Genomic DNA, 57,671 nt, shown 5'->3' on the forward strand with positions numbered 1-57,671 from the left:
ACGTATCGGCTGAACTGACTAAATAAGCGTCCGGCGTTAAAGCACTACCGCGATATTGAAACAAAAAAACCCTGCCTGAGCAGGGTTTCACTGTTTTTATGGAACGATGACTGTAATGAGCTTCCTCAGAAAGGAATATCGTCGTCAAAATCCATTGGCGGTTCATTGTTAGCCGGAGCGTTATTCTGCTGTGGCTGCTGCGGACGGGACTGCTGGCCGCCGCTGAACTGGTTGTTGCTGCCGCCCTGCGGCTGCTGAGGCTGGCCCCAACCGTTGTTGTTGCCCTGGCCACCGCCGCCTGCCGGTGCGCCTGCACCGCCACCCTGACGGCCACCCAGCATCTGCATGGTGCCGCCGACGTTAACCACCACTTCCGTGGTGTATTTCTCTACGCCAGCCTGGTCAGTCCATTTGCGGGTCTGTAGCGCGCCTTCGATATAAACCTGGGAACCTTTACGCAGGTATTCACCCGCCACTTCCGCCAGCTTGCCAAACAGCACAACACGGTGCCATTCGGTTTTCTCTTTGGTTTCGCCGGTCTGCTTGTCACGCCAGCTTTCAGACGTGGCCAGGGTAATGTTGGCAACGGCGCCGCCATTCGGCATGTAGCGAACTTCCGGGTCTTGACCCAGGTTGCCCACCAGGATCACTTTGTTTACGCCTCTGCTGGCCATGTTGGTGTCTCCGATAATTGTTCTGCTTTAAGTCTAAGCCGGAAATTCTAACATGCCACTCTTTGAGATCCTACTTTCAGATTGGGATCGAAAAGGGTTTATCAGGCTTGCAACGTTGCAGGTTGCGGCCTGAGAAGGATCGGAAAATTTTCCGGTCAGGCGCCGGTCAGGATCAGGATCCTGGTGTGCTCTGCTGGCAAAACACTGGTTATCCATATAGGTTTTTTTGTGCCATAATAACAGGCTTCATTCTGACCGTGCCTGCACGGTGAGGTCTGTGTTAATCCGGGAATTGTGAATGGATAAGATCGAAGTACGGGGTGCACGCACCCATAATTTGAAAAATATTAACCTGATCATCCCTCGCGACAAACTGATCGTTGTCACAGGCCTGTCAGGTTCCGGTAAGTCCTCGCTGGCGTTTGATACGCTCTATGCCGAGGGGCAACGCCGTTACGTGGAATCTCTCTCTGCCTATGCGCGCCAGTTTCTCTCCCTGATGGAGAAACCGGACGTTGATCATATTGAAGGGCTTTCGCCTGCCATTTCCATCGAGCAGAAATCCACGTCACATAACCCGCGCTCCACCGTGGGAACAATCACTGAAATCCATGACTACCTGCGCCTGCTGTTTGCCCGCGTGGGTGAGCCTCGCTGCCCGGATCACGACGTGCCGCTGGCTGCACAAACCGTCAGCCAGATGGTGGACAACGTGCTGGCTCAGCCGGAAGGCCGCCGCCTGATGCTGCTGGCGCCTGTTATCAAAGATCGTAAAGGCGAGCACACCAAGACGCTGGAAAACCTGGCGTCACAGGGCTATATCCGCGCCCGTATTGATGGTGAAGTGTGCGATCTGTCCGATCCGCCAAAGCTTGAGCTGCAAAAAAAACACACCATTGAAGTGGTGGTAGACCGCTTTAAAGTGCGCGAAGACTTACAGCAGCGTCTGGCGGAATCCTTTGAAACCGCGCTGGAGCTTTCTGGCGGTACCGCCGTTGTGGCTGATATGGATGATGAAGCGGTCGAAGAACTGGTGTTCTCCGCTAACTTCGCCTGCCCGGTCTGCGGCTACAGCATGAGCGAGCTGGAACCGCGCCTCTTCTCCTTCAACAATCCGGCCGGTGCCTGCCCAACCTGTGACGGCCTGGGCGTACAGCAATATTTCGACCCGGATCGCGTGGTACAGAACCCGGAGCTGTCGCTGGCTGGCGGCGCTATTCGTGGCTGGGACCGCCGCAACTTCTACTATTTCCAGATGCTGCGTTCACTCGCCGAACATCTGAAATTTGATATTGAAGCGCCGTTTGAAACGCTGAAGGATCATGCCCGTCAGGTGATCCTGTTTGGTTCCGGCAAAGAGAGCATCGAATTCAAGTACATCAACGATCGCGGCGATACCTCCGTGCGCCGCCATCCGTTTGAGGGCGTGCTGCATAATATGGAGCGCCGCTATAAAGAGACCGAATCTTCAGCAGTACGTGAAGATCTGGCGAAATTTATCAGCAACCGCTCCTGTGCCAGCTGCCACGGAACGCGCCTGAAGCGTGAAGCGCGCCATGTGTTTGTAGAGAACACCACGCTGCCGACCATCTCTGATATGAGCATCGGCCATGCGCTCGATTTCTTCCAGAACATGAAGCTGAGCGGCCAGCGGGCGCAGATAGCTGAAAAAGTGCTGAAGGAGATTGGCGACCGCCTGCGGTTCCTGGTGAACGTGGGCCTGAACTATCTCTCTATGTCCCGCTCTGCCGATACGCTCTCTGGTGGTGAAGCGCAGCGTATCCGCCTGGCGAGCCAGATTGGTGCGGGGCTGGTCGGCGTTATGTACGTGCTGGATGAACCCTCTATCGGCCTGCATCAGCGCGACAATGAGCGTCTGCTGGAGACGCTGGTGCATCTGCGCAATCTCGGCAACACGGTGATTGTGGTTGAGCATGATGAAGACGCTATCCGTGCGGCTGACCACGTGATTGATATCGGTCCGGGCGCTGGCGTACATGGTGGTCAGGTGGTGGCGGAAGGCACCGTAGATGACATCATGGCGGTTGAGGAGTCGTTAACCGGGCAATACCTCAGCGGCAAGCGTGGCATTGCGGTGCCAAAAGAGCGCGTGAAGGCAGATCCCAGCAAGGTTCTTAAGCTGACCGGCGCCAAAGGCAACAACCTGAAAGATGTGACGCTGACGCTGCCGGTAGGCCTCTTCAGCTGCATTACTGGGGTCTCCGGCTCGGGAAAATCCACGCTGATCAACGATACGCTGTTCCCGATTGCCCAGCGTCAGCTCAACGGCGCAACCGTTGCGGAAGCCGCGCCTTATCGCGAAGTCACCGGCATGGAAAACTTCGATAAGGTTATCGATATTGACCAGAGTCCGATTGGCCGCACGCCGCGCTCTAACCCGGCAACCTATACCGGCATTTTCACGCCAGTACGTGAGCTGTTTGCTGGCGTGCCGGAATCGCGCACGCGGGGTTATACACCGGGACGTTTCAGCTTTAACGTCCGTGGCGGGCGTTGTGAAGCCTGTCAGGGTGATGGCGTAATTAAAGTTGAGATGCATTTCCTGCCCGATATCTACGTGCCGTGCGATCAGTGCAAAGGCAAACGCTATAACCGTGAAACGCTGGAAATTAAGTATAAGGCGAAGAATATTCACGAAGTGCTGGATATGACCATTGAAGAGGCCCGCGAGTTCTTTGATGCCGTTCCTGCGCTGGCGCGTAAGCTACAGACGCTGATGGACGTTGGTCTCTCCTATATCCGGCTGGGGCAGTCGGCCACCACCCTTTCCGGGGGTGAGGCGCAGCGCGTGAAGCTGGCACGTGAGCTTTCCAAACGCGGAACGGGCCAGACGCTCTATATCCTTGATGAGCCGACCACCGGTCTGCATTTTGCGGATATTCAGCAGCTGCTGGAAGTGCTGCATAAGCTGCGCGACCAGGGCAATACCATCGTGGTGATTGAGCACAACCTTGATGTGATCAAAACCGCGGACTGGATAGTGGATCTTGGTCCGGAAGGCGGCAGCGGCGGCGGTGAAATTCTGGTTTCCGGCACGCCAGAGACGGTAGCGCTGTGCAAAGAGTCGCATACCGCGCGCTTCCTCAAGCCGTTGTTGGATGTGAAGTAATAACGTTGTCGGGGCGGAGAATTCTGCCCCGACAAATGACACCCTGATGTTTATTGTGTGAAAAATAAAATCTACGCTTTTCAACAAATCACCCATCTTTTAAGGCGATTTTTGCCGCATTCAGCGTAATCGTGCAGGATAAGGCAAGATTTAGACAGGTTCCGGCATACCGCCTTTGCGTTTCGCTAACTATCCTTACTGTTCTCTGATCTGTTCAGATCACGACGCCCTTTGCAGGGACTCATCTAAGCGTTACGTTCAAAAAAACTTTCACTGACTGGAGATACCATGAATATTACGCATGCCTATGCTGCACAGGATGCAAAATCGAAGCTGGCCCCGTTTGAGTACCAGCCGCGCGAACTGCGTGAACACGATGTCCAGATTGAAGTGATGTACTGTGGCGTTTGCCATTCCGACCTCCATCAGGCCCGTAACGAGTGGAAAAACACCATTTTTCCCGTCGTTCCAGGCCATGAAATCGTAGGCCGCGTAACGGCGGTAGGCGGCCATACTCATAAATACAAAGTCGGCGATCTGGTCGGCGTAGGCTGCATGGTTGATTCCTGTCGTACCTGCGACAGCTGTAAAGAGGACCTGGAGCAGTATTGTGAAAACGGCTTCACCGGCACCTATAACGGCGAAGACCGCATCACGGGTGATATCACCTACGGTGGTTATTCCACGCAGGTTGTGGTGAATGAAGACTTCGTGCTGCGCGTACCGGAGAATCTGGATCCGGCTGGTACCGCGCCGCTGCTGTGCGCCGGTATTACTACCTACTCTCCTTTGCAGCACTGGAAAGTGGGTCCCGGTAAAAAAGTCGGCATCGTTGGCCTGGGTGGCCTGGGCCATATGGGCGTGAAAATTGCTCATGCCATGGGTGCCTATGTTGTGCTGTTCACCACCTCACCTTCTAAAGTGGAAGATGGCAAGCGCCTGGGTGCGGACGAAGTGGTGATTTCAAAAGATGCGGAGCAGATGGCTGCGCACGTTAACAGCTTCGACTTTATCCTCAATACCGTGGCAGCCCAGCACGACCTGAACCCGTTCATTAACCTGCTGCGCCGCGACGGCAATATGACGCTGGTTGGCGTTCCTGAACATGACCATCCGTCACCGCAGGTTGTTAACCTGATCTTTAAACGCCGCAGCATTGCCGGTTCGCTGATTGGCGGCATCAAAGAGACGCAGGAGATGCTGGATTTCTGCGGTAAGCACAACATCACTTCCGATATTGAGATGATCAAAATGGAAGAAGTGAACGAAGCTTACGAACGTATGCTGAAAAGCGACGTGAAATACCGTTTTGTGATCGACATCAATACGCTGCGTAACCAGTAAACCCTGCTGGTACTATTGTTGCAGACGGGCGGAATTTTCCGCCCGTTTTTTTATTCCGAATGGTGCCTTTGCAGAATCGCCTCGGGCTTGGCAGCGTGCCAGCACCACTTTCAGCCAGCTCGCCTGCTGATAAAATTCCTCGCAGCCTGCATTTCAGCCCAGTGGCGAATAACCTTGTGAAGCAGGAGGTAAAACTGCGCATGGCGCTATGCCAGAGCCGGGAGCAATACCATCAGTCTGGCTGCACAAGCACAGGGCAGGATCCGCCAGGGTGAGCAAGGCGAACCGCATCCGCTGACAAGAAGCCGACGAGCAATGTCGGGCGCATTCAGGGCGGCCTGAATATCATTCGGCCCTTTGGCAATTGCTCAGACAGCTAGTGCGCGCGGCGCGTATCCAGCGCCTTCTGCAAAGAGGCATCCACCAGATAGTAAATCTGCGAATCTTTCAGCGTGCCGTCCAGTAGCACGGTGCTCCAGTGCGACTTGTTAAGATGTTCGCTGGGCTGCACATCTTCATGCGCATCACGCAGTAACTCTGCCAGCGCAGGCGTTGCTTTCAGGGCCACCGCCGGGCGACCATCAACTTCATGAACCAGCGCAAATAATACGTCGTCGACTTTAATCTGTGTTGCTTTCCAGTCACTGTGAACGCTCTGTTCCGCGCCCGGTTTATCCATGCAGTAAGTCAGAAGATCCGATACGTTCATGCTTTAACTCCCCTTGCAGCGTAGTCACCGTGGTAGGTGAGTATAGGTGATTTCTTTAGCATACCCTCCCCCGGCTCAAAACGGGCCATCTGATTTTTTAGTTATCGCGATAACTAATCGCTTGCAAAATAAATTTGTTATGGCAGGATAGCTCTACCGACTTAAGTAGCACACTATTTAATAGCAAATTAAACTTCGACTGAGGGATCCGCCATGAACAGCAAAAAAACCGCCATAGCCGCTATGTTGTTAACCAGTACATTGTCTGCCTGGGCTGCCGAACCAGGCAACCAGCCTGCTCCAACGGCAGGCGTGGCAAAATTCCTGCACGCGTTAAACAGCGGCGGCGGAAAGCCTGTTGAACAACTTTCGCCGGCAGATGCCCGCAACGTACTCGTCGGGGCGCAGAAAGGAGCTTCGCTTCCTCCGGCACAGGTTTCTGAGAAAACAATCAGCGTGATGGGGAAACCGTTGACCCTGACCATTGTGAAACCGCTGCATGCAGAGGGTACGCTGCCGGTGTTCATGTTCTTCCATGGTGGAGGCTGGGTGTTAGGTGATTATCCGACCCATGAACGCCTGGTCCGTGATCTGGTCAATGAGTCTGGTGCCGCTGCCGTATTTGTTAATTACGATCCCTCACCGGAAGCTCATTTCCCGGTAGCGATTACACAAGCCTATGAAGCAACAAAATGGGTTGCTCAGCACGGTGATGAGATTGGGGTGGATGGCAAGCGTCTTGCGCTGGCAGGCAACAGCGTGGGGGGAAATATGGTGGCTGCCGTCGCGCTACAGGCGAAAAATAATCATACTCCGGCCATCCGTTACGATGTCATGCTCTGGCCGGTGACCGATGCCAGCTTCAGCACCGCCTCTTATGAGCAGTTTGCCGACGGCTATTTTCTGACGAAAAACATGATGAAATGGTTCTGGGACAGTTACACCCAGTCGGAACAGGACCGCAACAACATTCTGGCCTCGCCTTTACGCGCCACCTCAGCGCAGCTTCAGGGCTTGCCACCCACGCTGATTCAGACCGCAGAGCTGGATGTGCTTCGTGATGAGGGTGAAGCTTTTGGCCGGAAACTTGATGCAGCAGGCGTCCCCGTTACCGTGACGCGGTATAACGGCATGATCCATGATTACGGGTTACTGAATGCCCTGAGCCAGGAACCAACGGTCCGCACGGCTATTCAGCAGGCAGCAGCTGAACTGCAACGGCATCTTAAATAAGCAGAAGGCCACCAGCCAGGCGGCCTGTTTGTACCCTTTGCAGTAAAGAACGCCTTTGAAAGCTAACGGATTTAATTCCGTTAGCTTTCTGTTCAGTAACGCTTTTTCGCAAAAGCTGGCGGATTATTTCCCGCTGGCTTCCTGCTTACCAATACTGTGAGCCAAAAACTGGCACATCACTTCCCGCTGGCTTCCTGCTTACCAATACTGTGACCCAAAAGCTGGCACATCACTTCCCGCTGGCTTCCTGCTTACCAATACTGTGAGCCACAAACTGGCACATTACTTTCCGCTGGCTTCCTGCTCAACAATGCTGTCACGCAACTGAATAATTTGTTCCTTTAGCCGCTGCAAAGCCTCTCCTTCAAGCCGTGAGCGGCACATCAGCGTCTCGGAAAGGCACAGGGAGGTTTTTTCCAGTAATTCTCCCTTTTCAGTCAGCGTGATCAGTATTTTACGCTCATCCTGCAAACTGCGTTTACGGCAAACAAACCCTTCTTTTTCAAGCCTCTTCAGTAAGGGCGTCAGGGTGCTGATTTCCAGTGCCAGCGTTTCGGCAATCTGGCTTATCATCAGCTCACCCTGTTCCCACAGCACATTGAGTACCAGATATTGCGGATAGGTTATGCCCATCTCATCCAGTAGCGGCTTGTAAAGCCGTTTAATAGCCAGTGAGGCGGAATGGATGGAATAACACAACTGCTCTGCCAGACGCGGGTGTTCAGACATGTCGGCCTCTCCTTAGAATTTCAAGCGTCTGAGCCTGCCACAGCCTCTGCCGCGCTGTTAAGGGCATATTTATTCCCCCTGCAACGTGGCCACAATTTTGCGTGATCCACCATGAATGCGGTGTTCTCCCAGCCAGATGCCCTGCCACGTCCCAAGAACCAGATGTCCACGGCTGATAGGCAACATCAGCGAGGCTCCTAACATCGACGATTTGATGTGTGCAGGCATATCATCCGCCCCTTCATAATCGTGTTTGTAGGGCGCTTTTTCAGGCACGGCGCGCAGGAAATGCTGCTCCATATCGCTACGCACGGTGGGATCGCAGTTTTCATTCAGCGTCAGAGAGGCGGAGGTGTGTTGCAGCAGCAAATGGAGCAGCCCAACCTGCACGTCGCTGAGGCGCCGCAGTTCTTCGACAATCTCATCGGTTACCAGATGAAATCCGCGGGATTTAGGGCTTAAGGTAATTGTCTGCTGATACCACATTGTGTTGCTCCTTCACGAAATGAGTCCTGCTAAGTGTGCAGCATGTGGCGAAAAGGTAAACCCGCAATCGTAAAAATAGGGGTAACTGTCGCAGGGAAGCAGGCAGCGGCATCACTTTCCAGCCGGGGGGCGCGAAGGATGGCAGAATTTTACTGGCAGCAACGGGAGTAATAAATCAGTGAGAGGCGATGTTTATGTGCCTGTAGTAATGGGTCGGGAATAAGACGCCTTGCGCTTATTATGCAAAGTGGCGCTGTCTCTGCTTCCTGCCATATTTGATTTTGCCCGGACGGAAATTCCATTTCACGGCTTTTACCTGGCAATACGGCTCCCGAAGGAGCCGTATTCAGCTGTAGCTGACTTCAGCGTTACATCACCGCAGCAAACGCTTCTGCTACCAGATGCACGTTTTTGCTGTTCAGGCCAGCCACGCACATGCGGCCGCTGGCAATCAGGTAAATGCCAAACTCATTACGCAGGCGTTCCACCTGCTCTGTGTTCAGGCCGGTGTAGCTGAACATGCCGCGCTGCTGCAACAGGTAGTTGAAGTTTTTATCCGGTATGGCCGTGCTGAGTGCCCCTACCAGCGCCTGACGCATAGAGAGAATGCGCACGCGCATTGCTTCCACTTCAGCCAGCCAGTCAGCCTTCAGCTCGCTATCATTCAGCACGGTTGACACTACCTGCGCACCAAAGTTTGGCGGGCTGGAGTAGTTGCGGCGTACAGTTGCTTTGAGCTGACCCAGCACGCGGGACGCTTCTTCAGCATCATCACACACCACTGACAGGCCGCCGACGCGCTCACCGTAAAGCGAGAAGATTTTAGAGAAGGAGTTGCTGACCAGCGCTGGAAGACCCGCCGCCGCAATAGCGCGAATGGCGTAAGCGTCTTCCTCCATACCGGCACCAAAGCCCTGATAGGCGATGTCCAGGAAGGGGATCAGATTGCGCCCCTTCAGCACCTCGGTAACGACATCCCACTGGGCGTTCGTCAGATCTGCACCGGTTGGATTGTGGCAGCAAGGATGCAGCAGCACGATGCTCTGCGCAGGCAGCGTCTTGAGTGTGGCGACCAGCTCTGCAAACTTCACGCCGTTGCTCTCTTCGTCGTACCACGGGTAGGTTTTCACCTGGAATCCGGCACCGGAGAAGATAGCCACATGGTTTTCCCACGTCGGATCGCTGACATAGACTTCAGAACCCGGGAAGTAAGTTTTCAGGAAATCCGCACCCACTTTCAACGCGCCGGAACCGCCAACGGTCTGGATGGTGGCGATACGGCCAGCCTTCAGCATCGGGTGATCCTGACCAAACAGCAGCGGGGCAATCGCACTACGGTAAGGAGGCAGACCATCCATCGGCAGATAAAGCGACGCGTTATGCGTGCCAGCATTTAAACGCGCTTCCGCTTCTGCTACCGCCTTCAGCTGGGGAATTTCCCCCTGCTCGTCATAATATAAGCCGATGCTCAGGTTTACCTTTTGCGGTCGCGTATCCTGCTTGAAGGTCTCCATCAGGGAGAGAATTGGATCGCCAGCATAGGCATCAACGTTTTGAAACACGGTGCAGATCTCCATTAATTGGTTGGGTCAGGCTCGCGCTGCCCTCACCGGCAGCGCACTACTTCTTACTTCATCGCAGGACAGGTCAGACGTCATAGCGTCCGGGGCGATGGTTCATGGCGATAATCAGATTAAGGATCACCGCGCCCGCAATGGAAGCGGCCAGCATCGGCAGTGACACCACAAACAGGGAGGCGAGCACCACGCAGGTATCCACGCCCATTTGCAGCTTCCCGGCACGAATACCGTACCGATCCTGCAACCATAACGCCAGAATATTGATGCCGCCCAGGCTGGCTTTATGCCGGAACAGCACTATAAACCCAATTCCCATTATCACGTTACCGAACAGTGTCGCGTAAAAGGGATCCAGCGCGGAAAAGTGGATGAAAAGCGGATGCAAATGGGTAAACAGCGACACCAGGCCCACCGCGCAGAAGGTTTTCACCGTAAATGCCCGTCCCATCCGGCGCAGGGCGAGCCAGTAAAACGGCAGGTTGATAACAAAGAAAGCCAGACCGAAAGAGGTGTGCGTCAGATAGCTGATCAGAAAGGCAATCCCGGCCGTGCTGCCCGTTAACGCACCGGCCGTTTTCAGCAGCGTGACGCCAAAGGAGACCAGAAGCGTGCCAAACAGGATGGCCAGCGCATCTTCAACAAGCGTGTGGGGGATTTTAGCGGGTTGTACAACGTTATCCATAAAAGCTGGTTCTCAGAGAAAGCGTCTCCGGATACAGCAAAAATCGCACCAATCCGGCACGCAAAAAACGAGCCGGATGGTGCCAGCGAATTAACCCATTGAATACAAGGCGCTTTACTACTTTATTTTGTGCATAAAAGACGGGCTACATCGTCAAATCACGCACTAGAATTCTTTTTCCTGCACGGGTTGCGCATCAGAACGCGCTTTGATGCACTATTTTGACGCAGGCTCGCCCTGAACTGGTGCGAAGGCGGGCGTCATCATGCCGTTTTCTTTTAAGCGGGTAAGAACCACGGAGGTTTTCACGTGGGAGACACTCTGGTGCCCCGCCACCAGCTGGCTGATTAACGCGCTCAGCCCGGCAAGATCGGCCACGGCCACCTTCAATAAATAGTCGGCATCGCCGGTAGTTTTATAGGCATCCACAATCGCAGACTGCTCTGCCACCATGCGGTGAAAGCTTTCAACGTAATCGGAGGTGTGGTTGATCAGACGGACCTCAATCAGCCCTATCATCCCCAGGCCAACGGCGTCAGGTGAGAGCCGTGCGTGGTATCCCAGGATCAGACCCGCCTGCTCAAGACTGATGCGGCGGCGTGAACATTGTGAGGCGGACAGCCCCACTAAATCACTCAGTTCCTGATTGGTCAGACGACCGTTAGTTTCAAGTAAAGTCAGTATCTTAAGGTCGTAATCATCAATCTGAGTCATTATCGATCCGGGCGGCTGAACAGGGACGCTACCCGGACAGATAACCGCATTTTTCATCCCGTTGTCCAACACTATTTTCTGATGGATAACGGGGTGATGCCCATTTTATGCCGGGCGGGTTAATCGTCGTCGTACTGCGGGCCTGCGTAGTTATCAAACCGCGACCATTGCCCGTTAAAGGTAAGACGCACCGTACCAATGGGGCCGTTACGCTGCTTGCCGAGAATGATTTCCGCAATCCCTTTTTGATCGCTGTTTTCGTGATAAACCTCATCACGGTAGATAAACATAATCAGGTCAGCATCCTGCTCGATAGAGCCAGATTCACGCAGGTCAGAGTTGACCGGACGTTTATCAGCACGCTGCTCCAGCGATCGGTTCAGCTGCGACAGCGCCACAACCGGCACCTGTAACTCTTTTGCCAGCGCCTTAAGGGAGCGGGAGATCTCGGCGATTTCCAGCGTACGGTTATCAGAAAGCGACGGCACACGCATCAGTTGCAGGTAGTCGATCATGATCAGACTCAGGCCACCGTGCTCGCGGAAGATTCGCCGTGCGCGGGAGCGAACCTCCGTCGGGGTCAGGCCGGAGGAGTCATCAATAAACATGTTCTTTTTCTCCAGCAGAATACCCATGGTGCTGGAGATACGCGCCCAGTCCTCATCATCCAGCTGGCCGGTACGAATACGGGTCTGATCCACGCGCGAAAGCGAGGCCAGCATACGCATCATGATCTGTTCGCCTGGCATCTCAAGACTAAAAATCAGTACCGGTTTATCCTGGAGCATCGCGGCGTTTTCGCACAGGTTCATGGCGAAGGTGGTTTTACCCATTGCCGGACGAGCCGCGACGATAATCAGATCTGAACGCTGCAAACCGGCGGTCTTTTTATTAAGATCATGGTAGCCGGTGTCCACGCCGGTAACGCCATCATGGGGCGTCTGATAGAGCGACTCGATCCGCGAGATCGTTGCCTCAAGGATTTGATCGACGCTTTTCGGCCCGGTGTCTTTATTCGCTCTGCTTTCAGCTATCTGGAACACGCGCGATTCCGCCAGATCCAGCAGATCTTCGCTGGTGCGCCCCTGCGGATCGTAGCCCGCATCGGCAATTTCGTTGGCGACTGAAATCATTTCACGCACAACCGCACGTTCACGCACGATATCGGCATAAGCGCCGATGTTGGCCGCACTTGGCGTGTTTTTAGACAGCTCAGCCAGATAGGCAAAGCCGCCTACCAGGTTAAGCTCGTTTTTGGTTTCCAGCGACTCGGAAAGCGTGATCAGGTCAATGGGTTTGCCCTGCTCCAGAAGGCGCTGCATTTCGCTGAAGATCATCCGGTGCGGACGGCTGAAGAAGTCGAGTGCCGCGACGCGTTCAGAGACGTTATCCCAGCGCTCATTATCCAGCATTAACCCGCCCAACACGGACTGCTCTGCTTCCAGCGAATGGGGAGGCAGCTTCAACCCTTCCATCTGTCTGTCGCGAGGTTCACGGTTTTCACCGGATTTGTTGGTGGGTTTATTTCCTGCCATAGTGATGCAATACCGAATAGTGTGGGGACGGGCAAGTATACCCTTTTGGGCTGCTGGCGTCCTCTCTCAATGACGCGGAACCCACAGGAGTAAGCATGGCAAAACGTATACAAATCAGCCAGCATGGCGGCCCGGAAGTGATGCAGCTGATTGAGACAGCAATGCCCGAGCCACAGGCCGGAGAGGTGGTGGTTGAGCACAAAGCGATAGGCATTAATTATATTGATACCTACGTGCGCAGCGGGCTTTATCCCGCCTCGCTGCCTTGCGGTCTGGGCACCGAAGCTGCTGGCGTGGTACACAGCGTGGGCGAAGGCGTCACGGCCGTAAAGCCTGGCGATCGCGTGGTGTATGCTCAGTCCGCTTTAGGCGCTTACAGCGATTATCATGCTGTGCACGTTGATAAGCTGGCCCTGTTGCCAGAGAACATCTCTTACGAGCAGGCCGCTGCCTCTTTCCTCAAAGGCCTGACGGTTCACTATTTACTGCGCCAGACCTATGTCGTACAGCCCGATGAAATCTTCCTGTTTCAGGCAGCCGCAGGCGGAGTCGGCCTGATTGCCTGTCAGTGGGCAAAAGCGCTGGGCGCGCATTTGATTGGTACCGTGGGTTCCGCAGAAAAAGCACAGCGTGCGAAAGAGGCGGGTGCCTGGGCCACCATCAATTATCGTGAAGAAGATATCGCCAGACGCGTTGCCGAGCTTACCGACGGCAAGAAGGTACGCGTGGTGTATGATTCGGTCGGCAAAGATACCTGGGAAGCTTCGCTGGACTCTCTGCAACGTCGCGGGCTGATGGTGAGCTTCGGCAACTCTTCCGGCCCGGTCAGCGGTGTGAATCTGGCAATCCTCAACCAGAAAGGGTCGTTGTATGTGACCCGCCCTTCACTGAACGGCTATATCACCACGCGTGATGCGCTGACGCAGGCAAGTAATGAGCTGTTTTCGCTCATTGGCAGCGGCGCTATTAAAGTTGATGTGCCGGAGCAGCAGAAGTTTGCCCTTAAGGATGCGCAGCAGGCGCATAAGACGCTGGAGAGCCGCGCTACGCAAGGCTCCAGTCTGTTGATTCCCTGATCGCCAGACGCAAACAGGGCTTCCCGCAGGAAGCCCCTTTTTTTTTTAGTTCGCGCTGGTTGTAGGGTCAGAGCGATGAATTCGTGTCAATTCAATAAAAGCATCCTGCCAGAGTTCATAAGTAAATAATATGTTTAATTACCATTTCGTCTGTGCAATATCACAGGCTGTGATCCAGAGCGCATTTTTTACCGCAGGTTTTCCCGCCAACTCATTGATATTACCGTGATAACCAGCGGTCTGCTTTGGACTTTGGCTTTTTATAAGCGCGATATAGCCAGACTGAAACTACCGCCAGCGCCAGCCAAGGCAACATTTTTATAACAATAGCCAACATCCCGCCAAACAACATCACAAAGGTCGCTACAACCAGCGCGGCGACGATGCCCAGCAGCGAAACACCAGTCAACAACAGCATCAGGAAGAAGCCGAGTACAAACAGGATTTCCATTGAAGATTCTCCTCCACGTAAGATCTCTGCAAGACCTGTTACAAGAATCGTGCCAGCCACATTAAAAGATTAAGTTATTGATTATTTGAATAATATTAAAACAGGGCGCGGTATTAAGTGGTTAAAAAAGTCAATTATTGGTCAGTAACTGACTAATTTTTTTACAGCAGCATCCCGGAAAAAGAAATGCCCGTTTTTAAGGAAACAAAATGAGGTGGGTATTTCGGACAGGCTGTCAGGAGTGTCAGCCAGAACCTGAGATTCCCGGAAGCTTGTAAAACGCACTTCCGGCTATGCCGCGTTACCTGTGTAGCAACGCGGCCAGAGCTTTCGTTAAACGGCTTTCGGGATTTTATCCGCAACCAGCGCCAGCGCCTGCTCTACCGTCTCGATATTAGCGCCAGGCTTGTGCGCATTTTCGCTGAGATGGCGACGCCACTGACGGGCGCCAGGAATCCCCTGGAACAGGCCAAGCATATGACGGGTGATGTGGCCCAGATAGGTGCCCTTTGCCAGCTCCGCCTCAATATAGGGGTACATGGCGCGAACCACGGCAACAGGATCGGCGTCCGGCACCGTACTGCCAAACAGTTCGCGGTCAACCTGCGCCAGCAGGCCAGGGTTCTGATAGGCTTCGCGCCCCATCATCACGCCATCAACGTGCTGTAAATGCACTTTGGCTTCTTCCAGCGACTTCACGCCGCCGTTAATTGAGATGGTCAGATGCGGGAAATCACGCTTCAGCTGATACACACGCTGGTAATCCAGCGGCGGGATCTCGCGGTTCTCTTTCGGGCTGAGACCGGAAAGCCAGGCTTTACGCGCATGGATGATAAACGTCTCGCAGCCGCCCTGCTCTGATACCTGGCGAACGAAGTCACACAGGAACTCGTAACTCTCCTGCTCATCAATACCAATACGGGTTTTCACCGTCACCGGGAGAGAAACCCTGTCGCGCATCGCTTTGATCCCATCCGCCACCAGTGCGGGTTCCCCCATCAGACAGGCACCGAAACGCCCGTTCTGCACGCGGTCTGAAGGGCAGCCCACGTTAAGATTGATTTCGTTATAGCCGCGCGCTTCTGCCTGGGCTGCGCACTCTGCCAGCGCAGCAGCATCAAAACCGCCAAGCTGTAGGGCCACAGGCTGCTCCAGCTGATTCCAGGCCAGGTAATCGCCTTTGCCATGAATAATAGCGCCGGTGGTTACCATCTCGGTATAGAGCAGCGAATGCTGCGTCAGCTGACGCAGGAAATAACGGCAGTGGCGATCGGTCCAGTCAAGCATAGGGGCGACGGAAAAACGGTGTGCAGGATAAATTGGGGTCATAAAGCGCGCAAACTCGGTGTGATTAACAAATGACGATAATGTGCACAATGATAACATGCCCGGCGGCGGCAAGCATTACCCGCCGGGCTGCGAGAGAGCCATAACGAAAAAAGGGCGCATTCAGAATGCGCCCTGACCTGAGAGAAGACTCAGAAGGTGAAGTTCAGCTGAGCAACCGCGCCCCAGGTGTTGTCATCCCCTTTCATGCCGGCCAGATCCAGATGCACCTTGTTAAAGGGTGACAGACCGAAACCGGCGGTATAAACGTTAGTATCGTTAGACTTCATATCCGCCCGATAACCGGCGCGCAGCTGCAACCAGCTCAGCAGACGGTATTCGGCACCCACACCGGCATACTGGCTCTCTTCCTGCGTTTTAAAACGCTTGGTTGGGGTTACGTCCACATCCAGCGCGGCGGTGAGCCGTTCGGTATGGAAAGCGACGCCAGGCGTAACGACAGGGCTAATCTGGTAAGTATCCTTGTAGCCGTTAACCTCTTTGGTATCCAGATTGCGGGAAATCAGGTTCTGCGCGCTCAGGCCCAGCGTCCAGTTATCTCCTACGTCCGTTGCCACACCCGCATCAATGTTGAAGCCGGTATCGTCGTTTTTATAGCGGCCCTTTTTGAAGTCTGATTTGTCGTAGTTATAAACCGAGGCGCTGTAGTTATAGAGGTAGGTTTTTTGCAGCTTAGGGGTCACACCTACAGAAACCGGATGCCCGGCAACAGTAAACTCATGCGCTACGGCAATGCCGTAATCATAGACAATCGCGCCGCGCCCTAATCCGGCAGAGGTCAACTTGTCCTGATCGCCAGGCTGTGGGAAAACGGTGCCATCAGCTACACCCTGCAAATAGTCGATGTCGCTTTGCGTAACGTCCGTTCTCACGCTTGCGGTTCCATAGGCTTTAGTTACAAAGGCAAACGGCAGAACTTCATTCGGAACAGTGACCGCAAGGGCTGCGCCTGCCGTGCCCGATGCCCGATTACCTTTGATGCCGCGTAGCTGGCTGGCTAAATCACCCGCTGCTGCCTGAACTTTTGGATAATCGGCAAAGCTGGTAAGACTACCCGCCAGATCCTGATAACGGTCAACGCTGTCAGTCAGGTCATCAACCTTATCAATCAGCTTGTTTTTATCCGTGACCTGCAAACCCGCTGCCGGAAGGATAATACTTACCGTGTCGTCCGGCTGCGCTTTGGTCATCAACGCCGGGTTTGCCAGTACGGCAGTGCCGTAAGTGGAAGAGGCAACACCTGTACCGCCCATGGCATCGTTGCGCGCATCGTAATAGTTACCGGCGGCCAGAGCGCTGAGGGGAGCCAAAAATAAAATGGGAAATACTACAGGGCGGGAAAAGCTGTTCAACTTACGGATTAATTTTACCATTTTTACTTGAGACCCATCCAGACAAAGAGGAAAACGCCGTTAAAAGCGTGAAGTTTTCTGCTGCCTGAATAATGGACATAGAGGCAGCGTTTCATTGCTGAGAAGTAAGTAACAATGGTGGGGCTTTTCGGCTTATTGCCGTTTTATTTATCTGTTAGCAGGCAGATTCATAAGCTGTCCGTAACGTTTTTTTTATCTTAAATGCACTATAACCGCCGTAACAAAGTACCGATTATCCGCACAGGCTGCAATTCACATTAATAAAGTTTTATGGATATTCTTTGGCACAGTTTACTGGCGCTCAATTCATTAACGGGCGTTAACAGGTTAGCTTTAGTGCAAATCTCTTTCAGTTCCAGCGTAAGTTCAATGATTTAGCGCCGTAAAACCTGGCTGAGAGAGGCGTGTTGCCTGAATTCGGCGTTTTGCGGTGGGCGTGATAACATAACAATCTGATCTGGCCTGAGGGGAAAGTTATGAGCATAAGCAGTCCTGAAAAAATCCTGTCGCAGGCGGAAACGATCTGCCAGCAACGTAATGTCAGGCTGACGCCTCAACGCCTGGAAGTGCTGCGCTTAATGAGCCAGCATCAGGGTGCGATCAGTGCTTATGACCTGCTGGACTTGCTGAGAGCATCAGAGCCTCAGGCCAAGCCGCCTACCATCTATCGCGCGCTCGATTTTCTGCTGGAGCAGGGTTTTGTCCACCGCGTGGAATCGACGAACAGCTATGTGGTTTGCCATCATTTCGAACAACCTTCACACACATCAGCCATGTTAATTTGCGACAGGTGTGGTTCCGTCGCGGAACAGCAGGCGGAAGGCGTGGAGAATATCCTGAAATCACTGGCACTAACTTCCGGATTCGCCCTGGCGCATAGCGTTATTGAAGCTCATGGTTTATGCCATACTTGCGTTGAAGTTGAAGCCTGTACCCATCAGGATGCGTGCCAGCACGATCATACCCCCGCCCCGAAGAAACGCGGGCGTTAAGAAGCATTAACGCTTAAAAGCGCGGGCTTCAGATGCGGAATAATAAAAATTTGCCGGGTCAGGAGCGCTGCCACAAGGCGGGCCTAAAGCAAAAGCGCTGGTTCTCTGTAACGCAGACTGGTTGCCCTGTGAAGTGACAAACTTACACTGAAAATTTGCTACAGAGCAGACAGGCTCAAATGGATGCTATACAGGGATTTTGCCGCGGAGGGATGGTGCCAGAAGAGTGAATTATCTATTTGAAGGGCGAGAGTAAACAAGGTGTCTGAAGGGATTAAGTGGCACAGTCCATGTGCCTGGGTAGGAGCATCGTCCTGAAACGCTAAATTCTTGTCAGAGAATTCTCTGGCTGTCAGAAACGGTGGTTATTATGGGTTTCCCATTCGCTGAGTTCTTTCTCAGCCTGGTCTTTACCATAACCGTAACGTTCCTGAATCTTGCCAACAAGCTGATCGCGTTTGCCTTCAACAACAGTCATGTCGTCATCGGTCAGCTTGCCCCATTTTTCTTTAAACTTACCTTTCAACTGTTTCCAGTTACCGCCGGCTTCGTCTTTATTCATCTTGTCTCTCCTCGACCTTAGGTTTACACAGCTTTAGGATTATCTTGTCAGCGAAACTGAGAGCAACAACATAAAACGCTGCTCAATCGCCTGACATACGATAATTATAGTAGAAGATTAGAATCTTGCTCTGTTTGGCAAAATTTTACGCCAGAATCAAAACCGATGCACAACGCGCCCTGTAAAAAGGCGTTGTAAATCAGCCATTAACGAAGCGGCAGAGGAGAGTAACAAATAATTTCACTGCGCGAACCAGCTGTTGTTTTGCCAGTGTCGACGCCAGATAAGCCAGAGCGTCAGCCCACGCAGCAGCAGGAATACCGTCACTGCAAGCCACAGCCCATGGTTGCCCAGCAGCGGAACGGTAAACAGCGTCAGGCCATACCCCGCAGCCGCAATCACCATACCATTACGCATTTCGCTGGCTCGCGTTGCACCGATAAACATACCATCAAGCAGATAGCACCAGACTCCGCAGAGGGGCAGCACGATCTGCCAGAACAGGTAACTGTCGGCCTGCTGTTGCAGGGACGGAATGGAGGTCAGCAAGGCGACTATCTGCGGCCCTGTAAGACCATAAATCAGGGAAAAAGCCAGCGCCACAAGCCCTGCCTGACGACAGGCGGCGCGCCAGACGGAGAGCAACTTCTCTGCGTTTTTGGCCCCAAAGGCCTCGCCAGAGCAGGCTTCAACGGCATAGGCAAAGCCATCCAGCGCATAGGCCGTAAATGTCAGGAACATAAGCAGCACCGCATTGACGGCGACAACTTCGCCCCCCAGCCGCGCCCCCAGAACCGTCAGTGAGGCGAAGCAGAGTTGCAGCAGCAGGGAGCGCAGCATAATGTCGCGATTGAGACGCAACAGCCGCCCGATGTTGCCCCGCCAGGCCGTTTTTAACACCGGCAGCGAAATACCGCGCAGCTTCAGCACGCGCCACACCATCACTAAACCGATAATCATGGTGACATATTCCGCTATGGCCGTCGCGGCAGCGGCACCCTGCACGCCCCATTTCAGGCCAATCACCAACCAGAGATCCAGCGCGATATTCACCACGTTCCCCACCACCAGCAGGATCACCGGCGCTCGCGCATACTGAACGCCCAGCAGCCAGCCAAGCAGCACCAGATTCGCCAGCGTGGCGGGTGCGCTGAGCCAGCGAATATTCATAAACAGGGCGGCCTGATGCAGCACCTCTTTGTCGCCCCCAACAAGGGAAAGCGCAAGATGCGTTAAGGGAGATTTCAGGAGAACAAACAGCAGGCCAGCGGCCACGGCTATCAGGAGGGGTTGCATCAGCGCACGAGCCAGAGCAGGTTTATCTCCGGCGCCAAAAGCTTGTGCCGTGAGGCCGGTAGTACTCATGCGTAAAAACAGCAGCAGCATAAAGAGAAAGCTGGTGGCCGTGGTGCCAACGGCTACGCCACCAAGATAGGCAGGCTTATCCAGATGGCCAACGACCGCCGTATCCACCAGCCCCAGTAGCGGCACGGTGATATTTGACAGGATCATTGGCAGCGCCAGCCGCCAGAGATGTTTATCCGAGGGGGAAAATAATCGCATTATCATCCACTGTGCGACTGGCTAATAAGCACTATCGCGGCACCAGGCCGGTGCCGCGATACCAATGACGCACCGCTCTGAGGGTGCGCCCGGCCCCGATCGTTAGAGCCAGTTACCGTTGCGGATCACGCCCACGGCCAGCCCTTCAATCGACAGCGTCTGCTGACGCAGGTCGACAACGATCGGTTGGAAATCGCTGTTTTCAGGGAGTAAATGCACAATATTTCCCTGTTTTTTAAGGCGTTTTACCGTGACCTCATCATCAATACGCGCCACCACTACCTGGCCGTTACGGACATCCTGAGTTTTATGCACGGCAAGCAGGTCGCCATCCATAATACCGATGTCTTTCATCGACATCCCGCTGACGCGCAGCAGGAAATCGGCACCGGGTTTAAACAGGCCCGGATCCACCTTGAAATGCCCTTCAATATGCTGCTCTGCCAGTAAAGGCTCCCCGGCAGCAACGCGCCCTATCAGCGGCAACCCTGTCTCATCTTCCATCATCAGGCGGATACCGCGTGATGCGCCAGAGACAATTTCAATCACGCCTTTACGCGCCAGCGCTTTGAGGTGCTCTTCAGCCGCATTAGGGGAACGGAAGCCGAGCTGCGCAGCAATTTCCGCCCGCGTCGGTGGCATGCCGGTCTGGTTAATGTGGTCGCGTATCAGGTCATAAACCTGCTGCTGCCTTGCCGTTAGTGCTTTCATCCCGCCCCCTGGTTGTTTATACAGTCGACTGTGAGTATATACAGGTATTTGCGCATTGAAAACCTAAACCTGCTTAAATAGCGGCGGTTCGCTAAAAACGGGAAAACATCCCGTAATTAACCCATTAACAGCATTACCCACACAAAAATAGCGAGTAATATCGTCAGCAGCACAGCAGCAGAGCCCATGTCCTTCGCGCGGCCAGACAACGGATGGAATTCACTGCCAATACGGTCCACCACCGCCTCCAGCGCACTATTGAGGATCTCTACGATGATGACCAGCACCACAGACCCTATCAGCAGCACTCGCGTAATGGCATCCACGTCGAGCCAGCAGGCGACGAGGGTGGCAATAACGGCAGCCACCGCCTCCTGCCGAAAAGCCGCCTCGTTTTGCCAGGCAGCGCGTATTCCTTTCCACGAGTAGCCAGCGGCTTTTATAATGCGGGTCAGTCCGGTGACGTTATTTGCCATAATGAGGGAACCCTTTGTGATGATTAACGTCAATGTCTGGGTGGCGCACAATTTGCAACACCACAGATCTCACTGGCGCTTTCTGGTATGCTTGCGGCGCTTTGCTAACAAGAGGCTTCATGTTGTCTATGTCAGGTTGGCGTAATTTATATTATAAACTATTGAATTTACCGGTTAAATTTCTGGTAAAGAGTAAAGCGATTCCTGCCGAGCCGGTCACTGAGCTGTCGCTCGACACATCGCGCCCTATTATGTATGTGCTGCCCTATGATTCAAAGGCCGATCTGCTGGCGCTGCGTGAACAGTGCCGCAAACAGGATCTCCCCGATCCGCTGGAGCCGCTTGAAATCGACGGAACGGTACTGCCTCGTCACGTCTTTATCCATGACGGGCCGCGTGTTTTCCCCTATTTCGTGCCAAACGTGGAGTCGGTGAAACTCTTCCATGAGTACCTGGATCTCCACCGCAGCAATCCTTTGCTGGATGTGCAGATGGTGCCGGTCTCGGTGATGTTTGGTCGGGCACCTGGCCGCGAAGTGCAGGGTGACGATCAACCCCATCTGCGCGTGCTGAATGGTGTACAGAAATTCTTTGCCGTGCTCTGGTTAGGCCGCGACAGCTTTGTGCGTTTTTCGCCTATGGTGTCGCTTCGCCGCATGGCTACCGAACACGGTACGGATAAAAGCATTGCGCAGAAGCTGGCAAGAGTGGCGAGAATGCACTTTGCCCGCCAGCGTCTGGCTGCGGTGGGTCCCCGTCTGCCCGTCCGTCAGGACCTTTTCAACAAGCTGTTGCAGTCGAAAGCCATTGCCAAAGCCGTAGAGGATGAGGCGCGCAGCAAGAAAATCTCCCACGAGAAAGCCCAGCAGAATGCCATTGAGCTGATGGAAGAGATTGCCGCGGATTTCTCCTATGAAGCGATTCGCCTGACGGACCGCATCATGGGCTGGACATGGAGCCGACTCTATCAGGGTATTAACGTCAACGGCGGTGAGCGTGTGCGTCAGCTGGCTCAGGACGGTCATGAGATCGTTTATGTGCCCTGCCACCGCAGCCATATGGATTACCTGCTGCTCTCTTATGTGCTCTATCACCAGGGTCTGGTGCCGCCGCACATCGCTGCCGGTATTAACCTGAACTTCTGGCCAGCTGGCCCGATTTTCCGCCGTCTGGGTGCCTTCTTTATCCGGCGTACCTTTAAAGGTAACAAGCTCTACTCCACCGTGTTCCGCGAATATTTGGGTGAACTGTTTACCCGTGGCTATTCGGTTGAATACTTTGTGGAGGGTGGCCGCTCACGTACCGGTCGTCTGCTGGACCCGAAAACCGGCACGCTGTCGATGACGATTCAGGCGATGCTGCGCGGTGGTAACCGTCCTATCACGCTGGTGCCGATCTATATCGGCTATGAGCATGTGATGGAGGTAGGCACTTACGCAAAAGAGCTGCGCGGTGCCACCAAAGAGAAAGAGGGCTTTATGTCGATGGTTCGCGGGCTGCGTAAGCTGCGTAATCTCGGCCAGGGCTACGTGAACTTTGGTGAGCCTTTGCCCCTGGTGGCTTATCTCAACAAGCATGTGCCGGAGTGGCGGGAAGCTATCGACCCGATTGAAGCACAGCGCCCGGCCTGGCTGACGCCAGCGGTCAATGATATTGCTCAGCGCGTAATGGTGAGCATTAACAATGCCGGGGCCGCGAACGCGATGAACCTTTGCGTGACGGCGCTGTTGGCCTCCCGCCAGCGCTCTCTGACGCGTGAGCAGCTTATCGGTCAGCTGACCTGTTATGTACAGCTGCTGCGCAACGTGCCCTACTCTTCAGACTCTACCGTGCCGGATATGACGCCGGAAGCGCTGCTTGATCACGCTCTGAGCATGAACAAGTTTGAAATTGAGCAGGATAATATTGGTGAAATCATCGTCCTGCCCCGCGAGCAGGCGGTGCTGATGACCTATTACCGCAACAACGTTCATCACATGCTGGTGATGCCGTCGCTGATAGCGGTGATCCTGATGCATTACCGTGAGGTGACGCGGGCCGAGCTGCTGCGCCAGATTAGCGTGATCTATCCCATGCTGAAAAGCGAGCTGTTCCTGCACTGGAATAAAGAAGATCTGCCAGCGGTGCTGGATTTGCTGGTGAGTGAGATGGCGCGTCAGGGGCTGTTGACAGCGGACGATCAGATGCTGCGTCTGAGTCCGGCTCGTTTCCCTACGCTACAGCTGCTGGCTGCGGGCGTGCGGGAGACGCTACAGCGCTACGCCATTACTTTCTCTATTCTCAGCGCCAACCCGTCGATTAACCGCGGGACGCTGGAAAAAGAGAGCCGGACCATGGCTCAGCGCCTGTCGGTACTGCATGGCATCAATGCGCCTGAATTCTTCGACAAAGCGGTCTTTTCATCGCTGGTGCTGACGCTGCGTGATGAAGGCTACATCAGTGATACCGGCGATGCACAGGTTGAGCAGACGCATAAGGTTTACCAGATGCTGGCTGATTTAATCACGCAGGAAGTGCGGATGACTATCGAGAGTGCGGGGCCGCACGAGTAAATTCCGAGGTCGTTAAAAAGGGTCGATGAGCAATCATCGACCCTTTTTTATGGCTGCTACGCTCACCGCCAGGCGGCAAGCTGATTCTGTCACCGTCAGCGGCCCCGCTTTTGCTGCCGGTCAGTCAGTCAAAGCCAGGCAGCCAGCGGAGAGGTGCTCAACGCAATACCGATAAACAGCACCAGCCCCACGTAATTATTGTTCAGAAAGGCTTTAAAGCAGGCATCACGTTCGCGGGCGGATATCAGCTTCTGCTGATGGATAAAGAGCGCGCCAGCCAGCAGGATTGACCAGTAAAAAGCCCCGCCAAGCTGCATCATCCAGCCAATCAGCGCCATCAGTGCCAGCGTCGTCAGCTGTAAAAGCGCCACGATAAGCTTATCGAAGCGACCAAACAGGATCGCCGTCGACTTCACGCCAATCTTCAAGTCGTCGTCTCTGTCCACCATCGCATACAGCGTGTCATAAGCCACTGTCCAGCAAATATTAGCGGCAAACAGCAGCCAGCAAACCAGCGGCACGGTTTCACTTACCGCTGCCCATCCCATAGGAATAGCCCAGCCAAACGCCGCGCCCAGCACCACCTGCGGCAGATGGGTATAGCGTTTCATAAACGGATAGACCCAGGCCAGCGCCAGCCCGCCAAAAGAGAGCCAGATGGTCATCGCATTCATGGTCAGCACCAGACAGAACGAGACCAGTACCAGCCCGGCAAACAAGAGTTTTGCCTCTCTGGAGGTCACCGCGCCGCTGGGTAAGGGACGGGCCTGGGTGCGCTTAACATGGCCGTCAATTTTACGGTCGGCGAAATCATTAACCACGCAGCCAGCGGCGCGCATAAAGAATACGCCAAGGGTGAACACAATCAGCACGTTAAGCGGCGGGATCGCTTTACCCGCCAGCCACAGCGCCCAAAAAGTGGGCCACAGCAGCAGCAGCGAGCCAATCGGCTTGTCGATGCGCATCAGACGGCTGTAGGCCTGGAATTTACTCACTGGAAGCCTTCTCTCCACGTTACGGGTTCCCTTTAGCCAACAGCGACTGATAAAGCGGTGCCGGCGGTAAAAACAGTTCGGTCAGCAACAGCGGCTTGCCGGAGAGACGCAGACGGGAACGCCGTCCCCATAACGCCTTATGCTGGCCCGGCTCGATAAAATCTCGCGTCAGCGTTGAAGAAGAAAAAAGATAACGTCCCAGCGGGCGGGTGCCCAGCTGTTGCAACATCTGCTCTGGCCCGATCAGGGTTGATTCAGGGACAATTGTCCGGCCAGCGAGCCAGGGCACGCCGTCGCCACACAGCAAAATTTCACGCAGCCAGTAGCGGGATTCCTGAGGGAGAAATTCCACCTCCTGCGCCGCATCCTCTGGCCCAATAAACCCTTCACGCACAATATTCACCGTCACTTTTTCACAGTGACGTTCAAAACGTTGCGTCATGGAATCTTCTTCCATCAACCAGTCCAGCAGCGGCCTGGTCAACAAGGGCGAGGAGGCAGGAAGCCACTCAAGGGCGCGCAATTGCGTCAGCGCGTTTTCAGCCATTCGGCTTCTCCGGGCAAAAAATTGGGTGCCATAGTGTAACGCAGAGGTTAAAGGAGAACACAGCATGAGAAGGGAAATTAATGCGAATTTTGCCGGGAGCGTTGCGCGCCCTTCAGGGCGCGCCGGAAATCATTCGCGCTTCAGGCGATTGCTGTTAGCCAGCCAGAGAGTCACCACCAGGATCAGAATAGCGACGGAATAGGCGAGCGTATCCAGCGGATTTTTATGATCAACAATGATCAGGCGAATAATGGCCGTGATACCGATATAAACGAAATAGCGCAGCGGGAAGTGATAGCCCGACTGAAAGTACTTCACGATCAGGGCAATAAATTCAAAGTAGAGGAAATAGATTACTATTCCATCGATCAATAAATAGGAAGAGGTCTGTTCGCCGGCGTTCAGCAACACGTTGGCGAGATGAAAGGTCTCCTTGCCTAAAAAAACGGCCAGAATGCAGGCCAGTCCTATCAGCCCAATATTCAGCAACATCTGTAATAACCAGGCGATACGCGTGGCGGTAATCATGGTGCTTCCTCTAAAATCATGGTTATTGGTCAGGTTAATCCTGATACGCACAATATGCTTTAGTGTGAGCCAGTTCACAAGTTTTGCTTAGCCACCGCCCCGCTTTCCGCAGCAGTCGCTGATAAAGCCGCCGCTTTTACTCAACAGCACCCGGTTCCCCATGCCTTTGCGCTCCGTGACAGGGGCTGACGCAGCAGGCAGTTCCAATAAAAAAGGGTGCACACTGTGCACCCTTTGCAAGCCCCATTCAGGCTTTTTGACCCGCCGCGTTTGGTTAGCGGAAATCGCGATCCCGGTCACTGGTCATATCATACAGCTGGTATTTACGACCCAGCATCTGCCCGCCATCACGCGTCAACGGCGTCCAGCTTACCTGCGCACGGCCACGCGTTGGCGAAGCAGTAAACAGATCCATTGGAATCGAGATATAGAAGCCTTTGGTGAAGTCTCCTTCGCCGTACTCTTCCGCCGAAACGTTGGTTTTGGTGGCGTAAGCGCCCACAATCACACCGCTGTCGAACTGGCGGGAGACATCAATGGTGGCCCCTTTATCTTCGGCCAGATACTGACCCACGCTGGCTTTCACCAGCACCTGGTTATTAAAGAAGGAAGGACGCCAGTAGGCTGTCAGATTACCGACTTTTGCTGTGTAGTCGGTAAACTGCATCATGTTGTCCCAGTCACGCTGTTTGACGTAGTTGGCATCGATGCCCACTGCCCAGTCAGAGTCCAGCGGACGGTAGATCACTTCGCCCCCGACGCCACCGTACATGGTTTCCAGATAGCCGCCATAGATCTGGCCGTAGAAGCCATTACCCAGGGCGTGCATGTAGTTGGCCTGCAAATTATTAACGTAGACGTTGTTATCCACATAGTCGCGAATATGCGTACGAACGCGAGGCAATGAAGAGTCGTTTGGTGCACCGTTGTAATTAAATTTATCGTAGTTGTTTGCCAGATTGCCGAACACGCTACCATCAATCAGCAGGTGCTTCGTCAACCAGTAATTGGCGTTTGCCATCACGCCTACCTGGTAGAGATAGAAGCTCTCCGGGCCGCCAACAGACTGATTCAGAACCGGCGCTATGCTGTAGTTGAAGTCATCAGCATCAATATAGTAACCCTGCTCGGTATGGCCCGGATCGACCGGCTCAACACGCTTTTGATCCAGCGTCTGCTCTTTGCCCAGCGGATAGCCTTCCAGCTGCTGGCGAAGGCTGGCGACCCTGGTTTCCGTGGTGACTTGCGGCATCCGGTCGCGAATTTCCGTCACTTTCAGCGTGTCGATATTGGCTGGCAGGTTATTCATCAGGATCACGTTAGCGCGATCCACCCCTTCCTGGGTATCACGATACTTTGTCTGCCGCCCGGAGACGTACAGCGTGTGATCCTGCACCTGAATATTTGGCGCATCCAGTCCGGCGTTATATTTCAAATCGGTCAGCTGGCTCGCCACGGCAGTCTGCTCAAGAAACTCACCCTGCGGTTGCGGTTTATAAGCGGGTTTGGCGGAATCAATGGAAGCCGTATGCAGATCGTTGAAGTTAGTACGCAGCGTGAAGCCAGCCATAAAGGTGTTGCCGCGCTCGTAGCTGACATTCACATCTGCCCAGTCGGTAAGACGATAGATGGCACCGACGTTAATTTTGCTTTTCTGTTCAAGGCGGCCGGCAAAGTCATCCTGATAATCGTTGCCTTCATATTCCGCCTTCAGGCGAAGCGGCTGCCAGGGGGTCTGATACTCCACGCCGCCAAAAATCGCCGCAGGGCCTTTAAACATATCCTTGCCGCTGACGGAACCTGCTGTCCCGCTGGTGTCAGAACGGTTGCAGTAGCTGCTGTCTGCTTCACAGAACGGGTTTTTCACCGTGCCGCTGTTACCCAGATAACCAAAACCCAGGCCCAGCGTGAAATCAAACGGCCCCCAGGCTTTGGTCGCCACCAGGTATTCGCTGTCGAACAGGCCCGTACCACCCAGATCGCGCGCCCCTACGGCCACTTCCGGCAGCCAGTAGCCTTCCTGCCAGAGGCGGGCTTTCAGATCGAACGCTTTGTCCTTGTAACTCTGGTTTCCGCTGAAGCTGTCCACGGCGCTGTAGCGGCGGGTTTTCACATCCGTATAGCGAATGGTCGCTTCCAGCCAGGGGAAAAGCTGCACCGAGGAAGAGTAGAAGCGATACTGATCGTTATAACGGTAGTTCAGGCTGAACTCGCCATCTTTTGCCATCCGCGCGGTGGGAACCTGCAACAGGCCCACTCCGCCGAAATCGGACTGCGAAGGGCCAACCGGATCGGGAAAGGTTGCCGCCTGAGCCTGACAGGCACAGGCCACAGAAATAGCTAACAGGCTGAGAAGATAAGATTTTTTCATCAGTCAGGGATCCGGTGCGTCAGAACAGAAACAATCTGCTGGTTAAGGTCTTCACTGTCGCCAGGCAGCGTCCAGGAAGAAAAGCCAACGTAAATAATGCTGCCAGCTTCAGGCTCAACGTGGCGGCGGTTCCAGTAAGCGACAGGCACTTCACTGGCCTCTCCGTTCGGGGCAATCAGCACCGCAACGTTCCGCTCTGCACCCGACAGGTTGTCGTGATCCTGCAAGTAATCCACCACGCTCCGGCCAGGCAGCCACGAGGTTTTACCGCTTCCGGCAATCGCGCCGGCCAGGGTGATGGTGGTAGGCTTTTGCAGCGTATAGACGCTGTAATCTCCGGCCAGAGTCCGGTTAGCACCCGGACGCAGGCGCACCCAGTCGGGATCAAGATTGGTGAACTGCCGCCCGGTGACTTTCACCGCAGCTACCTGTTGCAGCACGTTATCCACTACCGCAGCAAGAGAGGCATCGCCATCCGCATGCAGGGAACTGCTCCAGGCTTTCAGCCGCGCCAGCAGCTGCTGCTGCTGTTGAACCGCGGCGGCGGTTGCCAGTTTTTCCGCAATTACCGTACCGGGCCACCAGGTTTTACCTGCCAGCGCAGGGCTGCTGACCAACTGAGCCAGATTCTGTGCATCACTGACTGTCGCCGTCTGCGTCTGCCCCTGGGCGTAAACCGTTACCTGACTTTCCGCACGCAGGCTCAGCGAGACGCAGGCAGCTATCCCTGCAAAGAGAAGAGTTATTTTTTTCATGATTTCGCAGGCTTCAGGATGGTGGTTTCAAGAGGGAAATAGTCGCCGCCCAGCGTCTGCTGTGACTGGCGAACCTCTCCAGTGGTGGTATCAATCCAGAAGGTGTTGCGCCAGGATTTGCCCTCTGCGGGCAGCTCAACCTCTTCCTGCCAGACGCGACAGGCCACGTTGTTGCCTGCCAGCAGCAGAACCTGATCTTTCAGGCGCGTAAAGCGGGAGGCGGCGGTTGCCGCGCGGAATTTACCTGCTTCACTCCAGCTCAGGGTACGCGTCCAGCCTGCCCCTTCCGTGAGTTCGAGCGGATTCGACAGCGGATCCTGGCTCAGATTGGTGACCTCACTCAGGTTGTCTGCCAGCCCCAGCGTTTTCACCACGCGTCCATGCTGAGTGACCACCATCGACTGATCGCGGGTGATCCATTTTTGCTGGCCGTTTTCATCAAAGCCCAGCACCACAAAAATACGCTGCCCGTTATTCACGCGCAGGTACATGCTGGCATAAGGCAGATTTTCAACTTGTTGATCGGTAACCTGAACGTCATCCGGCCCGAGCAGGGCGAGTTTTACCGTCTCTCCAAGCCCTTTTTGTGTTTGTGTACAGGCCTGGAGAAGCAGGCAGAAAAGCAGCAGTGATAGGTAGCGCACCTGTGTGTGTCCCTGAGCAAAGTCTGACAATGTCAAAAAATAACCACACAAACGTGTGGTTATGATTAATTTACCGCACTTAACGCGTGGTGCTGGTGGTGGTGGTTGTGGTGGTGCCGGTATTTGAACCGTTGCCACCACTGGATGCTGCCAGAGCAACACCAACCAGTGCGCCAAGCGCACCCACACCTACCGCAGTGGTGGTTCCGGCGGAGAGTGTCCCCGCAGTAGCACCGGCGGCAGTGCCAGCTTCTTCAGGCGCAGCAAATGCGGCTGAAGCACTGGCTAAGTACACTATGGCTGCAACAGCACATAAGACTTTCTTCATAACATTTCCCTTCATTAAATGAATGGATACCTCACCTGAAGGTTTTCAGGCGGCTCCAGTATAAGGTAATAAATGACCAGAATTCAGGGGGATCCCCACTGACGCGATGGCCCTTTTCTTTGTCTAAAATAAGCACGCTTTGCCCACTCAGGGCAACATTTGACTAAATAATTCAATATATTAGTGTTTATATCTGCGTCAGGGCCAATTATTAGTGTCATACGCTAATAATGTCCTTTAGTAAGGTGTAATCACTGGAGAGGATGCTGAAAGGGAGTTATTGCCGTAAAGTTTTTATATTTCAAAATATTAGCGACAACGCGACGGCATAACTGTGATAAACAACCCGATTTTATTTCAGATTTATCCTTAATAAAATCAAAGCAAAAGAGTGAATTTTAAGATTATCCTCACCTCTGCGGGTGTGACTTTATCTATTTTTGGGGGCATTAGCGCGCTGTAATCGGCTTTAGTTTGTCTCTCACGCAACGCTTGTCGGGTAAAAGAGAGAACCGCAGAGAATGTCAACCAGGTCCATAAACAGATAAAGTCGGATCTGGGGAACGGTTCCAGGCCCCGGATAAGGCCGGATCGCTCTGCTGGGTTTCCGATCCCGCTCATCCCTATTCTCAGGTTGAAGCGATGGGTTACAACAGCTCGAAAACTGCCCTTAATGCGGTGACCGTTGCCTTCGCCAAAGAACTTGCGGCGTTTGGGATCAGCGTTAACGCCGTCGACCCTGGTTACACAGCCACGGATTTTAATGGGCACAGTGGCTACAGAACCGTTGCTGGGGCCGCCGCCGGGATCGTCTGGCTGGCAGATCATAACTCTGCGGATATGACAGGGGGATTTTACTTCGATCGGCACCCGGCACCCGGCACCCTGGTAACATCCACTTATCCGTCCTGACGGTAAGCGGCTATTTTGGCAATCCTTCACTAAGAGGTAGAGGGTCAGAGCGGACGATGCGCCGTTTCTTTTGCTTTCCGGAGCGCGATAAGCGTAACAGTTAGCGCATAGAGGACATCAGAGCCACCAGCGTATCAGCAGCTGTTTGGAATAGCTTAAACCCGCTCTTTCAGCGGGATGTGGGTAGTTTTTCCGCTGCCTGCATGGGACGACAATATTGGCATCTCTTCAACGCCACGATGCAACCACAGGCCAGATACTCGCCTGAATAAAAGCCTGTAGCGAAGTGAGGGGCCAGATAAAACAAAGGGCCGGTGCATCTGCACCAGCCCCTGGGTCTCTCTCAGAAGAGAGATTAGCCGCGCCAGTTCTTGTAACGGTTGATTAAGCCGTTGGTAGAGCTGTCATGGCTGCTGACCTCTTCACTGCCGGACAACTCAGGCAGGATGCGGTTTGCCAGCTGTTTACCCAACTCGACGCCCCACTGATCGAAGGTGAAGATGTTGAGGATCGCGCCCTGAGTAAAGATTTTATGCTCATACAGCGCAATCAGCGCCCCCAGGCTGAACGGCGTGATATCGCGCAGCAGGATGGAGTTGGTTGGACGGTTCCCTTCAAACACCTTGAACGGCACAATGTGCTCGACAGATTTGGCGTCTTTGCCCGCATCGGTAAACTCTTTCTCTACCGCATCGCGTGATTTACCGAACGCCAGCGCTTCGGTCTGCGCAAAGAAGTTCGACAGCAGCTTGGCATGATGATCGCCCAGCTTGTTATGCGTCACCGCAGGGGCGATAAAGTCACAAGGGATCAGCTTGGTGCCCTGGTGGATCAGCTGATAAAACGCATGCTGACCATTAGTGCCCGGCTCGCCCCAGATAATAGGGCCCGTTTCGTAAGTAACAGGCGCGCCGTTACGGTCAACATACTTACCGTTCGACTCCATGTTGCCCTGCTGGAAGTAGGCGGCAAAGCGGTGCATGTACTGATCGTAAGGCAGAATCGCTTCGGTTTCAGCGCCGAAGAAATTGTTATACCAGATACCAATCAGCGCCAGGATCACCGGCAGGTTCTGTTCGGCTGGCGTGGTGGAGAAGTGCTTGTCCATCGCATGCGCGCCGCTCAGCAGCTTCTCAAAGTTGTCGAAACCAACGGAGAGAACGATGGAAAGGCCAATGGCTGACCACAGTGAGTAGCGTCCGCCAACCCAGTCCCAGAATTCGAACATGTTGTTGGTATCAATACCGAAATCACTCACCGCTTTACCATTGGTAGAGAGCGCCGCAAAGTGTTTCGCCACGTGCTGCTCGTCACCCGCCGTTTTCAGGAACCAGTCACGCGCGCTGTGGGCGTTGGTCATGGTTTCCTGGGTAGTGAAGGTTTTCGAGGCCACCAGGAACAGCGTGGTTTCAGGATTCAGATCCTTCACGGTTTCCGCGATGTGCGTGCCGTCAACGTTCGAAACGAAGTGCATGTTCAGGTGATTTTTGTACGGGCGCAGCGCCTCTGTCACCATAAACGGCCCCAGGTCTGACCCGCCAATACCGATATTTACCACGTCGGTAATAGGTTTACCGGTATAGCCTTTCCAGTCGCCGCTGATAATGCGCTCAGAGAAAGATTTCATCTTCTCCAGCACCGCGTTAACCTCTGGCATCACATCTTTGCCGTCCACCACGATTGGGGTGTTGCTACGATTGCGCAGGGCAACGTGCAGCACAGCACGATCTTCGGTACGGTTAATTTTTTCGCCGGAAAACATCGACTTGATAGCGCCTTGCAGATCGGTCTCTTTCGCCAGATCCTGCAACTTCGCGAGGGTATCGCTGGTGATGCGGTTTTTAGAGAAGTCTACCAGCATCAGGTCGTCGAAGGTGGCAGAGAAGTTCGCGAAGCGATTGCTGTCTTTAGCAAACAAATCAGCGATTTGAACGTCTTTCATCTCTTCGAAATGCTGCTGCAACGCTTGCCATGCAGCGGTTTGTGTCGGATTGATATTTTTCATAACAACACACTCTTTTTATTTAAGAACCGTAAATCAGGCCGGACGCCATGTTACCCGAGGTACCCGCCTGGGTTCCCTCTTCCTGTAACAGGCCTCAGCTATCGTTAGCAGGTTTCCCCACCTTTTTGTCCGGGGCTATTTATAATTCAGGCGGCGGTCAGCTTGCCCGCTCAGCGTTTCAGTATGACTATTCTTGCTGTCGAAAGGAAAAATTTTATGGAGTTCTCTGCCCCACTGCTGTTGGTTATCATTGGATTAAGTTCGCTGGTAGCCCAGTGGCTGGCCTGGTTGCTGCGTCTGCCCGCTATTTTGCCGCTGCTGGTTTTCGGCATAGTCCTGGGTCCTGTCGGCCACGTTTTGCAACCGGATGCCCTGTTTGGCAGCCTGCTGTTTCCTTTTGTTTCACTCTCTGTCGCCATCATTCTCTTTGAAGGGGCGCTGACGCTTCGCTTCGACGAGATCCGCGGTCTGGGCAACGTGGTGCGTAACCTGGTCACCGTAGGAATGATGATCACCTTTCTGGTGATCAGCGTCGCCTGCTGGGCGCTGCTCGACTTCCCGCCGGAGCTTGCGGCACTGGTCGGCTCCGTTACCGTGGTCACCGGCCCCACGGTTATTGCCCCGCTGATGCGCGTGGTGCGGCCCAATAAGGCGATCAACCAGGTGCTGCGCTGGGAAGGCATCGTTATCGATCCCGTGGGCGCTATCTTCACCCTTCTGGTGTTTGAGTTTATTGTGCTGCGTCAGAAAGCTGAATCGTTAACGCACCTGTTCTGGACTTTAGGTGAAACGGCGGCGGTTGGTTTAGTCGCGGGTGCGTTTTTTGGCTGGCTGCTGGGTGTTGCTCTGAAGCGCGTCTGGCTGCCGGGGTATCTGCAAAATTTTGCGGTGCTGGCGGTGATGCTGACCGCGTTTGGCCTTTCCAACGCGCTGGCGGATGAGTCCGGCCTGCTGACGGTCACGGTGATGGGTATCTGGCTGGCCAATATGCGCGAAGTCGATCTCACCGAAATTATCGCCTTCAAGGAGGAGCTTTCGGCGCTGTTGATCTCCGGCCTGTTTATTATTCTGGCGGCAAGGCTGGATCTGGCTGCGCTACTGGCGATGGGCTGGCCGCTGGTCGGGCTGCTGCTGATTGTGCAGTTTATCGCCCGTCCTTTATGCATTGCGGTTTCCACCTGTGGCTCGTCACTGCCGCTGCGTGACAGGCTGATGCTGAGCTGGATTTCGCCTCGCGGTATTGTTGCCGCAGCGGTCAGCTCGCTGTTTGCCCTGACGCTGGAAAAAACCGGCTTTGTCGGCGCGGATAAGCTGGTAACGGTGGTGTTTGCGGTGATTATCGGCACCGTGGTGCTGCAAAGCCTGACCAGCTCGGTGCTGGCGCGGATACTGAAGGTACAGCAGCGCGAGCCGCGTGGCGTACTGATTATCGGCGCTAACAGCGTGGCGCGTACGCTGGCAGCTTCGCTGCAAAAGCTGGATATCCCGGTTTTGGTGACAGACAGCAGTTGGGAATATTACCGGCTGGCGCGAATGGAAGGGATCCCCGCCTATTATGGCAATGCCTGGTCAGAACATGCAGAGAACTTCCTTGATCTGAGCGAAACGGCTCAGGTGCTTGCGCTGTCGCCCAATCGCCATCAGAATGCGCTCGCGGTCTATCACTTCAGCCATATGTTTGGTGAAAAAAACGTGGCGGCTATCCGCTCAGGTGCCGCACTGCGCGTGAAGCGCGACAGCGAAAGCCCGCGTTTTCGTCGGCATGAAGTGCTGTTTGGCCAGGCGCAGACCTATGCCCAGCTCAGCAGCCTGTTGTCGAAAGGTGCCACCATTAAGGCCACCCGCCTGAACGAAAACTTTGGCTGGCTGGAGTACCTGGAAAAAAACCAGGGGGTGATCCCGCTTTTTGTGCAAAACGAAGCGGGCGCACTGAGCGCGGTACGGGGCGAAGAGACGCCTGCCCTGCCCTGTACCCTGATTGCGCTGGTGCAAAATGAAAATTCCTCAGACGGCAGAGATTGACAGCGGCAGCAGAAAGCGATATTTGTAGCCCGCTAGTTGCGCATCTGATGCGCAAGCCAGAAGAGGCGCGTCGCCCAGGCAGTGTGTTGGAGGAGCCGAATCCAGAGAAAACACATCAGGGGGAGCGACGCCGAGGTACAATCCACGCGGCGTGGGGCGTATCGACCGCAGGGGCTGAATCCTCTGGGTTGTCACCAGGATCGTTCGTCAGGAACGGTTCACACCTGATTACGGATGCGGCAGCCTAAGCCGCTGCCGCATCCGTAACGGGTAGACAAGGTGGGGCGCTTCTGGGTGACTCGTAGTAATCCCCTTTTCTACGTCTACCCCGTTTTCGCTCTTCCCTTGTGCCATGAATTTAATCAGACACGAGGTATGTCAACACATGTCCCAATCTTTGATCGTGGCCAAATTTGGCGGCACCAGCGTTGCCGATTTTACAGCCATGAACCGCAGCGCCGATGTGGTGCTGGCCGATCCGCATACCCGTCTGGTGGTTCTTTCTGCCTCTGCGGGTGTGACTAACCTGCTGGTGTCACTGTCGGAAGGTCAGGAGCAGGAGCAACGGGCTTATCAGCTTGATGAGATCCGTCGTATCCAGTACGCCATTGTTGATGAGCTGGCCCAGCCTGAGGTGATCCGCGAGGAAGTGGATCGCGTACTGGAAAACATCACCATGCTTTCCGAAGCCGCTGCGCTGGCGACCTCCGCCGCCCTCACCGACGAACTGGTCAGCCACGGCGAGCTGCTCTCTACCCTGCTTTTTGTGGAGATCCTGCGTCAGCGTCAGGTTGAATCTGAGTGGTTTGACGTACGTAAAGTGATGCGCACCAACGACCGCTTTGGCCGTGCCGAGCCGGATGTTGCTCTGCTGGCGGAGCTGGCTCAGGCTCAGCTGGCCCCGCGTCTGGCGCAGGCGCTGGTGGTGACGCAAGGCTTTATCGGTAGCGAGGCCAAAGGCCGTACCACCACCTTAGGCCGTGGCGGCAGTGATTACACGGCAGCCCTGCTGGGTGAAGCGCTGCATGCCAGCCGCATCGATATCTGGACAGACGTGCCTGGCATCTACACCACCGATCCCCGCGTGGTGCCCGCAGCGAAACGCATTGATGAAATTACGTTCGAAGAAGCAGCCGAAATGGCCACCTTTGGCGCCAAAGTTCTGCATCCTGCCACGCTGCTGCCAGCCGTTCGTAGTGATATTCCGGTGTTTGTCGGCTCCAGCAAAGATCCCGCTGCTGGCGGCACCCGCGTCTGTAATCAAACGCAAAATCCGCCGCTGTTCCGCGCGCTGGCTCTGCGCCGCAAGCAGACGCTGCTGACGCTCCACAGCCTGACCATGCTGCATACGCACGGTTTCCTGGCGGAATTGTTCAACATTCTGGCGCGCCATAATATCTCGGTCGATTTGATCACCACCTCTGAAGTGAGCGTGGCGCTGACGCTGGATACCACGGGTTCAACGTCAAACGGCGACAGCCTGCTGACGCAGGCGCTATTGACCGAGCTTTCTTCACTCTGCCGCGTGGAAGTGGAAGAGAATCTGGCGCTGGTAGCAATTATCGGTAATAAGCTGTCACAGGCGTGTGGCGTGGGCAAAGAGGTGTTCGGCGTGCTGGACCCGTTCAATCTGCGCCTGATTTGCTACGGAGCCAGCAGTTATAACCTCTGCTTCCTGGTGCCGGGTAATGATGCCGAGCAGGTGGTACAGACGCTGCACCGCAATCTGTTCGAATAATCCTCTGTACGTCTGCCATATTAAAACCGGGCCTGGCCCGGTTTTTTTGTTTCCTGACCGCCCCCGGTAGCGAACATCGCTAAAAAATAGGAATTTTCTATAAAGATGACGGCATCTGTGGCGAAAAAACCTGTTCAGATCAATTTTGACGCAGATAAAAAAGGCATAGCTTGAATTATCCCGTTCCGTAACGATAATCCCGTTCCTGGTAAATTCAGGAGTGTTTGAGGTTTTTATGCGGAAGTTTATGGCAGAATTTTTCGGTACTTTTGTACTGGTTTTTGGAGGATGTGGTAGCGCAGTGCTGGCAGCAGGATTCCCGGCGCTGGGGATCGGCTTTGCCGGCGTTGCGCTGGCGTTTGGCTTAACCGTGCTGACAATGGCTTACGCCGTGGGGCATATCTCTGGTGGGCATTTTAATCCAGCGGTCACGCTGGGGCTGTGGGCTGGCGGACGCTTTCCTGCCTCGCAGATAGCGATCTATATCGTGGCCCAGGTGCTCGGCGGTATCGCCGCCGCAGCCGTATTGTATGTTATCGCCAGTGGGCAGAGCGGTTTTGATGCAGCGGCCAGCGGTTTCGCCTCTAATGGCTTTGGTGAGCATTCACCCGGCGGCTACTCACTGCTCTCCGGCATGGTGAGTGAAGGGGTGCTGACTGCACTCTTCCTGATCGTTATTCACGGCGCGACGGACAAGCGTTCTCCGGCGGGTTTTGCGCCAATCGCTATCGGTCTGGCGCTGACCCTGATCCATCTGGTCAGCATTCCGGTCACCAATACGTCTGTTAACCCGGCAAGAAGTACGGCTGTGGCTATTTTCCAGGGCGGCTGGGCCGTTCAGCAGCTGTGGATGTTTTGGCTGATGCCCGCTGTTGGCGGCATCGTTGGGGGGCTGCTCTACCGTTATCTGCTGGCCCACAAAGAGTAATCCCTACCCGCCGTGGGCCAGCCCCTCTGGCCCACGCTTCCCCCACCGTTATTTAATGCTATGATTCTGCGTTCACTTTTTCCTCGTTCCGGAAACCGTGATCTGTCTGATGGCAAAACCTGCAAAAAACAAACACAACCTAAAAAAAAGGAAGTCTGGCTATGTTCGCCACTATTACCCGGCTGTTCCCGTTATGGGCAGTTCTGCTCTCTGTTGCCGCCTACTACTCCCCTACCACCTTTCTTGGCATCGGCCCCTGGGTCACTTACCTGCTGATGCTGATTATGTTCGGGATGGGCGTCACGCTAAACATCAACGATTTCAAACGGGTGCTGACGCGCCCGGCACCGGTCATTGCCGGTACCTTCCTGCATTATCTGGTCATGCCGCTGGCGGCATGGGGACTGGCTAAGCTGTTTCATATGCCGCCCGACCTGTCGGCGGGCATGATTCTGGTGGGCAGCGTTGCCAGCGGCACCGCGTCTAACGTCATGATCTATCTGGCTAAGGGTGACGTCGCGCTCTCCGTTACTATCTCATCGGTCTCTGCCCTGGTGGGCGTGTTTGCCACGCCGTTGCTGACCAAACTCTATGTGGATACCCATATTCAGGTGGATGTGGTCGGTATGCTGCTGAGCATTGTGAAGATCGTGGTGGTACCTATCAGTATTGGTTTGGTTATTCATCACACCATGAACAGCCTGGTCAGACGCGTGGAGCCTTATCTGCCAGCCTTCTCTATGGTCTGCATTCTGCTGATCATCAGCGCGGTGGTGGCAGGTAGCCAGAGCTTTATCGGCTCCGTTGGTCTGATGGTGATTGTGGCGGTGATGCTGCATAACGCGATCGGTCTGTTGGGCGGCTACTGGGGCGGCAAGCTGTTTGGCTTTGATGAGTCCACCTGCCGCACGCTGGCGCTGGAAGTGGGGATGCAGAACTCCGGTCTGGCCGCCACCCTGGGCAAGCTCTACTTCTCGCCGCTGGCGGCGTTGCCCGGTGCGCTCTTCTCTGTCTGGCACAACCTCTCTGGCTCACTGCTGGCGGGCTACTGGTCAGGCAAACCGATAAAGAAAAAGTAATGCCCTGAAGCGCAGTCGTGCTCTTTACGGGCACGCAAACGGCGCAGCTTTCCCGGCGGATCTTCTCCCGCCGGGACGCTTACTCCTCATCCCGCGCATCATCCGGCTGTTCAAGCACGCTGTAGGCCACCGCGCAGAATAGTGAATTCAGACGCTTCATATCGCCCAGCAGCCCCAGATGCAGCGAGCTGGTTTCAATACTCTGCACGTTTTGCTGATGCAGGCGGTCCACATGCTTATGGGAGTAACGGCGGTTAGTGATGCGGAAGCGGTGCTTGGCCCGGCGCAGGCGCCTGGCGCTGGTGATATCTCTTGATAAAAACACCGACAGGCCAAGACGCAGGTTTCCGGCCAGTTGCTCCATTAACGCGTCCAGTTCGCTCAGGCCTTCGACCGAAAATGCCCGTCGCGCCGTCAGCGATTTATCGGCCACGTCGCCGCTCATCCTTTCCAGAATATCGCCAGCCATTTCCAGATTCAGTGCCATTTCAATGATTTCCGCCCAGCGTTGGGAATCCTCTTCAGGCAGATCCTCTTTCGGCATCTGCGCCAGATAGAGTTTGATGGCGGTGTAGAGCACATCCACATCATCATCCAGCTTGCGGATCTCCCGCTCTTCCCGAAGCTCGCCATGCATCACCTTGCTGAAAGTGGCCAGCATCTGCTCCAGCACATCGCCCATGCGTAGCGTCTCTCTTGAGGCGTTAGCAAGGGCTAATGCAGGCGTGTCCAGCGCACTTTTGTCCAGATGGCGGGGTTTCAGACGCAGCTCGGTCTCCTTCTCATCACCGATTAGCCGCGTACAGAGCCTGGCCATTGGATCGGTAAACGGCACCATAATCAGGCAGCGGATCAGGTTGTAGAAGACGTGGAAAAAAATCACCAGCTCTTCGTCGTTGACCGGCAACCTTTGTAACTGATCGGCCAGGGGGTCGACAAACGGCAGCACCATCAGCGAGCCAATAAATTTAAAGAGTAAACTGCCCAGCGCCACCCGTTTTCCGGCGGCATTCGACGCGCTGTTGTTCAGCATCGCCAGCAGCCCGCTGCCCAGGTTGGCACCAATCACCAGACATAACGCCACTTTAAACGAGATAACGCCGGTTGCCGTAAGCGTAGCGGTGATCAGCACCGCCGCGAGGCTGGAATAGCTGATAATGGCGAAAACGGCACCCAGCAGCGCATCCAGCATCACATCGCCAGTGAGCGAGGAGAAGATAACTTTTACGCCGGACGCCTGGGTGATAGGGGTAGCCGCAGCCACAATCAGTTGCAGGGCAAGCAGTATCAGCCCCAGGCCGATGCTGGCGCGGCCAAGCTGTCCGGCTCGCGTTTGCTTACGACCAAGGAAAAACACCACGCCAAACAGGATAAACAGCGGAGAGAGCCAGGAGAGATCGAACGTCAGGATCCGCGCCATAAGCGCCGTACCGACGTCTGCCCCCAGGATAATCACCAGCGCGGGCGTCAGACCAACCAGCTCCTGCGCCACAAATGAGGTGACCAGCAGCGTGGTGGCGTTGCTGCTCTGCACCAGCGCGGTAACGCCAATGCCAGCCACAAACGCCATCGGTTTCTTTTCCACACTCTTGCTGAGCACGCGACGTAAATCAGCGCCGTAAACGCGCATGATGCCGGTACGCACTATGTGTGTACCCCAGACCAGCAGCGCGACGGCAGAGAGCAAATTAAGCAGGGTTAACACCGATGTAGACCTCCAACTTCTTAATCTGATACGTTCGGAACGGGCGACCCGTTCTGCCTACGCTATTAAGTTTAGTCGGTTAGCTGAAAAAAATCTTTTTAATCAGCGTGATATCTGTACCGTTAAGCGACTTCCCGCAGCGTCATTTTGTCCAGATGCAGACCCACCCGATAACCCGCCGGATGCAAATCTTCCACAGAACGGTTCAGCACATCCACCATCAGTTCAACGTCTTGCGCCTTAACGCGGTAACGGATGACGTTGCCCAGCAGGCTGTGGCTGAGAATTTCTGCCGGTATGCCCTGTTCCGGCGAACAGAAAGCCACAGATTCCGGGCGAAGCGCCACCTGACCGCTGAAGGTCTCTCCTGTGAGCCGGGAAGCCTGCTCAGCACTCAACAGGTTATAATTGCCGATAAACCCGGCGGCGAAGAGGTCTACCGGTTGAGTATAGAGGGATTCGGCATTGCCATTTTGTACAATTTTCCCTTTATTCATCAGCACGATGCGGTCGGAGAGCGTCAGCGCCTCTTCCTGATCGTGGGTGACAAACAGGGTGGTAAGGTTCAGCTCTTTCTGAATGCGACGGATCTGGTCGCGCAGATGGCGGCGAATACGGGCATCAAGCGCCGAGAGCGGCTCATCCAGTAACAGCAGGCGCGGCTGCGTCACCAGCGAACGGGCCAGCGCCACGCGCTGACACTGGCCGCCAGAAAGCTGATGTGGATAGCGCTTCGCATAATCTGTCAGCTCCACCAGCTCCAGGACTTCTCCCACCCGGCGCTGAATATCCGCAGCGGGCAGCTTCTGCATTTTCAGCCCAAAGGCCACGTTGCGCTCAACGCTCATGTTCGGGAACAGCGCATAGCTCTGGAACACCATGCCTATCGAGCGTTTCTGCGGCGTCAGCGGCACAATGTCCTGGCCCTGTAGCAGAATTTGCCCGCTGTCCACTGACGTCAACCCCGCCAGGCAGCGCAGCAGGGTCGATTTTCCGCAGCCGCTGGGGCCAAGCAGCGTGACAAATTCGCCTTCGCTGGCGGTGAAATTAATCTCCTGAAAAATCGACGTTGGGCCGTAGCTTTTGTTCAGTTGGGTGACGCTTAAGTAACTCATTTTCAGCCTCGCTCGCGGTTCAGGGCATTTGCCAGCCAGGTCACCAGCAGGACAACAAAGAAATAGGAGATAACCAGCGCGCTGCTGAAGTGACCACTGGCATTGCGCACGTTATAGAGGTAAACCTGTAGCGTTTCATAGCTGGTGCCCACCAGCATGTTAGCAAACACAAACTCGCCGATAAGAAACGAGAACGAAAGCAGCACCGCAATCAGCGCCCCTTTGCGCAGGTTTGGCAGCACGACCAGCAGGGCAGCCTGCCACGTGCTGGCCCCCAGCAGATGCGCCGCATCAATCAGCTCGCGCATGTTAATCGCCTGCATATTGTTGGAGATGGCACGGTAGATAAACGGCAGCGCAATGGTGAAGTAGCAGCCAATCAGGATCCATGGCGTGCCGGTCAACATCAGCGGCGGCTCTGAATAGAGTTGGAGTAACCCCACTGAAGAGACAACCGGCGGCACGGCAAAGGGCATCAGGATCAGCACGTTCATCACCGCATCGAGTTTTGGGAAGTAGTAAGCGATCACAAACATCGTAGGCAGCACCAGCACCAGCGAGAAGAAGAGCGCGCCAAAGCAGATCAGCAGCGAGTGCCACAGCGCCACCAAAAAGCGCGGATCGCCCCAGAGCTGGATAATCCATTTCAGGGTAAAGCCATCAGGCACAATGGTGGCCCCCCAGCCGGTAGCCAGCGCATAGAGCAGCGTGGCAACCAGCGGCAAGGCAAGGATCAAAAATACCAGCCAGACAATCACCCGATGATAGATAAATTCCGTTCGCGACATTGAGGCTCTCCGTTAGCGCGCATGTTGATAGCTGCGGCGCACCAGCCACTGATGAACAATAGTAATCACTGACATCAGCACCACCAGCACCATCGCCAGCGCGCTGCCCATATGGGGATCAAGTGAGATATCGCCCGAGACCAGCGCGGCAATACGCACCGGGATAACATTGAAGTTTCCCGTGGTCAGCGCATAGATTGTGGCGTAAGCGCCCAGAGCATTTGCCAGCAGGATCACAAAGGTGCCCAACAGCGCCGGGGTAAGGATGGGCAGACCGATATGCAGCCAGAAGCGCAACCGGCTGGCACCGAGCAGGGCCGCTGACTCCTCCCACTCCTTCTTCAGCCCGTCAAACGCCGGATAGAGCAGCAGCAGCCCCAGCGGGATCTGAAACCAGGTGTACACCACAATCAGCCCCTGCGTGGAGTAAAGCTTGAACCCTTCCATCAGGCCATATTTACGCATCAGCAGGGTCAGGCAGCCGTTCAGCCCCAGCAGGATAACAAAGGCGAACGCCAGCGGGACGCCAGCAAAATTGCTGGTCATGTTGGTAAAGGACATAAAGAAACGGTGCAGCTTGCCGCTCCCGAGCTGGTGTAGCGAATAGCCGCCCACCAGCGCGATGATCAGGCCATAAAAGCTCGACCAGAAAGAGATATCCAGCGAGAAGCGGATCGCCTGCTGGTAAAAAGTAGAGGTGAAGATATCGCTGTAGTTGCTCCATCCCCACGCTTCATTCATCTCGCTGTAGAAGCTGTTAATGGCTATCCAGACCAGCGGCGCAATCTGAAAGGCGAGGTAAAAGATCGCAAAAGGAAGCAGGCAAAGCAGCGCTATCCCTCTGCCTTTCATGATGCGTTCTCCTGCACACTCAACAGTTCAGGGCAGACAGACTTGTCATGATCCACACCAAGAATGTCACACAGCGTGCCGCACAGCTCCGTTTGCAGAGGCGCCGCATCGTTTTGCAGAGAAAAAGCGCTGCCGAATACGAACAGCGGCACCTGCGTCTCCTCCGGCAGCGTGCCGCCATGGCTGCGGTCATCGTTCATGCCGTGATCGGCGGTCACCACCACCTGATAGCCTTCGGCCAGCCAGCCGGGCATCCAGCGCGACAGATAACCATCCGCCATACGGGCGCGGTTGCGGTACTGCGGCGTGGAGAGACCGAACTTATGGCCGGCATCATCAATATTCATGGGATGGATCAGCAGGAAATCGGGATCAAAGCGCAGACGCAGGCTCTCCGCATCCTCAAACAGGTGCGAATCGGGATAGCCGTCATCGTAATAAAAATGGCCATACTGGATGGGCAGCAAGACGTCTTCAGTATGGCGATCGCGGGCGGGTTGCCAGGGCGAGCGATTGTAGAGTTCGCTCACCCAATGGTAGGCCGCCGCCGCGGTGGTCAGCCCGGCATCGCGCGCATAGTGAAAAATACTGCGCTCTGTACTCAGACGAGTGACCTCATTGTGGATAATGCCGCTTCTCACCGGCGTTACGCCGGTAAGAATGCATTCATACAGCGGACGGGAAAGCGAAGGAAGCTCGCAGGTCATCTGGTAGAGCTGCCCCTTCCCCTGCGCGCACTCGGCATGCAGGTAACCCATTGCATGCTGAGCCACTTCAAAGCTCAGGCCATCCAGCACTACCAGAATCGTTTTCATCTCTTATCCTTATTGCTTCATGTTAACGATGACATTTTCCTGCCACAGACGAGGCAGCATTTTGGATGCTTTATCCCAGGCTGCCACGTCAGCAATCGGGTGGGCATTTTTATATTCAGAGTCAGGCAGCAGTTTGGCCTGCACGTCCGCTGGCAGCGTTAAATGCCCGGCACGGATAGGACGGGCATAGCCACGCGCCAGGTTGATCTGGCCGGCATCAGAGAAGATATATTCGCGGGTAAGTTTGGCGGCGTTCGGGTGTTTGGCATATTTGTTGATGATGGTGGTGTAGCCGGAGGTGATTGAGCCGTCAGACGGGATCACTACCTCAAACTTACTTTTATCAATCTGATCGCGGTAATTCAGGCCGTTGAAGTCCCAGACTACAGCCACCTGAATTTCACCTTTTTCGATGTTAGCGATAACCGGGTCGGTTACGCCCAGACGGCCCTCTTTCGCCAGCTCACTAAAGAAAGCCAGTGCCGGCTTCAGATCCTTCTCGCTGCCGCCCATGGCATAGGCCGCCGCCAGCACGCCGTTAGCTGCCTGAGCTGCTACCCCAACGTCACCGATAGTGACCACATACTTACCTTTTTTCAGGTCGGCCCAGCTGTGGGGGATATCTTTAACCTGATCTTTATTTACGATAAAAGCGATAGTGCCGGTATAGGCCAGCGCCCAGTTCCCCTCTTTGTCTTTTGCCCACTCAGGCACCTGATCCCAGGTGCTGGGTTTGTAAGGCTGTGCCAGACCTTTTTGCACGGCAACCGGCCCGAAAGCAGCGCCAACGTCACCTATATCTGCCGTGGCGTTGCTCTTTTCAGCAGCAAATTTCGCCAGCTCCTGAGCGCTCGACATATCGGTATCGCTATGTTTAATGCCATATTTGCTGCTGATATCTTCCCAGGTTCCTTTCCAGTTGGCCCAGCTGTCCGGCATGCCGACGCTGTTGACCTGACCTTCGGTTTTAGCCGCTTTTTCAAGCGCGGCGAGATCGGTATCGGCTGCATAGGCGGCCGGGAGGGCAAGCATGATGGCACTGGCTAACACAGAGGCGAACAAAGGTTTCATAAATGCAGCTCCGGATGATAAGTTGAGTGGCCTTCTGGACTAGTCCAGCAAGATCCGAGCCAATCTAGCCTGGCAGGATGACAGTTTTATGTCAGCGCAGGCGGGGGCGTGGACTAGTCCATATTCTCTGATAGCAGGGGAAAGGATTTTATGCGCGAAGGTCGTGCTGTTTATGTGCAGCTTCGCACCATATTGAGGCTTATATGTGATGAAAGCGTTAACCGTAGATGTTATTTGCCAGACGCTGGCCAGCCGGATCGCCAGCGGTGAGTATGCGGTCAATGGCCGACTGCCTTCCGAGCGGGAACTGAGCGATCATTTCTCCACCACCCGCATCACGCTTCGTGAGGCCTTAGGGCAGCTTGAGGCGCAGGGCATGATCTACCGCGAGCTACGCCGTGGCTGGTTTATTGCGCCACCTCGCCTGGCTTATGACCCGCTTCTGCGCAGCCATTTCCATGCGATGGCGGAAAAGCAGGGACGCAGAGCAGAGACTGAAGTGCTGGATGCCCGGCGGGTGAGCCTGCCTGCTGCGCTGGCGCAGCAGCTTGCCATGCAGGAAGGCGAAGAGGTGTATTGCATCCGCCGGCTGCGTCGTATTGATGGTCGCGCGGTGCTTTACGTAGAGCACTACCTCAACCCGCACTATTTTCCGGACCTGATGAGTTTTGATCTGACCCGTTCGCTGACCACTCTTTACCATGAGGAGTATGGCATCCGCTATGGACGCGTCGGTTTTACTATGCTGCCAACCCCCTTACCAGCCCTTGCCGCGCCTGCGCTGAAAGTGGCCGCAGGCAGCCCGGCGCTGTTTATCACGCGCATTAACCGCGACCAGCAGGATCGCATTATCGACTGTGATTACGAATACTGGCGCTATGATGCCCTCTATATCGACGTGCAGGTCAGGGAAGAGGAAGGGAGCGCGGCTCCTGACGGGAATACGGGCACAGGCTGAAGCCAGAGGAAGGCACTATCGCTGTAAGAAGATGCGGAGCAAAGTCTGGGACTGAAGGAAGGCAGTACATCTGCAAGAATATGCGGGGCAAAGCCTGGGACTGAAGGAAGGCACTACCGCTGTAAGAAGATGCGGGGCAAAGCCTGGGGCTGAAGGAAGGCACTCCCTCTGTAAGACGATGCGGGGCAAAACCTGGGGCTAAAGGAAGGCCCACCTTTGTAAGAAAATGCGGGGCAAAGCCTGGGGCTGAAGGAAGGCACTCCCTCTGTAAGACGATGCGGGGCAAAACCTGGGGCTAAAGGAAGGCCCACCTTTGTAAGAAAATGCGGGGCAAAGCCTGGGACTGAAGAAAGGCAGTCTCTCTGTAAAAAGATGCAGAGCAAGCCGTCAGGCGGCTCGCCCTGTACGATCAGTCGGCGTCGTAGCCCAGATTAGGTGCCAGCCAGCGCTCCACTTCGCTTACCGGCATGCCTTTACGCCGGGCGTAGTCTGTAATCTGGTCGCGCTGGAGCTGTGCCACGGCGAAATATTTGCTCTCCGGATGACTGAAATACCAGCCGGAGACTGCGGCTCCCGGCCACATAGCAAAGGATTCGGTCAGCTTCATGCCGGTATGCGTCTCCACATCCAGCAGCTTCCAGATCGTCTCTTTTTCCGTATGTTCCGGGCAGGCGGGATAGCCCGGCGCAGGCCGGATACCCTGATAATTTTCCCGGATCAGCTCTTCATTGCTGAGATTTTCCGTAGCGGCAAAGCCCCAGATAACCTTACGCACGCGCTCGTGCAGATACTCTGCAAAACCTTCCGCCAGACGGTCAGCCAGCGCCTTCACCATGATTTTATTGTAATCATCATGCTGCGCGTCATAAGCCTCGGCCAGCGCATCCTCTTCAAGCCCGCCCGTTACGGCAAATGCGCCAAGGTAATCAGCTTTACCACTCGATTTGGGGGCCACGAAATCAGCAAGGCAATAATTCGCAAATCCCGTCTTTTCTGTCTGCTGACGTAAGTGATGACTTACTTGCAAAACATGAGAGCGGGATTCATCGCTGTAAATTTCAATATCGTCACCGACCCGGTTAGCCGGGAAGATCCCTACCACACCGCGCGGATTCAGGGATTTTTTCGCGCTAAGCTCATCCAGCATCGCGTTGGCGTCGGCTAACAGGCGCTTCGCCTCTTCGCCAACCACTTCATCTTCCAGGATGCGCGGATATTTTCCGGCCAGCGACCAGGTCATAAAGAAAGGCGTCCAGTCGATATAGTGGCGCAAGGTTTCAATGTTAGCGCTTACTTCGCTCACACCCAGCCTGTGGGCTACCGGAGGCGTATAGTTTTCCCAGTCCAGCGCCAGTTCGTTATCCCGTGCGACCTGCAAACTCACCGGCGGCGTGCGGGGCTTTTTACGCGCATGCTGGATACGCACCGTGTCGTACTCTTTTCGCGTGCGGGCGACAAAGCCCTCGTACTGCGTGGCTGACAGCAGCGCGGAGACCACGCCAACGGTGCGTGAAGCATTTTGCACATAGACCGTCGGCCCGCTGTAGTTCTGTTCAATTTTTACCGCCGTATGGGCTTTTGAGGTGGTTGCGCCGCCAATCAGCAGCGGCAGAGTAAAGCCCTGCCGCTCCATCTCTTTCGCCACGTTAACCATTTCATCCAGCGACGGGGTGATCAGGCCGGACAAGCCGATAATGTCGGCGTTGTGCTCTCTGGCCGTTTTAAGAATTTTATCGCTCGGCACCATTACGCCAAGATCGATGATTTCATAGTTATTGCACTGCAACACCACGCCAACAATGTTTTTGCCAATGTCGTGCACGTCGCCCTTTACCGTCGCCAGCACGATTTTACCGTTGGTGCTGCCCTTCTCTTTGCTGGCCTCAATGTAAGGCTCCAGGTACGCCACCGCCTGTTTCATTACGCGGGCAGATTTCACCACCTGTGGCAGGAACATTTTGCCTTCGCCAAACAGATCGCCCACCACGTTCATGCCCGCCATCAGCGGGCCTTCAATGACCTCAATCGGGCGGCTGGCATTTTGTCGGGCCGCTTCGGTATCTTCCTCAATAAATTCGGTGATGCCTTTTACCAGCGAATATTCAAGGCGTTTCTCCACTTCCCAACTGCGCCATTCGGCCTGCGGTTTGGTGCTGCCCTCATCCGATTTTGTGCCGCGGTACTTTTCTGCCAGGTTCAGCAGCCGCTCGGTACCGTCGTCGCGGCGGTTGAGCACCACATCTTCAACCGCTTCACGCAGGTCAGCGTCCAGATCATCATAGATCGCCAGCTGTCCGGCGTTGACGATGCCCATATCCATGCCGTTGCGGATAGCGTAATAGAGGAATACGGCATGAATCGCTTCGCGCACCGGGTCGTTGCCGCGGAACGAGAAGGAGACGTTCGACACGCCGCCTGAAATCATCGCGTGCGGCAGTTCACGCTTGATATCTTCACAGGCGCCGATAAAGTCCATTGCGTAGTTGTTATGTTCATCAATCCCGGTAGCGACCGCAAAGATATTGGGGTCGAAAATGATGTCTTCAGGCGGGAAACCGACTTCTTCAGTCAGGATCTTGTAGGCGCGGCGACAAATCTCAATTTTGCGTTCGCGGGTATCTGCCTGGCCCACCTCATCAAATGCCATTACCACCATCGCGGCACCGTAACGGCGTACCAGCTTAGCGTGGTGGATAAAGGCCTCCACGCCCTCTTTCATCGAGATGGAGTTAACGATGCCTTTGCCCTGAATGCATTGCAGCCCTTTTTCAATCACCTCCCATTTAGAGGAGTCGATCATAATCGGTACGCGGGCGATATCCGGCTCTCCGGCAATAAGATTCAGGAAGCGGACCATTGCCGCTTCCGCATCCAGCATCCCTTCATCCATGTTGATATCGATAATCTGCGCGCCGCTCTGAACCTGCTGAAGCGCAACTTCGAGAGCTTCGTTATATTTATCTTCTTTAATCAGCCGTTTAAATTTTGCCGAGCCGGTAACGTTAGTTCTTTCACCGACGTTTACAAACAGCGACTCCGCACTGATAGTCAGCGGTTCAAGGCCGGAAAGGCGGCAGGCCACCGGCAGCACCGGCAGCGGACGTGGCGCGATGCCCTCCACCGCTCTGGCCATAGCCGCGATGTGCTCTGGCGTGGTGCCGCAGCAGCCGCCCACAATGTTCAGGAAGCCGGACTGCGCCCACTCACCAATTTGCTCCGCCATGATGGTGGCATCTAAGTCATATTCGCCAAACGCATTCGGCAACCCGGCGTTCGGGTGCGCCGTGACGTAACCTTCCGCAATGCGGGAAAGTTCCGCCACATACTGACGCAGCTCATCTGGCCCCAGCGCGCAGTTAAGGCCAAACGACAGCGGCTGAGCATGGCGCAGCGAGTTATAGAAGGCTTCGGTAGTCTGGCCGGAAAGCGTGCGGCCCGAGGCATCAGTGATGGTGCCGGAGATCATCAGCGGTAGCTCAATACCCAGCGCTTCAAATTCGCTTTGTACCGCAAAAATGGCGGCTTTGGCATTGAGCGTGTCAAATACGGTCTCGATCATGATGATATCCGCGCCGCCTTCAACCAGCGCGCGGGTAGATTCACGGTACGCTTCCACCAGCTGGTTAAAGGTTACGTTACGGAAGGCGGGATCGTTGACGTCGGGGGAGATAGAGCAGGTGCGGTTGGTGGGACCCAGCACCCCAGCGACATAGCGCGGTCTCTCTGGCGTGCGGGCCGTCCACTCATCTGCGCAGGCACGCGCCAGCTTAGCGGCAACGTAGTTAATTTCTGCCGACAGCGACTCCATATGGTAATCAGCCATCGCAATGGTGGTTGAGTTGAAGGTATTGGTTTCGAGAATATCGGCACCCGCTTCCAGATAAGCGTTGTGGATCTCGCTGATCACTTCCGGACGGGTCAGCACCAGCAGGTCGTTATTTCCCTTCAGGTCGCTCTGCCAGTCGGCAAAGCGTTCGCCGCGAAAATCACTCTCTTCCAGGCGATAGCTCTGGATCATGGTTCCCATACCGCCGTCCAGCAGCATGATGCGTTTCGCCAGCTGCTGATGCAGCGCTTCTCTTCTGTTGCTCACTCTAGCCCCTTCAACCTCAACCCAATGGCAAATATGCCAGCGAACCATACTGGCACAACTTTTGCGCAGGTAAAAGTAACCGACCATGAGACATTTTCAGTTAACCCTGTGAACACCTCTGACCAGTAAAGCTGCCGTTGCATTATCAGCCAATAAAACGAAAATGATTTCCACATGGTGAAAATTAAGGAGTCAGACATGGCGACCCCCGTCGTGGCGAAACGCGGTAAAAAACCTCGCGCTGCTGCCGCTCAACCCGCTCAACCTGCCGGACAGGTCCAGTCGCTGACCCGTGGCCTGAAACTGCTGGAATTTATTGCCGACTCCCACGGCAGCGTAGCGCTGACCGAGCTGGCACAGCAGGCCGGTTTACCCAATTCGACTACGCATCGCCTGCTGACCACCATGCAGCAGCAGGGGTTTGTACGTCAGGTGGGCGATCTGGGTTTGTGGACGATTGGCGCACATGCGTTTGTGGTCGGCAGCAGTTTTCTGCAAAGTCGGAATCTGCTGGCGCTGGTTCACCCGATGCTGCGCAAGTTAATGGAAGATTCCGGTGAGACGGTGAATCTGGCTGTTCTGGATCTTAGCGATCGTCAGGCGGTGATCATCGATCAGGTTCAGTGTACGCAGCTGATGCGCATGTCCGCGCCGATCGGCGGCAAGCTGCCGATGCATGCCTCAGGAGCGGGAAAAGCGTTTCTGGCTAATCTGAATGATGCTCAGGTCAGTGAACTGCTGCATCGCCAGGGGCTGCACCATTACACGCCGCAAACCCTGACGTCGCCGCAGAGCCTGAAAGAAAACCTGGCACTGGTGCGGAAAATGGGCTTTTCCTTTGATGATGAAGAGCACGCGCTTGGGTTACGCTGCGTGGCCGCCACTATTTACGATGAGCATCACGAACCTTTCGCCGCTATTTCCATTTCCGGCCCAGTTTCCCGCATCACCGATGACCGGGTAACGGAGCTGGGTGCGTTGGTGATTAAAGCCGCCAAAGAGATCACCCGCGAGTATGGCGGGTAAGCGGTGAGTCTGGTGAGGGCACAGGGCAAAATCCTGGTGCGGTGGTAAGGCGTCACCCGAAAATTTTGGCATCGTTGGTGAGTATGGCGATCGCACAGGTCAAAATCAGGTCCGGTGGTATGGCGTCACCACAGGTCAAAACCAGGTGCCGTGATAAGCGCCATCCAATAATTTTCGTGTCGCTGGTGAGTCTGGCGATCGCACAGGTCAAAATCAGGTCCGGTGGTATGGCGTCACCATAGGGCACCTTATCCGAGACGCCGTAAATCCTTCCCTGGAGGCTTGGATGCCGCATCCATGCGGCATACACTCGGCTAAGGTGCCCTATGGCGCCACCCGAAAATTTTGGCATCGTTGGTGAGTATGGCGATCGCACAGGGCAAAACCAGGTGCGGTGGTAAGGCGCCACCCAATAATTTTGGCGTCGTTGGTGAGTCTGGTGAGAGCCAGGTCAAAATCAGATGCGGTGATAAGCGTCATCCAATAATTTTCGTGTCGCTGGTGAGTATGGCGATCGCACAGGTCAAAACCAGGTGCGGTGGTAAGGCGTCACCACAGGTCAAATTCCTGGCAACAGTTTCAGCTATAACAAACGACAACGAAGCTTCCGGACCCAGTTATCAAAACATCCAGACGACATGTCTTTTGCCCTTAGCACATGGCCCTCCTCACTCAGCAAACTTTGAAGCGGATCACAATTACCACCGAATCCCACCCATTCTGATTGCGCACGCTGCGCATTCCCTCAACAATGCCAGAGCACAATGTTACCGGTAACACCGCTAACAAAGGGTGCGCCTTTTCACTTTGGGAGCTGAGCTATGAGCAATCAACATCACCGAATCTACGTTGTTATGGGCGTTTCCGGCAGCGGCAAATCTGCTGTCGCCGCCAGCGTTGCACGCCAGCTCTCTGCGGGCATGCTGGATGGCGACTTCCTCCATCCGCGCGATAACATTCAGAAAATGGCGGCTGGCATGGCGCTGGATGATGGCGATCGTGCGCCCTGGCTTAGCGCCCTTAATGATGCGGCTTTTGCCATGCAGCGTACCAATGAAGTCTCGATCATCGTCTGCTCTGCCCTGAAAAAGCACTACCGCGATCGACTGCGGGCCGGTAACAGCAACCTCTCGTTTATCTATCTGCACGGGGATTTTCCGGTTATTGAAGCGCGCCTTGCCGCACGCAGCGGCCATTTCTTCAAAACCCAGATGCTGGTCAGCCAGTTCGCTGCGCTTGAGCAGCCTGGCCCGGAAGAGAGCGACGTGAAAATCATCGATATCAACCAGCCGCTGGAGCAGGTGATTGCCGACGCCGTTGCGCATATTCAACACTTTCAGCCACAGGAAGCCTGCGCATGAACACCGTTCATCCCGTCATCGCGCAAGTTACACAACGCATTATTGAGCGTTCCGCTGAGACCCGAAGCGCCTATCTGGCGCGCATAGAGACCGCCCGTTCCAAAACCGTGCAGCGCGCCAGGCTGGCCTGCGGCAACCTGGCGCATGGGTTTGCTACCTGCCAGCCTGACGATAAAACAGCGTTGAAAAATATGGTGCGCAGCAATATCGCCATTATCACCGCTTACAACGACATGCTTTCTGCCCACCAGCCCTACGAAACTTACCCGGATAAAATCCGCCGCGCCCTGAGTCAGACAGGTGCGGTAGGCCAGGTAGCGGGCGGCGTGCCCGCCATGTGTGACGGCGTGACTCAGGGCCAGGATGGCATGGAGCTGTCGCTGATGAGTCGCGATATTATCGCCATGTCCGCTGCTGTCGGCCTTTCCCATAACATGTTCGATGGCGCGCTGTTCCTGGGCATCTGCGATAAAATCGTGCCGGGCCTGGTTATGGCTGCCCTCTCATTCGGTCATCTTCCGGCGTTGTTTATCCCCGCTGGCCCAATGAGCAGCGGCCTGCCGAATAAAGAAAAAGTACGCGTGCGCCAGCTCTATGCTGAAGGCAAAGCCGATCGACAGGCTCTGCTGGAAGCGGAGGCTGCCTCCTATCATGGCATTGGTACCTGTACCTTTTACGGCACCGCCAATACCAACCAGATGATTATGGAAGTGATGGGGCTGCATCTGCCCGGCTCTTCCTTTGTCCATCCCGATACGCCGCTGCGCGAGGCACTGACTGAAGCCGCAGCCCGTCAGGTCACGCGTCTGACGGAAACCTCAGGCAATTACCTGCCCGTGGGCAGGCTGGTCGATGAAAAAGTCGTGGTAAACGGGATTGTGGCGCTGCTTGCCACCGGCGGCTCGACCAATCTGACCATGCATATGGTGGCGATGGCGCGCGCGGCAGGCATTCAGATTAACTGGGATGATTTCTCCGACCTCTCCGAGGCCATCCCCCTGCTGTGCCGCATCTATCCGAACGGCCCGGCGGACATTAACCAGTTCCAGGCCTCTGGTGGCGTGGCTTTGCTGGTACGTGAGCTGCTGAACCACGGCTTACTGCATGAAGATGTTGAAACCGTGGCCGGATCTGGTCTGCATCGCTATATCCAGGAACCCTGGCTGGATAACGGCAAGCTGGCCTGGCGGGAAGGTACCGAAACATCCCTCAATGACAAAGTGATCGCATCCGTATCACACCCCTTCGAGCAGCATGGCGGCACAAAAGTGTTGCAGGGCAACCTGGGCCGCGCGGTAATGAAAACCTCTGCGGTGCCGGCTGACAATCAGGTTATCGAAGCGCCCGCCGTGGTGTTTGAAAGCCAGCATGATGTTCTGCCCGCTTTTGAGGCTGGCGAACTGAACAAAGATTGTGTGGTGGTGGTTCGCTTCCAGGGGCCGCAGGCCAACGGCATGCCGGAACTGCATAAGCTGATGCCGCCGCTTGGCGTGCTGATGGATCGCGGCTTTAAGGTGGCGCTGGTCACTGATGGCCGTTTATCTGGCGCATCCGGCAAGGTGCCTTCAGCCATCCATGTCACCCCGGAAGCCTGTACCGGCGGCCTGCTGGCAAAAGTCCGTAATGGCGACAGCATCCGTGTTAATGGTCGCACCGGCGAGCTGGCGCTACAGGTTGATAACGATGTGCTGGCGGCACGCACCACCTCTCAGCCAGACCTGAGTGCTGAACACACTGGTTCCGGACGCGAACTCTTTAGCGCGCTACGCAGCCAGCTTTCGGGTGCCGAACAGGGTGCCTGCTGCATCAAATTTTAACGGAGAATCCTTTATGAATAACTGGAAAACCAGCGCTGAGCAGATCCTGACCTCCGGTCCGGTCGTCCCGGTAATCGTCATCAATAAGCTGGAGCATGCGGTGCCGCTGGCGAAAGCGTTAGTGGCGGGCGGCGTACGAGTGCTGGAAGTAACGCTGCGCACAGCCTGTGGAGTGGATGCCATTCAGGCCATTGCCCGGCAGGTGCCGGAAGCGATCGTCGGCGCGGGCACGGTGATCAATCCGCAGCAACTGAAGCAGGTTACCGAAGCTGGGGCGCAGTTTGCGATCAGCCCCGGCCTGACGGAGGATCTTCTGAAGGCGGCCAATGCCGGTTCGATCCCACTGATCCCTGGGATCAGCACCGTTTCTGAACTGATGCTGGGAATGGATTATGGTCTGCGGGAGTTTAAATTCTTCCCGGCAGAAGCAAACGGCGGTGTTAAGGCGCTACAGGCGATTGCCGGCCCGTTCCCTCAGGTCCGTTTCTGCCCGACGGGCGGTATCTCCCTTGCCAATTATCGTGATTACCTGGCGCTGAAAAGCGTGCACTGCATCGGTGGCTCCTGGCTGGTGCCCAACGATGCGCTGGAGATGGGCGATTATGACCGTATTACCGCGCTGGCCTGTGAAGCGGTAGCAGGCGCCTCTGCCTGATCCAGCCGCAGAGCCTGGCTTACCGGCAGGCTCTGCGGATAACGCTGGCAAAAACGTTGTCGGCGGCGATAGGCAAATACATCTTCGATATGCCCTTCCCGGATCCGCTGTTGCAGACCACGCCAGAAGCGGGCGGTAAACAGCTCCGCATGCATCTCCTCAAATAACCGCGCAACAGCCGGATCGACACAGAGATAATGGCGGAACTCTTCCGGAAAAATATCCTCCGGCGAGACGCTGTACCACGGCTCTTGGCTCAGCTCATCCTCCGGATAACGGCAGGCAGGGATCTCACGGAAGTTCACCTCCGTCATGTAGCTGATTTCATCGTAATCATAAAACACCACGCGCCCGTGCCGGGTTACGCCGAAGTTTTTATACAACATGTCGCCAGGGAAGATATTGGCGGCCGCCAGCTGCTTCACGGCGTTGCCATACTCTTCAATCGCTTCACGGCGCTGCTGGTCATCCGCCTGCTCCAGCCAGAGATTCAGCGGCATCATCCGTCGCTCCAGATAGAGGTGGCTGACGATCACTTTTTCTCCCTGCACCTGAATTTTCTCCGGGATCTCCTGCTGCATTGCCAGCCACAGCGGCTCGCTGATGCGTGCGCGATCCAGCGCAAAATTTTCAAACTCCTGGGTATCTGCCATACGCCCCACGCGGTCATGCTCTTTCACCAGCTGATAGCAGGCTCTGACCCGCTCCGGCGTGACCTCTTTTTGCGGTGCAAACCGATCTTTAATTACCTTGAACACCCGTTCGTAACCGGGCAGCGTGAAGACCAGCATTACTAACCCCCTTACGCCGGGTGCGATGACATAAGGCTCTGTGGTAGCCGCCATAAACTGCAAATACTCACGGTAGCATTCGGTTTTGCCGTGCTTCTGGCAGCCGATTGCCATGTAAAGCTCAGCGGTGGTTTTTCCGGGCAGGATCTCACGTAACCACGCCACCAGCGCAGCGGGCAACGGGGCATAGAGCATAAAATAGGTGCGGGCAAAGCCAAACACGATGCTGGCTTCACGCTTGCGCGTCAGGCAGGTATCAAGCAAAAGCTCACCCCGCTCGCTGCGATGAACCGGAAGCAGGAAGGCATAAACGCCGCTGCTGAGCCGCAGTTTTGCTACCAGCCAGGCCGCCTTGTTGCGGAAAAAAAGCTCGTTTGCCACTTCAAGCGATCCCTCATCCAGCTCCTGCTGTGCGAAGTTTTCCCGCAGATGGGCGATAACAAAGCCAATGTCGCGCTGAAGATCCTCCCAGGGCAGGCGCAGCGGCAGACCGAGCAGAACGTTACTGAGTAATGCCTGCCAGTTACCGTTGGCGGGGAACGTTTTTGCCAGCGGGCGGGAGAGGATGTGATGCCTGTCCGGCTGAGAGCTGAAGATAAACAGCCTTTCAGGCGTCAGCAGTTGATGATTATACAAACGGCAATAGACTGAATTAAAAAAGCTTTCGGCGATTTCAAAACGAGGGTAGTCAGGCAGCAATCGGGCGTAAATGGCCTTCACCCGTAACAGAAAATCACCGTCAACGTCCGGCCCGCCGGTGATGTGACGAAGCTGCTCTACCACCAGCCCCACGTGGCGGTCGTAAAGATGAATACGCGCTTTCATGGCGGCCTGGACGGCAGCCCAGTCCGCCTGTTCAAAACGGTGCTGCGCCCCCGATGTTATCTCCAGAAAGCGACCGTATTGCGCATCAAATCCCTGCAAAATGGTATGGGCTATCAGCGTTTCCAGTGATGACATGAGGGCCTCTCTCAGATAATCAGAACTGCTGCTCTTCCGTCGACCCCGTCAGCGCCGTGACCGATGAGACACCGCCCTGGATGATAGTGGTCACGCTGTCGAAATAGCCGGTTCCCACTTCCTGCTGGTGCGAGGAGAAGGTGTAACCCTGCTCACGGGCGGCAAACTCAGGCTGCTGAACCTTCTCCACGTAGTGACGCATACCCTCTCCCTGCGCATAGGCCTGCGCCAGATCGAACATGTTGAACCACATGCTGTGGATCCCCGCCAGCGTAATGAACTGGAAGCGGTAGCCCATCTCGCTCAGCGCCTGTTGAAAATGCGCAATAGTCGGATCGTCGAGATTTTTCTTCCAGTTAAAAGAGGGGGAACAGTTATAGGCCAGCAGCTTACCGGGGAAGCGGGCATGGATCGCCGCGGCGAAGCGTCTGGCCAGCGCCAGATCCGGCGTGGAGGTTTCGCACCACAGGACATCGGCATAGGGCGCATAGGCCAGGCCACGGCTAATCGCCTGCTCAATACCGGCACGGGTGCGGAAGAAACCTTCAGGGGTGCGCTCACCGGTGATAAATTCGCGGTCATAGTCATCGCAGTCAGAGGTGATCAGGTCGGCGGCATCCGCATCCGTACGGGCGATCAGCACCGTTGGCACCGCCATAACATCCGCCGCCAGCCGCGCCGCAACCAGCTTCTGAATCGCTTCCTGCGTTGGCACCAGCACCTTGCCGCCCATATGGCCGCACTTCTTGGCAGAGGCGAGCTGATCCTCGAAATGCACGCCGCCAGCGCCAGCCTGAATCATCGCTTTCATCAGTTCAAAAGCATTCAGCACGCCACCAAATCCCGCTTCCGCATCCGCGACAATCGGCAGGTAGTAATCCACATAACGCGGG

At 55.1% G+C, this 57,671-nt stretch carries 48 protein-coding genes, 1 pseudogene and 1 riboswitch (2 of these 50 running past the window's edge); of the genes and pseudogenes, 17 read left to right on the forward strand and 32 right to left on the reverse strand.

What is annotated here, in order from left to right:
- On the forward strand, nt 1-26 hold the 3' end of the coding sequence (locus tag AAH450_RS14135; protein WP_342910777.1) for a YdgH/BhsA/McbA family protein. It extends 184 nt beyond the left edge of the window; the window shows 26 of its 210 coding nt (coding positions 185-210); its start codon lies beyond the left edge, outside the window; it ends in the stop codon at nt 24-26.
- Nucleotides 27-125: 99 nt separating this feature from the next.
- On the opposite strand, the gene ssb1 is transcribed toward AAH450_RS14135, so the two are convergent.
- Nucleotides 126-674, reverse strand: a complete 549-nt coding sequence (gene ssb1, locus AAH450_RS14140; protein WP_306208595.1) for a single-stranded DNA-binding protein SSB1 — start codon at nt 672-674, stop codon at nt 126-128.
- Between the two features lie 298 nt (nt 675-972).
- On the opposite strand from ssb1, the gene uvrA reads away from it, so the two are divergent.
- On the forward strand, nt 973-3,804 hold the full coding sequence (uvrA, locus tag AAH450_RS14145; protein WP_342910778.1) for an excinuclease ABC subunit UvrA: 2,832 nt from the start codon (nt 973-975) through the stop codon (nt 3,802-3,804).
- Nucleotides 3,805-4,092: 288 nt separating this feature from the next.
- Nucleotides 4,093-5,148, forward strand: a complete 1,056-nt coding sequence (locus AAH450_RS14150) for an NAD(P)-dependent alcohol dehydrogenase (protein WP_342910779.1) — start codon at nt 4,093-4,095, stop codon at nt 5,146-5,148.
- 376 nt (nt 5,149-5,524) lie between these two features.
- On the opposite strand, the gene AAH450_RS14155 is transcribed toward AAH450_RS14150, so the two are convergent.
- Entirely contained in the window at nt 5,525-5,857 is a 333-nt protein-coding gene (locus AAH450_RS14155) for an MmcQ/YjbR family DNA-binding protein (RefSeq protein ID WP_318788442.1), read from the reverse strand.
- A gap of 213 nt (nt 5,858-6,070) precedes the next feature.
- Between AAH450_RS14155 and AAH450_RS14160 the strand changes: the two genes are divergently transcribed.
- Nucleotides 6,071-7,090: an alpha/beta hydrolase gene (locus tag AAH450_RS14160; protein ID WP_342910780.1), complete on the forward strand. Its 1,020-nt coding sequence runs from the start codon at nt 6,071-6,073 to the stop codon at nt 7,088-7,090.
- Between the two features lie 282 nt (nt 7,091-7,372).
- Here the strand turns inward: AAH450_RS14160 and AAH450_RS14165 are convergent, their stop codons facing one another.
- The 6 genes from AAH450_RS14165 to dnaB form a co-directional block, all read right to left on the reverse strand.
- Nucleotides 7,373-7,819, reverse strand: a complete 447-nt coding sequence (locus AAH450_RS14165) for a MarR family winged helix-turn-helix transcriptional regulator (protein WP_342910781.1) — start codon at nt 7,817-7,819, stop codon at nt 7,373-7,375.
- A 69-nt stretch (nt 7,820-7,888) separates the two neighbouring features.
- Nucleotides 7,889-8,305 (reverse strand): secondary thiamine-phosphate synthase enzyme YjbQ, encoded by a 417-nt coding sequence (locus tag AAH450_RS14170; RefSeq protein WP_342910782.1) that lies wholly within the window; start codon nt 8,303-8,305, stop codon nt 7,889-7,891.
- Between the two features lie 368 nt (nt 8,306-8,673).
- Nucleotides 8,674-9,867 carry an amino acid aminotransferase gene (locus AAH450_RS14175; protein ID WP_342910783.1) on the reverse strand — a complete coding sequence of 398 codons (1,194 nt, stop codon included), beginning with the start codon at nt 9,865-9,867 and terminating at the stop codon, nt 8,674-8,676.
- An 85-nt stretch (nt 9,868-9,952) separates the two neighbouring features.
- Nucleotides 9,953-10,567, reverse strand: a complete 615-nt coding sequence (locus AAH450_RS14180; protein WP_318788437.1) for a YitT family protein — start codon at nt 10,565-10,567, stop codon at nt 9,953-9,955.
- A gap of 216 nt (nt 10,568-10,783) precedes the next feature.
- Entirely contained in the window at nt 10,784-11,281 is a 498-nt protein-coding gene (locus tag AAH450_RS14185; protein WP_342910784.1) for an Lrp/AsnC family transcriptional regulator, read from the reverse strand.
- Nucleotides 11,282-11,400: 119 nt separating this feature from the next.
- Nucleotides 11,401-12,816, reverse strand: a complete 1,416-nt coding sequence (gene dnaB, locus AAH450_RS14190; RefSeq protein ID WP_342910785.1) for a replicative DNA helicase — start codon at nt 12,814-12,816, stop codon at nt 11,401-11,403.
- Between the two features lie 95 nt (nt 12,817-12,911).
- Here dnaB and AAH450_RS14195 point away from each other — a divergent pair, with 95 nt between their 5' ends.
- Nucleotides 12,912-13,892, forward strand: a complete 981-nt coding sequence (locus tag AAH450_RS14195; protein WP_342910786.1) for a quinone oxidoreductase — start codon at nt 12,912-12,914, stop codon at nt 13,890-13,892.
- 220 nt (nt 13,893-14,112) lie between these two features.
- On the opposite strand, the gene pspG is transcribed toward AAH450_RS14195, so the two are convergent.
- The 3 genes from pspG to AAH450_RS14210 form a co-directional block, all read right to left on the reverse strand.
- Nucleotides 14,113-14,343, reverse strand: coding sequence for an envelope stress response protein PspG (gene pspG, locus AAH450_RS14200; protein WP_342910787.1), 231 nt, complete (start codon nt 14,341-14,343; stop codon nt 14,113-14,115).
- Nucleotides 14,344-14,676: 333 nt separating this feature from the next.
- On the reverse strand, nt 14,677-15,672 hold the full coding sequence (gene dusA, locus AAH450_RS14205; RefSeq protein ID WP_342910788.1) for a tRNA dihydrouridine(20/20a) synthase DusA: 996 nt from the start codon (nt 15,670-15,672) through the stop codon (nt 14,677-14,679).
- A gap of 149 nt (nt 15,673-15,821) precedes the next feature.
- A complete protein-coding gene (locus AAH450_RS14210) occupies nt 15,822-17,063 on the reverse strand; it encodes a conjugal transfer protein TraF (protein ID WP_342910789.1) in 1,242 nt (413 codons plus the stop codon).
- A 476-nt stretch (nt 17,064-17,539) separates the two neighbouring features.
- On the opposite strand from AAH450_RS14210, the gene zur reads away from it, so the two are divergent.
- Entirely contained in the window at nt 17,540-18,055 is a 516-nt protein-coding gene (gene zur / locus AAH450_RS14215) for a zinc uptake transcriptional repressor Zur (RefSeq protein ID WP_342910790.1), read from the forward strand.
- Nucleotides 18,056-18,407: 352 nt separating this feature from the next.
- Here zur and AAH450_RS14220 read toward each other — a convergent pair whose 3' ends face one another.
- From AAH450_RS14220 to AAH450_RS14235, 4 genes are all read right to left on the reverse strand, one after another.
- Nucleotides 18,408-18,617 carry a CsbD family protein gene (locus tag AAH450_RS14220; protein WP_306208667.1) on the reverse strand — a complete coding sequence of 70 codons (210 nt, stop codon included), beginning with the start codon at nt 18,615-18,617 and terminating at the stop codon, nt 18,408-18,410.
- A 240-nt stretch (nt 18,618-18,857) separates the two neighbouring features.
- Nucleotides 18,858-20,180 (reverse strand): MATE family efflux transporter DinF, encoded by a 1,323-nt coding sequence (gene dinF / locus AAH450_RS14225; protein WP_342910791.1) that lies wholly within the window; start codon nt 20,178-20,180, stop codon nt 18,858-18,860.
- Nucleotides 20,181-20,282: 102 nt separating this feature from the next.
- A complete protein-coding gene (gene lexA, locus AAH450_RS14230) occupies nt 20,283-20,891 on the reverse strand; it encodes a transcriptional repressor LexA (protein ID WP_306208672.1) in 609 nt (202 codons plus the stop codon).
- 116 nt (nt 20,892-21,007) lie between these two features.
- Nucleotides 21,008-21,367, reverse strand: a complete 360-nt coding sequence (locus tag AAH450_RS14235) for a diacylglycerol kinase (RefSeq protein WP_318788415.1) — start codon at nt 21,365-21,367, stop codon at nt 21,008-21,010.
- 128 nt (nt 21,368-21,495) lie between these two features.
- Between AAH450_RS14235 and plsB the strand changes: the two genes are divergently transcribed.
- Nucleotides 21,496-23,919, forward strand: coding sequence for a glycerol-3-phosphate 1-O-acyltransferase PlsB (plsB, locus tag AAH450_RS14240; RefSeq protein ID WP_342910839.1), 2,424 nt, complete (start codon nt 21,496-21,498; stop codon nt 23,917-23,919).
- A gap of 128 nt (nt 23,920-24,047) precedes the next feature.
- Here plsB and ubiA read toward each other — a convergent pair whose 3' ends face one another.
- The 7 genes from ubiA to yjbE all read right to left on the reverse strand — a co-directional run bounded on the left by ubiA (nt 24,048) and on the right by yjbE (nt 30,087).
- The gene (gene ubiA / locus AAH450_RS14245) at nt 24,048-24,914 is read right to left on the reverse strand and encodes a 4-hydroxybenzoate octaprenyltransferase (RefSeq protein WP_412916619.1); all 867 of its coding nucleotides are present in this window, start codon (nt 24,912-24,914) and stop codon (nt 24,048-24,050) included.
- Between the two features lie 19 nt (nt 24,915-24,933).
- Nucleotides 24,934-25,461 carry a chorismate lyase gene (gene ubiC, locus AAH450_RS14250; protein WP_342910793.1) on the reverse strand — a complete coding sequence of 176 codons (528 nt, stop codon included), beginning with the start codon at nt 25,459-25,461 and terminating at the stop codon, nt 24,934-24,936.
- A gap of 129 nt (nt 25,462-25,590) precedes the next feature.
- Complete coding sequence (gene psiE / locus AAH450_RS14255) at nt 25,591-25,989, reverse strand: phosphate-starvation-inducible protein PsiE (protein ID WP_342910794.1); 399 nt, start codon at nt 25,987-25,989, stop codon at nt 25,591-25,593.
- A 274-nt stretch (nt 25,990-26,263) separates the two neighbouring features.
- Nucleotides 26,264-28,360 (reverse strand): YjbH domain-containing protein, encoded by a 2,097-nt coding sequence (locus AAH450_RS14260; protein WP_342910795.1) that lies wholly within the window; start codon nt 28,358-28,360, stop codon nt 26,264-26,266.
- Nucleotides 28,360-29,115: a capsule biosynthesis GfcC D2 domain-containing protein gene (locus AAH450_RS14265; RefSeq protein WP_342910796.1), complete on the reverse strand. Its 756-nt coding sequence runs from the start codon at nt 29,113-29,115 to the stop codon at nt 28,360-28,362. Before AAH450_RS14265 ends, AAH450_RS14260 begins: the two co-directional genes overlap by 1 nt.
- Nucleotides 29,112-29,759: a YjbF family lipoprotein gene (locus AAH450_RS14270; protein ID WP_342910797.1), complete on the reverse strand. Its 648-nt coding sequence runs from the start codon at nt 29,757-29,759 to the stop codon at nt 29,112-29,114. Before AAH450_RS14270 ends, AAH450_RS14265 begins: the two co-directional genes overlap by 4 nt.
- 79 nt (nt 29,760-29,838) lie before the next feature.
- A complete protein-coding gene (yjbE, locus tag AAH450_RS14275) occupies nt 29,839-30,087 on the reverse strand; it encodes an exopolysaccharide production protein YjbE (protein ID WP_342910798.1) in 249 nt (82 codons plus the stop codon).
- Nucleotides 30,088-30,684: 597 nt separating this feature from the next.
- Between yjbE and AAH450_RS14280 the strand changes: the two are divergent.
- A pseudogene (locus AAH450_RS14280) lies at nt 30,685-30,999 on the forward strand (SDR family NAD(P)-dependent oxidoreductase); the annotation flags it as partial.
- Nucleotides 31,000-31,354: 355 nt separating this feature from the next.
- Here the strand turns inward: AAH450_RS14280 and pgi are convergent.
- On the reverse strand, nt 31,355-33,004 hold the full coding sequence (gene pgi, locus AAH450_RS14285) for a glucose-6-phosphate isomerase (RefSeq protein WP_342910799.1): 1,650 nt from the start codon (nt 33,002-33,004) through the stop codon (nt 31,355-31,357).
- Between the two features lie 216 nt (nt 33,005-33,220).
- Between pgi and AAH450_RS14290 the strand changes: the two genes are divergently transcribed.
- From AAH450_RS14290 to panS, 4 genes are all read left to right on the forward strand, one after another.
- On the forward strand, nt 33,221-35,026 hold the full coding sequence (locus AAH450_RS14290) for a cation:proton antiporter (RefSeq protein ID WP_342910800.1): 1,806 nt from the start codon (nt 33,221-33,223) through the stop codon (nt 35,024-35,026).
- A gap of 52 nt (nt 35,027-35,078) precedes the next feature.
- A riboswitch (Lysine riboswitch) is annotated at nt 35,079-35,324 on the forward strand.
- A gap of 87 nt (nt 35,325-35,411) precedes the next feature.
- Nucleotides 35,412-36,764: a lysine-sensitive aspartokinase 3 gene (gene lysC / locus AAH450_RS14295; protein ID WP_342910801.1), complete on the forward strand. Its 1,353-nt coding sequence runs from the start codon at nt 35,412-35,414 to the stop codon at nt 36,762-36,764.
- Nucleotides 36,765-36,999: 235 nt separating this feature from the next.
- The gene (gene aqpZ, locus AAH450_RS14300) at nt 37,000-37,692 is read left to right on the forward strand and encodes an aquaporin Z (protein WP_342910802.1); all 693 of its coding nucleotides are present in this window, start codon (nt 37,000-37,002) and stop codon (nt 37,690-37,692) included.
- 161 nt (nt 37,693-37,853) lie between these two features.
- Nucleotides 37,854-38,771 (forward strand): ketopantoate/pantoate/pantothenate transporter PanS, encoded by a 918-nt coding sequence (gene panS / locus AAH450_RS14305; RefSeq protein WP_318788397.1) that lies wholly within the window; start codon nt 37,854-37,856, stop codon nt 38,769-38,771.
- A 79-nt stretch (nt 38,772-38,850) separates the two neighbouring features.
- Here panS and AAH450_RS14310 read toward each other — a convergent pair whose 3' ends face one another.
- The 6 genes from AAH450_RS14310 to AAH450_RS14335 all read right to left on the reverse strand — a co-directional run bounded on the left by AAH450_RS14310 (nt 38,851) and on the right by AAH450_RS14335 (nt 45,117).
- Nucleotides 38,851-40,476, reverse strand: coding sequence for a Na/Pi cotransporter family protein (locus AAH450_RS14310; RefSeq protein ID WP_342910803.1), 1,626 nt, complete (start codon nt 40,474-40,476; stop codon nt 38,851-38,853).
- Nucleotides 40,477-40,598: 122 nt separating this feature from the next.
- A complete protein-coding gene (locus tag AAH450_RS14315; RefSeq protein WP_342910804.1) occupies nt 40,599-41,591 on the reverse strand; it encodes an ABC transporter ATP-binding protein in 993 nt (330 codons plus the stop codon).
- A 2-nt stretch (nt 41,592-41,593) separates the two neighbouring features.
- Nucleotides 41,594-42,379, reverse strand: a complete 786-nt coding sequence (locus AAH450_RS14320) for an ABC transporter permease (protein WP_342910805.1) — start codon at nt 42,377-42,379, stop codon at nt 41,594-41,596.
- Nucleotides 42,380-42,391: 12 nt separating this feature from the next.
- Nucleotides 42,392-43,231, reverse strand: a complete 840-nt coding sequence (locus AAH450_RS14325; protein ID WP_342910806.1) for an ABC transporter permease — start codon at nt 43,229-43,231, stop codon at nt 42,392-42,394.
- On the reverse strand, nt 43,228-44,046 hold the full coding sequence (locus AAH450_RS14330) for an alkaline phosphatase family protein (protein ID WP_342910807.1): 819 nt from the start codon (nt 44,044-44,046) through the stop codon (nt 43,228-43,230). The genes AAH450_RS14325 and AAH450_RS14330 overlap by 4 nt, the downstream gene beginning before the upstream one ends.
- A 9-nt stretch (nt 44,047-44,055) precedes the next feature.
- Nucleotides 44,056-45,117, reverse strand: coding sequence for an ABC transporter substrate-binding protein (locus tag AAH450_RS14335; protein WP_342910808.1), 1,062 nt, complete (start codon nt 45,115-45,117; stop codon nt 44,056-44,058).
- A 208-nt stretch (nt 45,118-45,325) separates the two neighbouring features.
- On the opposite strand from AAH450_RS14335, the gene AAH450_RS14340 reads away from it, so the two are divergent.
- Nucleotides 45,326-46,075, forward strand: a complete 750-nt coding sequence (locus AAH450_RS14340; RefSeq protein ID WP_342910809.1) for a UTRA domain-containing protein — start codon at nt 45,326-45,328, stop codon at nt 46,073-46,075.
- Nucleotides 46,076-46,484: 409 nt separating this feature from the next.
- Here the strand turns inward: AAH450_RS14340 and metH are convergent, their stop codons facing one another.
- On the reverse strand, nt 46,485-50,168 hold the full coding sequence (gene metH, locus AAH450_RS14345; protein ID WP_342910810.1) for a methionine synthase: 3,684 nt from the start codon (nt 50,166-50,168) through the stop codon (nt 46,485-46,487).
- 198 nt (nt 50,169-50,366) lie between these two features.
- Between metH and iclR the strand changes: the two genes are divergently transcribed.
- The 4 genes from iclR to AAH450_RS14365 all read left to right on the forward strand — a co-directional run bounded on the left by iclR (nt 50,367) and on the right by AAH450_RS14365 (nt 55,027).
- Nucleotides 50,367-51,194, forward strand: coding sequence for a glyoxylate bypass operon transcriptional repressor IclR (gene iclR, locus AAH450_RS14350; RefSeq protein WP_342910811.1), 828 nt, complete (start codon nt 50,367-50,369; stop codon nt 51,192-51,194).
- An 821-nt stretch (nt 51,195-52,015) separates the two neighbouring features.
- A complete protein-coding gene (gene gntK, locus AAH450_RS14355) occupies nt 52,016-52,555 on the forward strand; it encodes a gluconokinase (RefSeq protein WP_342910812.1) in 540 nt (179 codons plus the stop codon).
- Nucleotides 52,552-54,372 carry a phosphogluconate dehydratase gene (gene edd / locus AAH450_RS14360; RefSeq protein ID WP_342910813.1) on the forward strand — a complete coding sequence of 607 codons (1,821 nt, stop codon included), beginning with the start codon at nt 52,552-52,554 and terminating at the stop codon, nt 54,370-54,372. The genes gntK and edd overlap by 4 nt, the downstream gene beginning before the upstream one ends.
- A 13-nt stretch (nt 54,373-54,385) precedes the next feature.
- Complete coding sequence (locus AAH450_RS14365; protein WP_342910814.1) at nt 54,386-55,027, forward strand: bifunctional 4-hydroxy-2-oxoglutarate aldolase/2-dehydro-3-deoxy-phosphogluconate aldolase; 642 nt, start codon at nt 54,386-54,388, stop codon at nt 55,025-55,027.
- Here the strand turns inward: AAH450_RS14365 and aceK are convergent.
- Complete coding sequence (gene aceK / locus AAH450_RS14370) at nt 54,973-56,778, reverse strand: bifunctional isocitrate dehydrogenase kinase/phosphatase (protein ID WP_342910815.1); 1,806 nt, start codon at nt 56,776-56,778, stop codon at nt 54,973-54,975. The genes AAH450_RS14365 and aceK overlap by 55 nt on opposite strands.
- A 19-nt stretch (nt 56,779-56,797) precedes the next feature.
- Nucleotides 56,798-57,671, reverse strand: partial view of an isocitrate lyase gene (gene aceA, locus AAH450_RS14375; RefSeq protein WP_342910816.1) — the 3' portion only. 431 nt of this gene lie beyond the right edge of the window; only the last 874 of its 1,305 coding nucleotides appear in the window; its start codon lies off the right edge, out of view; the stop codon is at nt 56,798-56,800.

This window comes from Erwinia magellanica, assembly GCF_039023495.1.
Lineage (GTDB): Bacteria > Pseudomonadota > Gammaproteobacteria > Enterobacterales > Enterobacteriaceae > Erwinia.

Bases quoted from the DNA above. Each gene is read 5' to 3' on its own strand.
- ssb1 (WP_306208595.1), bottom strand. From the start codon at position 674: ATGGCCAGCAGAGGCGTAAACAAAGTGATCCTGGTGGGCAACCTGGGT.
- uvrA (WP_342910778.1), top strand. From the start codon at position 973: ATGGATAAGATCGAAGTACGGGGTGCACGCACCCATAATTTGAAAAAT.
- AAH450_RS14150 (WP_342910779.1), top strand. From the start codon at position 4,093: ATGAATATTACGCATGCCTATGCTGCACAGGATGCAAAATCGAAGCTG.
- AAH450_RS14155 (WP_318788442.1), bottom strand. From the start codon at position 5,857: ATGAACGTATCGGATCTTCTGACTTACTGCATGGATAAACCGGGCGCG.
- AAH450_RS14160 (WP_342910780.1), top strand. From the start codon at position 6,071: ATGAACAGCAAAAAAACCGCCATAGCCGCTATGTTGTTAACCAGTACA.
- AAH450_RS14165 (WP_342910781.1), bottom strand. From the start codon at position 7,819: ATGTCTGAACACCCGCGTCTGGCAGAGCAGTTGTGTTATTCCATCCAT.
- AAH450_RS14170 (WP_342910782.1), bottom strand. From the start codon at position 8,305: ATGTGGTATCAGCAGACAATTACCTTAAGCCCTAAATCCCGCGGATTT.
- AAH450_RS14180 (WP_318788437.1), bottom strand. From the start codon at position 10,567: ATGGATAACGTTGTACAACCCGCTAAAATCCCCCACACGCTTGTTGAA.
- AAH450_RS14185 (WP_342910784.1), bottom strand. From the start codon at position 11,281: ATGACTCAGATTGATGATTACGACCTTAAGATACTGACTTTACTTGAA.
- dnaB (WP_342910785.1), bottom strand. From the start codon at position 12,816: ATGGCAGGAAATAAACCCACCAACAAATCCGGTGAAAACCGTGAACCT.
- AAH450_RS14195 (WP_342910786.1), top strand. From the start codon at position 12,912: ATGGCAAAACGTATACAAATCAGCCAGCATGGCGGCCCGGAAGTGATG.
- pspG (WP_342910787.1), bottom strand. From the start codon at position 14,343: ATGGAAATCCTGTTTGTACTCGGCTTCTTCCTGATGCTGTTGTTGACT.
- dusA (WP_342910788.1), bottom strand. From the start codon at position 15,672: ATGACCCCAATTTATCCTGCACACCGTTTTTCCGTCGCCCCTATGCTT.
- AAH450_RS14210 (WP_342910789.1), bottom strand. From the start codon at position 17,063: ATGGTAAAATTAATCCGTAAGTTGAACAGCTTTTCCCGCCCTGTAGTA.
- zur (WP_342910790.1), top strand. From the start codon at position 17,540: ATGAGCATAAGCAGTCCTGAAAAAATCCTGTCGCAGGCGGAAACGATC.
- AAH450_RS14220 (WP_306208667.1), bottom strand. From the start codon at position 18,617: ATGAATAAAGACGAAGCCGGCGGTAACTGGAAACAGTTGAAAGGTAAG.
- dinF (WP_342910791.1), bottom strand. From the start codon at position 20,180: ATGCGATTATTTTCCCCCTCGGATAAACATCTCTGGCGGCTGGCGCTG.
- lexA (WP_306208672.1), bottom strand. From the start codon at position 20,891: ATGAAAGCACTAACGGCAAGGCAGCAGCAGGTTTATGACCTGATACGC.
- AAH450_RS14235 (WP_318788415.1), bottom strand. From the start codon at position 21,367: ATGGCAAATAACGTCACCGGACTGACCCGCATTATAAAAGCCGCTGGC.
- plsB (WP_342910839.1), top strand. From the start codon at position 21,496: ATGTCAGGTTGGCGTAATTTATATTATAAACTATTGAATTTACCGGTT.
- ubiC (WP_342910793.1), bottom strand. From the start codon at position 25,461: ATGGCTGAAAACGCGCTGACGCAATTGCGCGCCCTTGAGTGGCTTCCT.
- psiE (WP_342910794.1), bottom strand. From the start codon at position 25,989: ATGATTACCGCCACGCGTATCGCCTGGTTATTACAGATGTTGCTGAAT.
- AAH450_RS14260 (WP_342910795.1), bottom strand. From the start codon at position 28,360: ATGAAAAAATCTTATCTTCTCAGCCTGTTAGCTATTTCTGTGGCCTGT.
- AAH450_RS14265 (WP_342910796.1), bottom strand. From the start codon at position 29,115: ATGAAAAAAATAACTCTTCTCTTTGCAGGGATAGCTGCCTGCGTCTCG.
- yjbE (WP_342910798.1), bottom strand. From the start codon at position 30,087: ATGAAGAAAGTCTTATGTGCTGTTGCAGCCATAGTGTACTTAGCCAGT.
- pgi (WP_342910799.1), bottom strand. From the start codon at position 33,004: ATGAAAAATATCAATCCGACACAAACCGCTGCATGGCAAGCGTTGCAG.
- AAH450_RS14290 (WP_342910800.1), top strand. From the start codon at position 33,221: ATGGAGTTCTCTGCCCCACTGCTGTTGGTTATCATTGGATTAAGTTCG.
- lysC (WP_342910801.1), top strand. From the start codon at position 35,412: ATGTCCCAATCTTTGATCGTGGCCAAATTTGGCGGCACCAGCGTTGCC.
- aqpZ (WP_342910802.1), top strand. From the start codon at position 37,000: ATGCGGAAGTTTATGGCAGAATTTTTCGGTACTTTTGTACTGGTTTTT.
- panS (WP_318788397.1), top strand. From the start codon at position 37,854: ATGTTCGCCACTATTACCCGGCTGTTCCCGTTATGGGCAGTTCTGCTC.
- AAH450_RS14315 (WP_342910804.1), bottom strand. From the start codon at position 41,591: ATGAGTTACTTAAGCGTCACCCAACTGAACAAAAGCTACGGCCCAACG.
- AAH450_RS14320 (WP_342910805.1), bottom strand. From the start codon at position 42,379: ATGTCGCGAACGGAATTTATCTATCATCGGGTGATTGTCTGGCTGGTA.
- AAH450_RS14325 (WP_342910806.1), bottom strand. From the start codon at position 43,231: ATGAAAGGCAGAGGGATAGCGCTGCTTTGCCTGCTTCCTTTTGCGATC.
- AAH450_RS14330 (WP_342910807.1), bottom strand. From the start codon at position 44,046: ATGAAAACGATTCTGGTAGTGCTGGATGGCCTGAGCTTTGAAGTGGCT.
- AAH450_RS14335 (WP_342910808.1), bottom strand. From the start codon at position 45,117: ATGAAACCTTTGTTCGCCTCTGTGTTAGCCAGTGCCATCATGCTTGCC.
- AAH450_RS14340 (WP_342910809.1), top strand. From the start codon at position 45,326: ATGAAAGCGTTAACCGTAGATGTTATTTGCCAGACGCTGGCCAGCCGG.
- iclR (WP_342910811.1), top strand. From the start codon at position 50,367: ATGGCGACCCCCGTCGTGGCGAAACGCGGTAAAAAACCTCGCGCTGCT.
- gntK (WP_342910812.1), top strand. From the start codon at position 52,016: ATGAGCAATCAACATCACCGAATCTACGTTGTTATGGGCGTTTCCGGC.
- edd (WP_342910813.1), top strand. From the start codon at position 52,552: ATGAACACCGTTCATCCCGTCATCGCGCAAGTTACACAACGCATTATT.
- AAH450_RS14365 (WP_342910814.1), top strand. From the start codon at position 54,386: ATGAATAACTGGAAAACCAGCGCTGAGCAGATCCTGACCTCCGGTCCG.
- aceK (WP_342910815.1), bottom strand. From the start codon at position 56,778: ATGTCATCACTGGAAACGCTGATAGCCCATACCATTTTGCAGGGATTT.